Source organism: Burkholderia sp. Bp9142 (genome assembly GCF_003853415.1).
Lineage (GTDB): Bacteria > Pseudomonadota > Gammaproteobacteria > Burkholderiales > Burkholderiaceae > Burkholderia.
The window spans coordinates 1-55513 of sequence record NZ_QTPP01000045.1 but is presented as its reverse complement, the minus strand read 5'-3'; the positions used below and the strand labels follow the sequence as shown (position 1 = coordinate 55513).

Annotated in this window: 58 protein-coding genes; 33 read left to right on the top strand and 25 right to left on the bottom strand. The window is 68.9% G+C overall.

The genetic code is table 11. The annotated features are described in order from the left end of the window. Positions 1–348 precede the first annotated feature (348 nt). The 4 genes from DIE22_RS32755 (at position 349) to DIE22_RS32740 (ending at position 3746) form a co-directional block, all read left to right on the top strand. Positions 349–747, top strand: coding sequence for a winged helix-turn-helix domain-containing protein (locus DIE22_RS32755; protein ID WP_124607000.1), 399 nt, complete (start codon positions 349–351; stop codon positions 745–747). A gap of 366 nt (positions 748–1113) precedes the next feature. Then, a complete protein-coding gene (sctQ, locus tag DIE22_RS32750) occupies positions 1114–2268 on the top strand; it encodes a type III secretion system cytoplasmic ring protein SctQ (RefSeq protein ID WP_124606999.1) in 1155 nt (384 codons plus the stop codon). 3 nt (positions 2269–2271) lie between these two features. Beyond that, entirely contained in the window at positions 2272–2946 is a 675-nt protein-coding gene (gene sctR / locus DIE22_RS32745) for a type III secretion system export apparatus subunit SctR (protein WP_124499230.1), read from the top strand. After that, a complete protein-coding gene (locus DIE22_RS32740; protein ID WP_124606998.1) occupies positions 2943–3746 on the top strand; it encodes a lytic transglycosylase domain-containing protein in 804 nt (267 codons plus the stop codon). Before sctR ends, DIE22_RS32740 begins: the two co-directional genes overlap by 4 nt. A gap of 61 nt (positions 3747–3807) precedes the next feature. On the opposite strand, the gene asnB is transcribed toward DIE22_RS32740, so the two are convergent. From asnB to DIE22_RS32665, 15 genes are all read right to left on the bottom strand, one after another. Further along, positions 3808–5775: an asparagine synthase (glutamine-hydrolyzing) gene (asnB, locus tag DIE22_RS32735; protein WP_124606997.1), complete on the bottom strand. Its 1968-nt coding sequence runs from the start codon at positions 5773–5775 to the stop codon at positions 3808–3810. Between the two features lie 257 nt (positions 5776–6032). Further along, positions 6033–7073 (bottom strand): EscU/YscU/HrcU family type III secretion system export apparatus switch protein, encoded by a 1041-nt coding sequence (locus tag DIE22_RS32730; RefSeq protein WP_124606996.1) that lies wholly within the window; start codon positions 7071–7073, stop codon positions 6033–6035. A gap of 24 nt (positions 7074–7097) precedes the next feature. Beyond that, positions 7098–7907: a type III secretion system export apparatus subunit SctT gene (sctT, locus tag DIE22_RS32725; protein ID WP_124606995.1), complete on the bottom strand. Its 810-nt coding sequence runs from the start codon at positions 7905–7907 to the stop codon at positions 7098–7100. Further along, positions 7901–8590 (bottom strand): hypothetical protein, encoded by a 690-nt coding sequence (locus tag DIE22_RS32720; RefSeq protein WP_124499235.1) that lies wholly within the window; start codon positions 8588–8590, stop codon positions 7901–7903. The genes sctT and DIE22_RS32720 overlap by 7 nt, the downstream gene beginning before the upstream one ends. Continuing rightward, positions 8583–9968 (bottom strand): type III secretion system ATPase SctN, encoded by a 1386-nt coding sequence (sctN, locus tag DIE22_RS32715; RefSeq protein ID WP_124499236.1) that lies wholly within the window; start codon positions 9966–9968, stop codon positions 8583–8585. The genes DIE22_RS32720 and sctN overlap by 8 nt, the downstream gene beginning before the upstream one ends. Then, entirely contained in the window at positions 9965–10594 is a 630-nt protein-coding gene (gene sctL, locus DIE22_RS32710) for a type III secretion system stator protein SctL (RefSeq protein WP_124499237.1), read from the bottom strand. The genes sctN and sctL overlap by 4 nt, the downstream gene beginning before the upstream one ends. Continuing rightward, on the bottom strand, positions 10576–11316 hold the full coding sequence (locus tag DIE22_RS32705) for a SctK family type III secretion system sorting platform protein (protein ID WP_124499238.1): 741 nt from the start codon (positions 11314–11316) through the stop codon (positions 10576–10578). The genes sctL and DIE22_RS32705 overlap by 19 nt, the downstream gene beginning before the upstream one ends. Next, the gene (gene sctJ, locus DIE22_RS32700) at positions 11313–12200 is read right to left on the bottom strand and encodes a type III secretion system inner membrane ring lipoprotein SctJ (protein ID WP_124499239.1); all 888 of its coding nucleotides are present in this window, start codon (positions 12198–12200) and stop codon (positions 11313–11315) included. Before sctJ ends, DIE22_RS32705 begins: the two co-directional genes overlap by 4 nt. Positions 12201–12246: 46 nt before the next feature. Then, entirely contained in the window at positions 12247–12732 is a 486-nt protein-coding gene (locus tag DIE22_RS32695; RefSeq protein ID WP_124606994.1) for a hypothetical protein, read from the bottom strand. A 124-nt stretch (positions 12733–12856) separates the two neighbouring features. Next, on the bottom strand, positions 12857–13066 hold the full coding sequence (locus tag DIE22_RS32690) for a hypothetical protein (RefSeq protein WP_057928855.1): 210 nt from the start codon (positions 13064–13066) through the stop codon (positions 12857–12859). A gap of 141 nt (positions 13067–13207) precedes the next feature. Beyond that, the gene (gene sctD, locus DIE22_RS32685) at positions 13208–14557 is read right to left on the bottom strand and encodes a type III secretion system inner membrane ring subunit SctD (protein WP_124606993.1); all 1350 of its coding nucleotides are present in this window, start codon (positions 14555–14557) and stop codon (positions 13208–13210) included. Beyond that, entirely contained in the window at positions 14538–16580 is a 2043-nt protein-coding gene (sctC, locus tag DIE22_RS32680; RefSeq protein WP_124606992.1) for a type III secretion system outer membrane ring subunit SctC, read from the bottom strand. Before sctC ends, sctD begins: the two co-directional genes overlap by 20 nt. Continuing rightward, on the bottom strand, positions 16580–16858 hold the full coding sequence (gene sctS / locus DIE22_RS32675; RefSeq protein WP_121857077.1) for a type III secretion system export apparatus subunit SctS: 279 nt from the start codon (positions 16856–16858) through the stop codon (positions 16580–16582). The genes sctC and sctS overlap by 1 nt, the downstream gene beginning before the upstream one ends. After that, positions 16855–19059 carry a type III secretion system export apparatus subunit SctV gene (sctV, locus tag DIE22_RS32670; protein ID WP_124606991.1) on the bottom strand — a complete coding sequence of 735 codons (2205 nt, stop codon included), beginning with the start codon at positions 19057–19059 and terminating at the stop codon, positions 16855–16857. Before sctV ends, sctS begins: the two co-directional genes overlap by 4 nt. Positions 19060–19297: 238 nt before the next feature. Then, complete coding sequence (locus tag DIE22_RS32665; RefSeq protein ID WP_124606990.1) at positions 19298–20131, bottom strand: autoinducer binding domain-containing protein; 834 nt, start codon at positions 20129–20131, stop codon at positions 19298–19300. A gap of 280 nt (positions 20132–20411) precedes the next feature. On the opposite strand from DIE22_RS32665, the gene DIE22_RS32660 reads away from it, so the two are divergent. Next, positions 20412–21317, top strand: a complete 906-nt coding sequence (locus tag DIE22_RS32660) for a LuxR family transcriptional regulator (RefSeq protein ID WP_124499245.1) — start codon at positions 20412–20414, stop codon at positions 21315–21317. Between the two features lie 97 nt (positions 21318–21414). Here DIE22_RS32660 and DIE22_RS32655 read toward each other — a convergent pair whose 3' ends face one another. Together DIE22_RS32655 and DIE22_RS38395 are read right to left on the bottom strand one after the other, a co-directional pair. Continuing rightward, positions 21415–23061: an Nramp family divalent metal transporter gene (locus tag DIE22_RS32655; protein ID WP_124499246.1), complete on the bottom strand. Its 1647-nt coding sequence runs from the start codon at positions 23059–23061 to the stop codon at positions 21415–21417. A 107-nt stretch (positions 23062–23168) separates the two neighbouring features. After that, the gene (locus DIE22_RS38395; RefSeq protein ID WP_185640741.1) at positions 23169–23306 is read right to left on the bottom strand and encodes a hypothetical protein; all 138 of its coding nucleotides are present in this window, start codon (positions 23304–23306) and stop codon (positions 23169–23171) included. 1064 nt (positions 23307–24370) lie between these two features. Here DIE22_RS38395 and DIE22_RS32650 point away from each other — a divergent pair. Beyond that, positions 24371–24640 (top strand): hypothetical protein, encoded by a 270-nt coding sequence (locus tag DIE22_RS32650; RefSeq protein WP_124499247.1) that lies wholly within the window; start codon positions 24371–24373, stop codon positions 24638–24640. A gap of 105 nt (positions 24641–24745) precedes the next feature. Then, positions 24746–26233, top strand: coding sequence for a carbohydrate porin (locus DIE22_RS32645; RefSeq protein ID WP_124499248.1), 1488 nt, complete (start codon positions 24746–24748; stop codon positions 26231–26233). Positions 26234–26325: 92 nt separating this feature from the next. On the opposite strand, the gene treA is transcribed toward DIE22_RS32645, so the two are convergent. Beyond that, on the bottom strand, positions 26326–28056 hold the full coding sequence (gene treA / locus DIE22_RS32640; protein WP_124606989.1) for an alpha,alpha-trehalase TreA: 1731 nt from the start codon (positions 28054–28056) through the stop codon (positions 26326–26328). Between the two features lie 330 nt (positions 28057–28386). On the opposite strand from treA, the gene DIE22_RS32635 reads away from it, so the two are divergent. Both DIE22_RS32635 and DIE22_RS32630 read left to right on the top strand, forming a co-directional pair. Beyond that, on the top strand, positions 28387–29775 hold the full coding sequence (locus DIE22_RS32635; RefSeq protein ID WP_124499250.1) for an MFS transporter: 1389 nt from the start codon (positions 28387–28389) through the stop codon (positions 29773–29775). 350 nt (positions 29776–30125) lie between these two features. Continuing rightward, entirely contained in the window at positions 30126–31337 is a 1212-nt protein-coding gene (locus tag DIE22_RS32630; protein ID WP_124606988.1) for a winged helix-turn-helix domain-containing protein, read from the top strand. 105 nt (positions 31338–31442) lie between these two features. On the opposite strand, the gene DIE22_RS32625 is transcribed toward DIE22_RS32630, so the two are convergent. Beyond that, the gene (locus DIE22_RS32625; protein WP_260426818.1) at positions 31443–32501 is read right to left on the bottom strand and encodes an alpha/beta fold hydrolase; all 1059 of its coding nucleotides are present in this window, start codon (positions 32499–32501) and stop codon (positions 31443–31445) included. Between the two features lie 462 nt (positions 32502–32963). Between DIE22_RS32625 and atpG the strand changes: the two genes are divergently transcribed. Further along, entirely contained in the window at positions 32964–33833 is an 870-nt protein-coding gene (atpG, locus tag DIE22_RS32620) for an ATP synthase F1 subunit gamma (protein WP_124499253.1), read from the top strand. An 11-nt stretch (positions 33834–33844) separates the two neighbouring features. Further along, positions 33845–34306, top strand: a complete 462-nt coding sequence (gene atpC / locus DIE22_RS32615; RefSeq protein ID WP_124606987.1) for an ATP synthase F1 subunit epsilon — start codon at positions 33845–33847, stop codon at positions 34304–34306. Between the two features lie 41 nt (positions 34307–34347). Here the strand turns inward: atpC and DIE22_RS32610 are convergent, their stop codons facing one another. Further along, positions 34348–34566 (bottom strand): DUF1653 domain-containing protein, encoded by a 219-nt coding sequence (locus tag DIE22_RS32610; protein ID WP_006751720.1) that lies wholly within the window; start codon positions 34564–34566, stop codon positions 34348–34350. 65 nt (positions 34567–34631) lie between these two features. After that, positions 34632–35075 carry a GNAT family N-acetyltransferase gene (locus DIE22_RS32605; RefSeq protein ID WP_124606986.1) on the bottom strand — a complete coding sequence of 148 codons (444 nt, stop codon included), beginning with the start codon at positions 35073–35075 and terminating at the stop codon, positions 34632–34634. Between the two features lie 153 nt (positions 35076–35228). On the opposite strand from DIE22_RS32605, the gene DIE22_RS32600 reads away from it, so the two are divergent. The 4 genes from DIE22_RS32600 (at position 35229) to DIE22_RS32585 (ending at position 37373) form a co-directional block, all read left to right on the top strand. Further along, positions 35229–35489, top strand: coding sequence for a type II toxin-antitoxin system Phd/YefM family antitoxin (locus DIE22_RS32600; RefSeq protein ID WP_059526792.1), 261 nt, complete (start codon positions 35229–35231; stop codon positions 35487–35489). Beyond that, a complete protein-coding gene (locus tag DIE22_RS32595; RefSeq protein WP_124499256.1) occupies positions 35486–35752 on the top strand; it encodes a Txe/YoeB family addiction module toxin in 267 nt (88 codons plus the stop codon). The genes DIE22_RS32600 and DIE22_RS32595 overlap by 4 nt, the downstream gene beginning before the upstream one ends. Positions 35753–35780: 28 nt before the next feature. Next, on the top strand, positions 35781–36404 hold the full coding sequence (locus DIE22_RS32590; RefSeq protein WP_124606985.1) for an HAD hydrolase-like protein: 624 nt from the start codon (positions 35781–35783) through the stop codon (positions 36402–36404). 396 nt (positions 36405–36800) lie between these two features. Beyond that, the gene (locus DIE22_RS32585; RefSeq protein WP_124499258.1) at positions 36801–37373 is read left to right on the top strand and encodes a DUF4142 domain-containing protein; all 573 of its coding nucleotides are present in this window, start codon (positions 36801–36803) and stop codon (positions 37371–37373) included. Positions 37374–37482: 109 nt separating this feature from the next. On the opposite strand, the gene DIE22_RS32580 is transcribed toward DIE22_RS32585, so the two are convergent. Both DIE22_RS32580 and DIE22_RS32575 read right to left on the bottom strand, forming a co-directional pair. Next, entirely contained in the window at positions 37483–38082 is a 600-nt protein-coding gene (locus DIE22_RS32580) for a GNAT family N-acetyltransferase (protein ID WP_124499259.1), read from the bottom strand. Positions 38083–38157: 75 nt separating this feature from the next. After that, entirely contained in the window at positions 38158–39072 is a 915-nt protein-coding gene (locus DIE22_RS32575) for a LysR family transcriptional regulator (RefSeq protein WP_124499260.1), read from the bottom strand. Positions 39073–39181: 109 nt separating this feature from the next. Between DIE22_RS32575 and lysA the strand changes: the two genes are divergently transcribed. From lysA to DIE22_RS32530, 9 genes are all read left to right on the top strand, one after another. Further along, positions 39182–40420 (top strand): diaminopimelate decarboxylase, encoded by a 1239-nt coding sequence (gene lysA / locus DIE22_RS32570; RefSeq protein ID WP_124606984.1) that lies wholly within the window; start codon positions 39182–39184, stop codon positions 40418–40420. A 62-nt stretch (positions 40421–40482) separates the two neighbouring features. Beyond that, positions 40483–40830 carry a hypothetical protein gene (locus DIE22_RS32565; RefSeq protein ID WP_124499262.1) on the top strand — a complete coding sequence of 116 codons (348 nt, stop codon included), beginning with the start codon at positions 40483–40485 and terminating at the stop codon, positions 40828–40830. 160 nt (positions 40831–40990) lie between these two features. Next, positions 40991–41791 carry a transporter substrate-binding domain-containing protein gene (locus tag DIE22_RS32560; protein WP_124499263.1) on the top strand — a complete coding sequence of 267 codons (801 nt, stop codon included), beginning with the start codon at positions 40991–40993 and terminating at the stop codon, positions 41789–41791. Positions 41792–41875: 84 nt separating this feature from the next. Next, a complete protein-coding gene (locus tag DIE22_RS32555; protein ID WP_124499264.1) occupies positions 41876–42535 on the top strand; it encodes an amino acid ABC transporter permease in 660 nt (219 codons plus the stop codon). 44 nt (positions 42536–42579) lie between these two features. Continuing rightward, positions 42580–43305: an amino acid ABC transporter ATP-binding protein gene (locus DIE22_RS32550; protein ID WP_124499265.1), complete on the top strand. Its 726-nt coding sequence runs from the start codon at positions 42580–42582 to the stop codon at positions 43303–43305. 49 nt (positions 43306–43354) lie between these two features. Beyond that, entirely contained in the window at positions 43355–44542 is a 1188-nt protein-coding gene (gene metC / locus DIE22_RS32545; RefSeq protein WP_124499266.1) for a cystathionine beta-lyase, read from the top strand. Between the two features lie 79 nt (positions 44543–44621). Then, entirely contained in the window at positions 44622–44966 is a 345-nt protein-coding gene (locus DIE22_RS32540) for a DUF3088 domain-containing protein (RefSeq protein WP_124606983.1), read from the top strand. 468 nt (positions 44967–45434) lie between these two features. After that, positions 45435–45809 carry a hypothetical protein gene (locus DIE22_RS32535; RefSeq protein WP_185640742.1) on the top strand — a complete coding sequence of 125 codons (375 nt, stop codon included), beginning with the start codon at positions 45435–45437 and terminating at the stop codon, positions 45807–45809. A 1-nt stretch (position 45810) separates the two neighbouring features. Next, positions 45811–46875: a hypothetical protein gene (locus DIE22_RS32530; RefSeq protein WP_124499268.1), complete on the top strand. Its 1065-nt coding sequence runs from the start codon at positions 45811–45813 to the stop codon at positions 46873–46875. 50 nt (positions 46876–46925) lie between these two features. On the opposite strand, the gene DIE22_RS32525 is transcribed toward DIE22_RS32530, so the two are convergent. Continuing rightward, positions 46926–47609, bottom strand: a complete 684-nt coding sequence (locus DIE22_RS32525; RefSeq protein ID WP_124499269.1) for a helix-turn-helix transcriptional regulator — start codon at positions 47607–47609, stop codon at positions 46926–46928. Between the two features lie 281 nt (positions 47610–47890). Here DIE22_RS32525 and DIE22_RS32520 point away from each other — a divergent pair, with 281 nt between their 5' ends. The 8 genes from DIE22_RS32520 (at position 47891) to DIE22_RS32485 (ending at position 53823) form a co-directional block, all read left to right on the top strand. Continuing rightward, positions 47891–48583, top strand: coding sequence for a DUF2589 domain-containing protein (locus tag DIE22_RS32520; protein ID WP_124499270.1), 693 nt, complete (start codon positions 47891–47893; stop codon positions 48581–48583). Between the two features lie 15 nt (positions 48584–48598). Further along, on the top strand, positions 48599–49465 hold the full coding sequence (locus tag DIE22_RS39040; protein WP_260426816.1) for a DUF2589 domain-containing protein: 867 nt from the start codon (positions 48599–48601) through the stop codon (positions 49463–49465). Then, positions 49449–49895: a lysozyme gene (locus DIE22_RS32510; protein WP_124499271.1), complete on the top strand. Its 447-nt coding sequence runs from the start codon at positions 49449–49451 to the stop codon at positions 49893–49895. Before DIE22_RS39040 ends, DIE22_RS32510 begins: the two co-directional genes overlap by 17 nt. Before the next feature lie 167 nt (positions 49896–50062). Then, positions 50063–51190, top strand: coding sequence for a poly(3-hydroxybutyrate) depolymerase (locus tag DIE22_RS32505; protein ID WP_124499272.1), 1128 nt, complete (start codon positions 50063–50065; stop codon positions 51188–51190). A gap of 55 nt (positions 51191–51245) precedes the next feature. Next, a complete protein-coding gene (locus DIE22_RS32500) occupies positions 51246–51788 on the top strand; it encodes a hypothetical protein (RefSeq protein WP_124499273.1) in 543 nt (180 codons plus the stop codon). Continuing rightward, positions 51785–52405: a hypothetical protein gene (locus DIE22_RS32495; RefSeq protein WP_124499274.1), complete on the top strand. Its 621-nt coding sequence runs from the start codon at positions 51785–51787 to the stop codon at positions 52403–52405. The genes DIE22_RS32500 and DIE22_RS32495 overlap by 4 nt, the downstream gene beginning before the upstream one ends. 112 nt (positions 52406–52517) lie before the next feature. Continuing rightward, on the top strand, positions 52518–53135 hold the full coding sequence (locus DIE22_RS32490; RefSeq protein ID WP_124499275.1) for a hypothetical protein: 618 nt from the start codon (positions 52518–52520) through the stop codon (positions 53133–53135). 70 nt (positions 53136–53205) lie between these two features. Then, complete coding sequence (locus DIE22_RS32485; RefSeq protein WP_124499276.1) at positions 53206–53823, top strand: hypothetical protein; 618 nt, start codon at positions 53206–53208, stop codon at positions 53821–53823. Positions 53824–53888: 65 nt separating this feature from the next. Here the strand turns inward: DIE22_RS32485 and DIE22_RS32480 are convergent, their stop codons facing one another. After that, on the bottom strand, positions 53889–54776 hold the full coding sequence (locus tag DIE22_RS32480; RefSeq protein ID WP_124499277.1) for a DMT family transporter: 888 nt from the start codon (positions 54774–54776) through the stop codon (positions 53889–53891). A 126-nt stretch (positions 54777–54902) separates the two neighbouring features. Between DIE22_RS32480 and DIE22_RS32475 the strand changes: the two genes are divergently transcribed. After that, on the top strand, positions 54903–55513 hold a 611-nt coding region (locus DIE22_RS32475; RefSeq protein ID WP_124606982.1), incomplete at its 3' end, for a GntR family transcriptional regulator.

The following is a 55513-nucleotide window of genomic DNA, read 5'->3' as shown; positions in this document are numbered from 1 at the left end:
GAGGATGGTTTGATGTAGGGTTCCATGTAGGGTTTATTTGACACGTCCCCGCACTACCACACGACGACATCACGCTGCGGTATCGCTGCTCGTCAACCAGCCGCCCCACGTTACGCCGCCCGTAACGCCCGTAACGTTCCCGCCTGATGCTACGTAACAATCCTTCAATATTGCTCCGACCCTTCTAAAACCCGCCGCGCGTGCCGCGTTAAAAATTCTTTTAGATTCAAGGCTGGCGCGCCGCCCGCCTCGCTACCACCGTCCGTCGTTTCCTGGCGGCCCATCCCTGGCCTGGAAGTTGCGGTACATGACCCGCAAACACTCCTTTACGGACATGCGAGGGCCACCATGGATTGCAAATACCTGTACATCGACAACATAAAAATCAACTTCGTGCGCCGCACGATCGAAATCGACCACAAAGTCGTCGACGTCACGCCGCGTGAATTCGATGTCGTCGAATTCCTGCTCGACAACATGAACAAGATCGTGCCGCGGCAAGCGATCCAGGAAGCGGTCTGGGGCCGCGAGCTCGGCGTGTCGTCGCGCACGCTCGACACCCATATCTCGCGCATCCGTTCGAAGCTGCGGCTCGATCACGACAAGAACCTGCGGATCATCCCGATCTATGCGGTCGGCTATCGGCTGGTGCTGTTCGGCGCGGCCATGACGCACGTCGAGCGCCACGACGTGGCGCCGATCCTGCGCGCCGCGCCGCAATCGGCGCTGGCCGTCGACTACGCGTAACGCGTAGCGGGGTTCACCCGCGCGCCCCCACCGCGCCCCGCCGCGCGCCGGCAAGCTTCCCCCGACCGCGCCGCGCGTCCGGCGTGCAGCGCCTCGCGGCCCGGCACGCCTGCCCCGCCGCGACATGACCGCCGCCTCCGGGCGGCGGCCGCATGTGTGCGGTCGACGCGGCACGCGGCCATGCCGCCGCGCAGCAGGCTTCGTAGCTCGCCGCCGCCCGCGCGGCCACCGGGCGCGCGCGACTACGGATTCCGGCGCGGCACGCGGCCGGCGCCGTCCCTACAATCGACGCAGCAGCCGCGCGCCCCCTGCGCCGCCGGCCACCACAACCCGTCGACCCAACGCCGAATCCGCCCTGATCCCGCCGTGCCAGCGCTGTCCCTGACGAATGCCGACGCGGGCGACGCCGCGAACCGGGCCCCGCCCGCCGCCGCGCCTGCCGGCCCGCCCCCGCCGGCCGCGGTCGCGCTCGACGCGTCGCCCTACCTGCCGCGCCTGTCCGCCGCCGCCGCGCGCGGGCTGTCGCATGCCTACGGCGCGACGGCCGCGGTCCCGGTCACGCTCGGCGAACACGCTTACGAGGTGCGCTGGCGCGTCGACGCCGAACCGGCTGCCGACGCGCATGCGTACCGCTTCGTCATCGGCCCGGCCGCCGGCACGCTGTGGATCGATCCGGTCGCCGAAAGCGCCTGGCTCGGCGACGCGGCCGACCCGGCCGTACCGGCCGTGATCCGCGCGGCGCTGCTCGCCGACCTGGCCGCGCCGCTGGCCGCCGTGCTGCAGGCCGCGACGCGGCAGCGCGTGGAATTGCTGCCGCCGCCGGCGAGCGTGCCCGCGTGGCGCACCGCGCCGGCCGCGCTGCGCTTCGAGCTGCGTCGCGCCGAGGATGCATGGCGCTGCCATGGCGCGCTGCTGTTCGATGCGCCGGACGCGCTCGCGGTGTTCTTCGCGGCGCCGGCAGCCGCACGGCCCGATACGCGCGCCGCGTATGCCAACCTGCCGGTGCCGCTGGTGTTCGAGATCGGCCGGACCGAGCTGACGATCGCCGAGCTGGCCGACGTCGTCGGCGGCGACATCATCGCGATCGAGCGCTGGCGCGCGCACGAGCAGAACCTGCTGTGCGTCGCGCGGGTGCCGGCCGCGCCGGCGTGGGAGATCACCGGACGGCCGTCGGGCAACCGGCTGACCGTCGAACGAATCAGGGAGATGCCTTTGGAACCGACCCGCACCGACACCCCGCACGCGAGCACGCACGACGCGTCGCCGGACGATGCGCCGCGCTCGCTCGACGGCCTCGCGGTCGACCTGCGCTTCGATCTGCCGCCCACGTCGATCCCGCTCGGCGAGCTCGGCGCGCTGCAGCCGGGCGCGGTGATCGAGCTGCAGCAGGGCATCAACCAGAGCGTGATCCATCTCGTCGCGAACGGGATGCTGATCGGCACCGGCCACCTGATCGCGGTCGGCCAGAAGCTCGGCGTGCGCGTCGTCACGCTGACGCAGCCCGCGCCGCGCGAGCGCTGAACGATGGGCAGCCTGCCGAATCCGGTCGCGCTGATCGCGGTGATCGCCGCGCTCGGCATCGCGCCATTCGCGGCGCTGATGGTGACGAGCTACACGAAGCTCGTGGTCGTGCTCGGCCTGCTGCGCTCCGCGCTCGGGATCCAGCAGGTGCCGCCGAACCTCGTGCTGAACGGCATCGCGCTGATCCTGTCGCTGTTCATCATGGCGCCGGTCGGGATGTCGATCCGCGACGCGCTGCAGTCTCGCCACTTCGACGCGTCGGGGCAACTGTCGACCGCCGATATCGGCGCGCTCGCCGATGCCGCGCTGCCGCCGATCAAGGATTTCCTGGTGTCGCATACGCGGCAGCGCGACCGCGAATTCTTCGTGCGCACCGCGACGTCGGTCTGGCCGAAGAATCGCGCGGACGGCATCAAGGACGACGACCTGCTCGTGCTGGTGCCGAGCTTCACGCTCGCCGAGCTGACCAAGGCATTCCAGATCGGCTTCGTGATCTATATCGTGTTCATCGTCGTCGACCTGCTGGTCGCGAACATCCTGCTCGCGCTCGGGATGCAGATGATCTCGCCGACGACGATCTCGGTGCCGTTCAAGCTGCTGCTGTTCGTCGCGCTCGACGGCTGGTCGCTGCTCGTGCACGGGCTCGTGCTGTCGTATCGCGTGGCGGGGGCGGGATGAACGCGCGCGGCGGGCGCTCCGCCGTTGCGCGCCTGTGCGCGCTGATCACGACGCTCGCACTGGCGCTCGCCGGTGCAGGCATGCAGCCGCGCAGCGCGCACGCGGCCGGCAGCGCCGCGGGCTTCGCGCAGCTCGCGCGCGCCTGCGCGCCGAACGTCGACCCCGACACGCTCGCCGCGCTGGTGCGCACCGAATCCGGTTTCAATCCGTATGCGATCGGCGTGGTCGGCGCTCACCTGGCCCGCCAGCCCGCGTCGCTCGACGAAGCGCACGCGACCGCGAGCGAGCTGGCCGCGCGCGGCTTCAGCTACAGCGTCGGCCTCGCGCAGGTGAACGAGCGCAATTTCGCCAAATACGGCCTCGACGACACGACGATGTTCGAACCGTGCCGCAACCTGCGGGCGGGCGGCGCGATCCTGACCGAATGCTTCGCGCGTTCGTCGAACACCGGCCGCCCCGCGCAGGCCGCGTTGCGCGCGGCGCTGTCGTGCTACTACAGCGGCAACTTCACGACCGGTTTCTCGAGCGGCTATGTGAGCCGGGTCGTCGCGAGCGCGCAGCGCAATGCGCGCGAAGGCGGCGTCGAGCCGATTCCGGTGGTGCGCGACCTGCCGCCGCCCGCGCGACAACGGCGCATGGACGCGGCCGCGACCACGCCGCCCGAACACGCGCGCCGGCTCGCGTCGCCCGCGGCATCGGCCGACGCGCCGTCGTGCCATGCGCGCCCGGTCGTGATGATGTGCCACGGGTTGTCGGCGAGCCAGGCGAAGCGGCTGTGCGTGCGGTGTCTCGATCAGTGAGCGGCGGCACGACACCGGCATGACGTGCGCGGGACGACGCGGCGCACCGCGTCATCCCGCATCATGCGGCGCGCTGCGCCTCCAGCCACGCCTGGAACATCAGCACCGTCCATAGCTGGTGCTGCCAGTTCATCCGGCCCGTCTGATGCTGGCGCCACAGGCGCTCGACCGCCTGCGCGTCGAAGAAGCCCTCGTCGCGCAGCCGCGACGGCTGCAGCAGCGCGTCGGCCCAGTCGCGCAACGCGCCGCGCAGCCAGTGATCGACGGGCGCGCAGAAGCCCTGCTTGGGGCGGTCGATCAGCGCCGACGGCACGTACTGGTCCAGCAGCCGGCGCAGCAGCGCCTTCGATTGCCCTTCCGGCAAACGCACCGCCGCAGGCACCCGCCACGCGAATTCGACGACGTGATGATCGAGGAACGGCATGCGCGTCTCGAGGCTCACCGCCATCGCCGCACGGTCGACCTTCGCGAGGATGTCGGTCGGCAGGTACGTGAGCGTGTCGATCGCCATCGCCTGCTCGGCGAAGCTCAGGTTCGCCGGCCATGCGGACACCGTGTCGAGCGGCGTCGGCGGCTCCTGTCCGGCGAGCGCGATGCGCTCCGGATGATGCACCGACGACATCAGCAGCCGGTACAGCCCGATGCGGCTCTCGGCCGTCATCACGTGGCCGAGCTTGTGCAGCCGGTCGCCGATGCGGGCCGCCGAATCGCGCGCTTCCACGCCGCCCCATGCGCCCTGCGCGACCGCCGCGAGCTGGTCCGCATGATCGGGGCGCAGCGCATGCAGCGCGGCGGCGATCCGCGCGCGCACCGCCGCCGGCACGCGATGCAGCTTGCGCCACAGGCGCGGCGTCAGGAAGTAGCGCGTATAGCCGCCGAACAGTTCGTCGCCGCCATCGCCGGACAGGCTCACCTTCACGTGCCGGCGCGTCATCTCCGATACGAGAAAGGTCGGAATCTGCGATGCGTCGGCGAACGGTTCGTCATAGATCGTCGGCAGTTTCGGCACGACGCCGAGCGCATGGTCGGCGGTCACGTAGAGCTCGGTATGCCGCGTGCCGAGATGGCGCGCGACCGCCTTCGCATAGCCGGCTTCATCGTAGCCGGCCTCATGAAAGCCGATCGTGAACGTGTCGACCGGGTTCGCCGACTGCGCCTGCATCAGCGCGACGATCGCCGACGAATCGATGCCGCCCGACAGGAACGCGCCGAGCGGCACGTCGGCTTCCATCTGCCGCGCGACGGCCCGGCGCAGGATCGCGTCGAGCTGCCCGACGGCCTCGTCGGCGCCGCCCTCGAACGGCTGCTCGCGGCCGGCTTCGATCGCCTGCTCGAGCGTCCAGTACGCGCGCACGCGCGGCGTGTCGCGCGCATGCTCGAACTGGATGAAGGTGCCCGGCGGCAGCTTGCTGATGCCGCGATAGATCGTATGCGGTGCCGGCACGCTCGACTGGCGCAGGTACAGGCACAGCGCGTCGCGATCGATCGTGCCGTCGAAGCCCGGATAGCCGCGCAGCGCCTTCAGCTCCGACGCGAACACCAGTGCGTCGCCGATCCGGCCGTAGTAGAGCGGCTTCTCGCCGATCCGGTCGCGTGCGAGCGTCAGCACCCGCGACGCGCGATTCCACAGCGCGAACGCGAACATGCCGGTCGCGCGCCGCAGCGTCGCCTCGACGCCCCACGCGACGATCGCCGCGATCAGCACCTCGCTGTCGGAGTGGCCGCGCCACGCCGGTGCGCGACCCGCGCGCTCGAGCTCCGCGCGCAACTCGCGATGGTTGTAGATTTCGCCGTTGAAGACCATGACGTAGCGGCCGCACGCGGATGCCATCGGTTGCCGGCCGTGGACCGACAGATCGACGATCGCAAGCCGCCGGTGGCCGAGCGCGATACCGGCTTCCGGGTCGACCCAGAGGCCCTGCCCGTCGGGCCCGCGATGCGCGAGGCTCGCCGTCATTCGCGCGAGCGTGCCGCGCGCTGTCTCCTCATCGAAGGCGACGCTATTCAGAAAGCCGTCGATTCCGCACATTTGATTTGTCTGCCCCTGTTGACCTGTTCCGTCAGCGGCGGCGCAACCTCGCGGCCCGCCGTCCGGCTGACGGTCGAGCCATATTACGAAGAAATAAATCAGCAATAATTCATGGGTGAATGTCGGATGAATCCGGAAAAAAACCGGCGTCAAGCGCCGCGTGCGATCAGCCCGGCGAGCCGGAAAACAGGTCCGCATCACGGGGTAGCGCTGGATCGCGCGCATGCTGGTGTTCCGGCCCCGACAGGCCGTGCGCGTCAGGCCGCGCCGGTCGCCCACTTCAGCAACTGCGCGACCTCGCGGAAATGCTGTTGCTGGATCGTGCCCTTTTCAGGCGTGCTCTCGTACAGCGCCTGCGCGAGGCCGGCGTTCGCGAGTGTCGGGCGCAGCGCGTCGCGCGCGAGCCGCACGATCCGTTCGGCCGCCTCGCCCTCGCCGCGCGCGAGCACCCACGGCAGCGTGCCGACGCCGCCGTAATAGAGCGCGACCGCGACGCTCGACGAATAGACGACCACCGACGCGAAGCCGATCCGGTCGGGCAGCGACGAGAACTGCGCTTCGCGCGCGAGCTGCCGGCGCTTCGCCTCGATGTGCGGATCGCCTTCGTCTTCCTTGTGCTCGCGCCGCACTTCCTCGATCGACATCTTCATCTTCTGATTGAACTCGCGCCGCTGGTGCACGATGTCGATCAGCGCCATCACGATGTAGATCAGTGCGGCCCAGCCGAACAGCAGCATCAGCAGCTTCACGATCAGCGCGAGGATCGACATCGGCCGCGTGAAGCCGGACTGCACCGCCGGGTCGAGCGACTCGACGATCAGCCAGCCGAGCGTCGCGGCCAGCAGCACGGTCTTCAGCAGCATCTTCGCGAGGTTCACGAGGTTGCGCATCGACCACATGTTCTTCAGCCCCTCGGCCGGATTGAGCCGCGACAGCTGCGGCACGAGCCGGCTCCACGCCATCACGCCGCCCACCTGCACGAAGCCCGCGAGCAGGCCGGCCAGCAGCCCGGCCGCGACGATCTGCGCGGACAGCATGGCCCAGTCGCGCGCGGCGCCGTCGATCAGCACCGCGAGCCGCGCGGACGGATCGGCCGCGCCGGCCGCGCCGGCCGCGGCGAACACGAGCCGGAACAGCGCTTGCAGCCGCGCGAACAGCGTGCCGAGCCCCACCGCGAGCGCGACGCACACGCCGACGAAGAACGCCGACGAGATCGTCTCCGCGCTCTTCGGCACGTCGCCTTTCCGGCGCGCCTCGCGCAGGCGCTTCGCGGTCGGCTGCTGGTTCTTTTCGGCCATGGATGCTCCGGTTCCGGCGGGCCGTCACGCGCCGCCGTGCGCGGCGAACAGCGCGCGCAGCAGCGCCATCAGCCCGCTGTCGGGGCTCAGCAGCGCATGCAGCGACGCATACACCACCGGCAGGAACAGCACCATCATCAGCAGCGCGAGCGCGCTCTTCAGCGGCTGCGCGAACACGAAGATGTTCAGTTGCGGCACCGCGCGCCCGACGAGGCCGATGCCGAGCTCGACCAGCACCAGCACGATGATCACCGGCGCGGCGAGCTTCACCATCCATTCGAAGATCGTGTCGGTCTGCCGCACGACGAAGGTCTGCAGCATCGACGAGAAGTCGGGGCCGAGCGAGCCGATCGGCCACCACGCGTACGACTGCGCGAACAGCTGCACGAGCACCTGCAGGCCGCCCGCGGTGACGAACAGCGCGATCGCGACGAAGTTGAGGAAGCCCGACGTCGGGCCGCCCTCGTGTCCGCCCATCGGATCGAAGAACGCGGCGCTGCCGCTGCCGGTCTGGAAATCGATCAGGTAGCCGACGCCCTGGATCGCGAACAGCACCGCGCTGAACGCGCCCGCGAGCAGCATGCCGATCACCGCCTCCTTCGCGACGAGCAGGCACCACATCAGGAACGGCAGCGCGGCGACCTGGGCCGGATCGATCACCGGCGCGACGAACGCGGCGATCACGACCGCGATCCCGTTGCGCACGAGGCCCGTGATGATCTGCTCGTTGAACACCGGTACGACGAACATGATCGGCAGCAGGCGCGGCATCACGTAGAGCAGCGGGCGCAGCGTGCCGGCGATGTCGTTGAAGTTCGCCGCGTGGTCTAGCATCGGCGCTCCGCGGCGCCGGGAGCCATGTCGTCGGTGGAGGCGGTTGCGATGGCGGCGGCCGGGTCGTTCGTACCGGCGGCGTCGGTCGTGCCTGTCGCGTCCGCATCGGCCGGTGGCGACATCATCGCCGCATCGAACGCCGCGGCCCTGTCCGGCTGCCCCGATGCGTGACCCTGCGCATCGCCTGCCCACACGCCGGCCGTCGCGAAGCGCCGCACCGCGTGCGCATCCGCGACCTCGTCGGCGTCGCGTTCGACCCGCGCGGCGCGCGCCTGCAGCGCCTTCTCGCCGGCCTTGTCGAGCTTGTCCTCGGCGGCCTTCGCCTTGCGCGCGGCGCGCTGCAGGTCGGCAAGCGTCGCCTCGTGATCGCGATGCACGTGCGTGGCCTCGCCGACCGACGCGTTCGCGACGCCGATATGACGGTCGAACGTGCGCGTGTCGGCCGCCGCGTTCTGCAGTGCGCGCGCCTCGCGCACGTCGTCGGCGAGCCGCGCCTGGATCGCGGCCTTCGCGGCGACCTGCTGCGCAAGCCGCGCCTGCGCGGCGTCGAGCGCGCGACGGCTCTGCGCGGCGATGCCTTGCTGGCGCGCGGCCGCGACCCGCGCGATCTGGCTGCGCATCTCGCGCACGCGCTTCAGGCGTGCGAGCGTCGCGAGCACGAGGCGGTCGTCGGCTTCAGACATGGTCGTTCGCGAGTGTCGTCAGCTGCGCGAGCAGCGCGTCGAAGCGCACGTCCTCGTGCGATGCCTGCGCGCAGAATGCGCCGATCGCATCGCGCGCGCGCAGCGCGAGATCGCCGAGCCGGTCGCTGCCTTCGCGATACTCGCCGATCTGCACGAGCAGCTCGATTTCCTGGTACTTCGCGATCAGCTCGCGCACGCGCGCGGCCGCTTGCTGATGCGCGCGGCTCGCGACGAGCGGCATCACGCGCGACAGGCTCGCGAGCACGTCGATCGCCGGATAGCGGTTGGCGAGCGCGATCTTGCGCGACAGCACGATGTGGCCGTCGAGGATCGAACGCACTTCCTCGGCGATCGGATCGGATTCCTCATCGCCTTCGACGAGCACCGTGTACAGCGCGGTGATCGAGCCCGTCGCGCCCTGCCCCGCGCGTTCGAGCAGGCGCGGCAGCACGGCGAACGTCGACGGCGGGAAGCTGCGCCGCGTCGGCGGCTCGCCGCTCGCGAGGCCGACCTCGCGCTGCGCGCGCGCGAAGCGCGTCAGCGAGTCGACCAGGAGCAGCACGCGCTTGCCCGCATCGCGGAAGTGCTCGGCGATCGCGGTCGCGACCAGCGCGGATTTCACGCGCTCCATCGCCGGACGGTCGGACGTCGACACGACGACGATCGAGCGCGCGCGCACCTCGGGCGACAGGCTGTGCTCGATGAACTCGCGCACCTCGCGGCCGCGTTCGCCGACCAGCGCGATCACGTTCACGTCGGCCTGCGCGCCGCGCGCGATCATCCCGAGCAGCGTGCTCTTGCCGACGCCGGACGGCGCGAAGATGCCGACGCGCTGGCCGATGCCGAGCGTCATCAGGCCATCGATCACGCGCACGCCGGTCGGAAACGGCGTGTCGATCATCTTGCGCGCGAGCGGATTCGGCGGGTCCTGCTGCGTCGACACCCACGCGGCACCCGTCACCGGCCCGCGATCGTCGAGCGGCCGGCCGAGCCCGTCGAGCACGCGGCCGAACAGCGCTTCGCCAACCGGGAACACATGCTCGCGCCCGGACGGCACGACGGTCGTCTCCGGCGACAGGCCGGCCACGTCGCCGAGCGGCGTGAGCAACGTGGTCTGCCGCGAGAAGCCGACCACTTCGGCGAGCAGCGTCGGCTGGTTCGGCGTGCGCAGCTCGCAGATCTCGCCGAGCCGCGCGCGGATGCCCGTCGCGTTGAGGATCTGCCCGACCGCGTGATTGACGCGGCCCTGCACCGACACCGGCGAGAAGAACGCGAGCCCCGCATCGAGGTCGCCGACGAGGCGGCCACGATCGAACGGCGCGGCATCGTCGTCGCTGCCGTCGCCGAACGGCTGCGGATCGTCGAGCGGCGCGTTCATCGCGGCGTGCCCTTCAGCGCGTCGCGGCGGATCGCCTGGCGCAGCGCGTCGATCTGCAGGTCGAGGCTCGCGTCGATGCGCCCGGACGGCGTCTCGACCGTGCACGCGTGACGCTCGAGCTGCGCATCCTCGACGATGCGGATCCTTTGCCGGTTCGACTGGCCGGCGAACGCGCGGTCGAGCGCGTCGCGCATCTCGTCCTCGCGGCCGGGCGCGACCCGCACGATCAGGAACGCCTCGTCGCGCACGAGCGGCGCGATCCGCGCGAGCGCGGCCTCGTACAGCTTCTGCGTGCCCATCTCGCCGACGATCGCGCGCACGGCCTTCACGACGATGTCGGCCATCGAATCCTTCATCGACTCCATCGTGCGCGCGGCGGCCAGCGCCTGCGTATAGGCCTGCGCCGCATGCTCGCGCTGTGCGCGGCGCATCCCCTCGTCGTAGCCGGCCGCCTGGCGCTTGTCGAATTCGCGCTGCGCGTCGGCGACGATGCGCGTGGCCTCGTCGCGCGCGGTCGCGATCACCGCGGAGGCATCGAGCAGCGCCGCGTATTCGCGCTCCTTGAGCACCTTGCGCTCCGACAGCAGCTGCAGGTTGTCGCTCGTGATCAGAAAAGCCAGTCCCATGACGCAAGCCTCTCGGGAATCAGAAACAGGAACAACAGTTCGCCGAACTGGTCGCGCTGCGCGCGGTTCAGCCAGTACGGCGCTTCGTCGTCGATCGCGCGGTTGAATTTCAGGCGCGCGCGCCGCGCGACCGCGTCGCCCGCCACGCCGATGAAATCCGCGAGCAGCCGGCCGCCGCGCGCACGGATCACCACCGGCAGCGCGGCCGGATCGGCGCGCCACGGTTCGAGCGTTTCCGCGAGCGCGCCGAATTCCGGCGCGCGCTCGAGCGCGAGCTCCAGCGCATCGCCGCCGAGCTTCGCCGCGACTTCCGCGCGAACGCGCCGCACGGTCAGCGCGTCGCGCAGCCAGCCGCGATGCAGCAGCAGGCCCGCATACGACGCGAGCTGCTCGAGCGCCGCACCGGGCAGCAGCGCGAGCCGCGCGCACGGATTGGCGACGTCGAAGTCGTGGTGCCCGGCCACGCCGTTCGCGTCGAGCAGGTGGCGCGCGAGCAGCTGGCGGCCCGCCGGGCCGAACGCGTCGGGCGAGCGATAGCGCACGGGCCACTCGGCCGGCACGCGCGTCACGTGCAGATAGCGGTCGGGCCGCAGGTTGAATTCGCAGACGAGCGCGTGAAACGCCGCGCGCCGCCCGGCGGGCGGCAGCGCGACCGGTTGCAGCCACGGCAGCACAACGGCGTCGGACGTGGCGCCCGGCTGAAGCGCATGGAACTCGCTCATGCGCCGTCGCGCGCGCCGTCCGGCGTGCGCAGGCTGCCGCCACCCGGCTGCGCGGATGCACCGCCGGCGCCGTTCGCACCGCGCGGCGTGCCGACCAGCCCGGCCAGCCGGGCGCCGAACATCCCGCGCCGCGCGGCCGACAGCGCGATCACCGCGCAGGTCAGCAGGATCAGCGCGAACACCAGCCAGCCGAGCGGCGAGCGCAGCCGCAGGATGTCCGACACCGCGCTGCCGATGCCGTCGACGCGCGTCGTGCGCGCGGCGGCCGGCTGCAGGAACAGCGACACGTTGTCGTACTGCAGCCCCTCGATGCTGTGCGCGACGAGATCCTTGACCATCGGCGCCATCGCGCGCAGGTCCACGCCGGGCCGGTAGCGGATGTACACGGCCGCCGACGACGGCTTGATCTTGTCCGCGAGCGGATCGTTCTCCGGAATCACCACCTGCACGCGCGCGACCACCACGCCCTCGATGTCCTGCAGCGTGCGCGACAGGTCCTGCGACACGCCGTACAGGTAGCGCACGCGCTCCTCGGCCGGCGTCGACACGAGCCCCTGCTTCTGGAACAGCTCGCCGAGGCTCGCATAGCTCGGCTTCGGCAGCCCGTTCGCCTGCAGCACGGTCAGCGCCGACTGCATGTCGCCGTCCGCGACACTCACCTGCCACGCGTTGCGATCCGACGTGTCGCGCGCGTCGTTGTCCTTCGACGCGCTGATGCCCGCGTCACCGAGCACGGCGACCATCTGGTTCGCGTCGCGCTCCGACAGGCCGGAGTAGAGCTCCTTCTGGCAGCCGGCCAGCAGCGCGAGCAGTCCCGCGAGCAGCACACGCGCCGCCCGGCTGCGCCACGCATGCATGCGCGGCGTCGAATCGATCGTCGTCATCGTTTGTCCGCTTCAGGGCGCGCGGCCTTGGCGGCCCGCGCGCTCGTCACTCCTGCGTCTTCAGCACCGTGTGCGTGAAGCCGTTCGCCGCCTGCGCGACCGACAGGCTCAACTGGTATTCGGAAATCGTGGTGGTCGCCGTCCACTGGAAATCCATCGCCTGCACCATCGTCATCAGCGGATCGCGGCGGTTGTCCGCCATCGACGTCAGCATCTCGGTGCGATGCTTGTCGATGTTCGCGTACCGCGTGTCGAGATCGTTGCCGTACGTGCGCAAGCGCTCGACCAGCGACGCATGGTTCGCCTGCGCGGGTGTCGCGGGCGTCATCTGCACCGCCGGCGCCGCCGGCGCCGCATCGGCTGGCGCGCGCGACATCGCGACACCCGACGCCGACGGCGACGCCGCGCCCGGCTGCATCAGCGCATCGAACTGGCGCACCTGCGCCGGATCGGACGCCGAGCCCGCCTGCTGCACGGCACCCGCGAGCGCGGCCGCGCCCGGCGGTGCCGCACCTACGCCTGTTACCGACATGATCATGTCCTCCTTGACCGGCAGGGCCGGGAACGAGCCGGCCGGCACGCACACACGCCCCGCCGGGCGCCCGCCACGGGCGGCCCCGGCATGTGGCGTCGCGCGGCACGGCCGGCGACCGGCGTCATGCGCGGCCGGCGGAACTCAGGTGTTGCGCGACCTGGGCGTTCGCCGTCCCTTCCTGCGCGGTCACTGCGTTGCTGGTTTCGAACGTCGCGGTCGACTGCTGGACCTGGAAGTTGATCTTCGTCAGCTCGAGCTGCGTCTTGGTCAGGTCGTCCGCCTGTTGCTGGACCTGGTTCGTGTTGGTGGCACCGGTCGGGGGGGTACTCATGATTCGCTCCTTTACGTGAACTGCGTCCTGCTTCCGGCGGCGGCCCCATGCCCCGCCGGCGACGTGACGCGCCGCATGCTCGCGGCGTGTCGCGTAATGCGCGCACCGCGCGACACGCGGTGCGCAGGTCCTGTCGCGGCGCTAGTGCGCCGCTTGCCTCGATGCGCCCGCCGCCGCGACGGCCGGCGTCGCCGGCGCATCCGGCACCAGCGTCGGCCCCGGCACCGGCTGCGCGACGCCGGCCGCCGCGCCGCTCGCGAGCGGCGGCACGGGCGCCGCCGGCGCCTGCCCGGGCGCGTTCGCGGACGGGCCGCCAAGCGGCATCGTGATGCGCTGGCTGTTGCGCTCGAACACGACTTCGTCCGGGCCGATCGACACGACCGTCGGCCCTTCCTTCAGCCGCGCGCCTTCGAAATAGCGGCTGCCGTCGGCCGTCTCGATGTAGCGCTGGTCGCCGTCGCCCGCGAACACGGTCGTGATCTCCGGAATCCCCGCCACGCCGCCGAGCGTCGTCGCCGTGCGCGGCGCGGCCGCATCGGCGTCGCGCACGTGATCGACCACCTCGAGCGCCGGACGCGCGTCCTTCATGTAGTTGCGGATACGCGGCTCGATCTGCGTGCGCCCGGCCGCGCCCGTCAATTCGATCCGGCCGCGGCCGAGATAGGTGACCGTCAGCGCCGTGTCGCTGAAATACGTCTGCGCGGTCGCGACGAGGTCGCTGACCACGTAGATATTGCCGAGCGCCGCGTTGTCGACGCCCGCGACGATCTGCGCGACGCGCTCCCGCGCGGCCGGGTCGCTCACGTAGCCCGACACGATCACGCCGTCGTCGCGCGGCGCGACGGCGAGCTCCGGATACGCATGCAGCAGTTGCTGCAGCCGGTGCGTGCGCGCGAGCACCGACTCGTGCTGCCACGGCAGCCGCCCCGACCATGCGACGAAGCCGTAGCCGAGCGCGCCGAGCAGCACGCCGATCCACAGCGCGACGACCGCGATCACGAGCCGCCGGCTGCCGAGACGGCGCAGCCCGCCCGTGAGCCAGCCGAGCCACGCGGCCTCGCGCGCGGCGTCCGGCGCGTCGGTCTCGTCGGGCACCGCGACGCTGGCCTGCGCGTGACGCGCGATGCCGAGCTTGATCGAGCCGACCGTCACGACGTCCTGCGGCGTCATCGAGCGGCGGCCCGCGCCGAGCGGCTCGTCGTTGAACAGCACCGGCGCGCCGCCGTCGCCGCCGTGGTTCTGCACCGTCACGGCGAGCGCGCCGACCTGCAGGCACATCTGTTTCGCGCCGATCTCGCGATCGGGCAGGATCACTTCGCAATCGGCGGCCGTGCCGACCCAGTTCGCGCCGCGGGCGAGCGACATCGTGCGGCCGTACATCGGCCCGCTGAGGAAGCAGAGGTTCCACGGCGACGCGAGTGCGGCCGGCCCGGCCGCCGCGCCGCCGGGCAGTGCGCCGTCGCCGTGCGGGTCAATGATGGTCGTCGACATGGGTGGACGCTCCTGCGGTCGTCGCCACGGGCTGCGACGCCGAATCCTTCGGCGGCGGCGGCAGCGCGGGCGGGCCGAACTTCGTGCCGGGCAGCGGCACGGGCGTCAGCGGCACCGCGATGTCGTTGTCCGGCGGGCGATACATCGACCTGCCGTTCGGATCGGCCGGCCCGTCCGTGCCCGGGTTCACGGGCGAGCCGTCCGGCGCGTACATCGACGCGGTCGTCACCACGCGCGGCGTCAGCAGGTAGAACCGCTCCATGTGGTTGCCCGACTTGTCGGTGTACTTGAACAGGTTGCCGATCAGCGGGATGTCCGACAGCCACGGCACGCCGCTCTTGTTCAGCCGCACCTCGTCGTCGTTGAAGCCCGCGATCAGCAGGCTCTTGCCTTCGTCGATCATCGTCTTGGTGACGATGTTGCGCTGCTGGATCACCGGCACGTTCGACACCGCCTGCCCCGGCACGATGTTGCCGTCCTGGATGTCGATCGACATCATCACGCTCTGCGGATTTCCGGAGACGGCGGCCGCGTTGCGGATCGCCTCGTCGACGATCATCGGCGTCACCTTGATGCTGGTGCCGGTCGTCACGCTGTACAGCGACGAATCCTGGTAGCCCTGCACCTGCACGTAGAACTGCGTGAGGTTCTCGAGAATGGCCTCGGTGTTGTCGAGCGCGAGCACCTTCGGCTTCGAGCGCAGCTGCGCCTGCCCCTTCTGCGCGAGCGCGTTCACGCGCGTGAGCAGGTAGTTGCGCAGCGAGCCGCCGATCGACGCGGTCAGCGCGATGCCGGTCGGCAGGAAGGTGCCGGTCTGCCCGGTCTCCGACGTGCCGATGCCGAACGTGAGCGGCGGATTGCCGGCGCCGTTGTACTGCGTGTTGCCGTTCAGCGGATTCTGGCCGTTGCCGATCTGCACGTCGCCGTGCGTCGTGTGCAGGCGCCAGTCGATCCCGAGGCTGTCGAGCGAATCCTCGTTGATGTCGATGATCGTCACGTTGATCTCGACGATGCGCGGCCGCTCGTCGAGCTGGTTGATCAGCGACTGGTAGCGGTACATGTTCTCCGGCAGGTCGCGCACGATCACCGCGTTGATCGCCGGATCGGCGACGATCTGCGGCAGCGTGTCTGCGCCGCCGCCATTCGAGAACGGCGAGAAGCCGCCGGCGGCGCCGTCGGCGCCGCCGTAGCCACCCTGACGCGGGCCGCCGGCAATGTCCGGGAAGTCGAGCCGCGGCACCGCGATCGTCAGCCCCGAGCCGAGCTTCACCTGGCGCGCGGCCTGCCCGAGCGGCGTGCTCGACGGCAGCTCGTTCGTGCCGCCGCCCTTGCCGAACAGCCGGCGCAGGATCGTCGCGACGCCCGGCACCGTCACTTCCTTGCCCGAGCGGTTGATCGTGAAGTCCGACGCCCAGCCGTACCTGAGGCGGAACGCGCGGATGTCCGCATGCGCGCCGTTCGCCGACGGGTCGCCGACCGAGCCCACCGCCTGCCGCACGAGCTCCACATAGCGGCGCGGGCCGGCCACGTACACGCTGTTCGCACGGTCGTTGATCACGAGCGTATAGCGCTTGTCCGGAATCTGCATCGCCTGCAGCGCGCGGCCGATCTCGCCGGCCGCGTTCGGCGGGATCGGGATCATCTGCGTCTGCGACTGGTCGGCCGGATCGACGTACAGGAACGAGCCGTCGTAGTACCACGTGAGCCCGTAGGTCGAGCAGATCGTATCGAGCGTCTGCTGCGGCGTGCCCGAGAAGCGGCCGCTGATCACGCCGTCGACCTTCGGGTCGACCACCGCCGTCACGCCCTGCGACGACGCGAGCTCGCGGATGAAGTCGCCGATCTTCTTGCCGTTCGCGACGATCGTGAACGGCTTGTTGCGCCAGCGCAGGTCCGCCGCGCGCGCCGGCTGCGCGACCGTCATGCACAGCGATGCCGTGAGCAGCGCGGTCGCGCACATGGCGAGCGCGGCCCGTTGCAGGCGGCGCGATTGAAACCGGATCGGGGCGACGCGTCGACGCATCAAAGCACTCCTGGGGAAGAAACGAACATGCGTTCCAGCGCCTGCTGCGCGAAGCGCAGCACCTCGCTGCCGAGCCAGCCGGACAGCAGCACGAGCGCGACCATCACGGCGATCAGCCGCACCGCGATGCCGATGTTGGCGTCCTGCACCTGTGTGACGGCCTGCAGGATCGCGACGACGAGGCCGGTGACGGTGGCGATCAGCACGATCGGCAGCGACAGCAGCAGCACCAGCATCAGCGCCTGCCGGGTCAGGTCGAGGATCGTCGAGCTCGTCATTGCGCGACTCCCGGCGTGCGCACGCCGGCGCCCGCGCCGAGCGTGCCGTCGTCGGGCGGGTTCTTCACCCAGCCGACCGTATGAAGCTGCACGTCCTCCTCGACCTCCTGGTACGACAGCACCGCGAGTTCGGGCAGCACCGGCTGCAGGATCGTCTTCACGTAGCGGCGCGCGCCAAGCGCGACCATCACCGCGAGGCGCGCGCCGCCTTGCGGATTGCCGTGGCCGCCGGGGCCGGCCGCCTGCGCGGCCTGCACGATCGCGCGCACCTGCTCGCCGATGTCCTGCTTGATCGCGCTCGACAGCGCGAGGAAGTTGCCCTGCTTGGTGCGCATCACCGCGCTCTCGATCCGCTCCTGCAGGTTCTGTTCGAACAGCACGACGCGCAGCTGGCGCACCGCGCCCGCATGACGATCGGTGATCATCCGGCGCAGGTCGACACGCACCAGCTCGACCAGCGCGATCACGTCGTCCGGCTCGTTCGGCGCCCACGTGATCAGGCTCTCGAAGATCACGCGCAGGTTGCGGATCGGCACCTGTTCGGCGAGCAACCGGCGCAGCACCTCGGTCACGCGCTGCAGCGGCACGAGCCGCGTCAGTTCGCCGACGAGTTCGGGGTGCTCGCGGCGCACCAGGTGCACGAGCGCCTGCGTTTCCTGGATGCCGAGCAGTTCGTCCGCGTGCTGGCGCACGACCTGCTCGACGTGCGCGGCGAGCGCGCTTTCGCTCGACAGCCACTTGCCGTCCGGGGCCGCGCCGTCGGGCTTGATCCACAGCGCGGTCGCGAACGGGCCGAACGCCTCGGCCGGCTGGCGCTCCGCGCGCTCCGGCAGCGGCGCGACGCCGTCCCACAGCAGCCAGCCCGGCTTCAGCGCGCCATGCGCGGCGAGCACGTCCTGCAGGTAGATGCGGTACGTGCCGGCCGGCGCGCCCTCGTCGTCGTTCAGCGTGATGCGCGGAAACACCGTGCCGATGTCCGCGTCGACGCGCGCCTTCGCGCTCGACAGCGCGGTCTGCAGCTGCGCGAGATTGAGCGTCGTGCGCAGGTCGTCCGACAGCGACACCGCGATCAGCGACGTGACGCCCGCCGCGTGCGACACCTTCGCGGGCTGGCCGTCGTCGGCCGCGCCGATGCGTCCGGCGATATGAATCAGGTTGAAGCTCGGCGCGGTCGTCTTGCGTTTCAGCTGCGTGAACGCGAACACGCCGAGGCCGATTGCGATCAGCGCGAACGACCACTTCGGGAAGCCCGGCACGACGAGGAAGCCGGCCAGCACCAGCGCCGCGATCAGCAGCGCGCGCGGATGCGCGCCGAGCTGCTCGCCCAGCTGTTCGCCGAGCTGGCGCTGCCGCGTGTCGCGCGTCGCGACGCGCGTCGTCACGATGCCGGCCGCGATCGACACCAGCAGCGACGGGATCTGCGACGCCATCCCGTCGCCGACCGTCAGGATCGCGTAGCGCTGCAGCGCCTCGCCGATATCCATGCCGTGCATCAGCGTACCGACCGCGATCCCCGCGACGATGTTGATGAACGCGATCACGAGGCCCGCGATCGCGTCGCCCTTCACGAACTTCATCGCGCCGTCCATCGCGCCGTGCATCTGCGATTCCTGCTCGAGCTTCTCGCGGCGCTCGCGCGCTTCGTCGGCGCTGATGATGCCCGCGCGCAGGTCCGCGTCGATGCTCATCTGCTTGCCCGGCATCGCGTCGAGCGAGAAGCGCGCGCCGACTTCGGCAACCCGTTCCGAGCCCTTTGCAATCACGATGAACTGCACGACGGCGATGACGAGGAACACCACGCCGCCCACCACGACGTTGTTGCCGACCACGAGCCGCCCGAACGCGTCGATCACGTGGCCCGCGTTCGCGTGCAGCAGGATCAGCTTGCACGACGCGATGTTCAGCGCGAGCCGGAACAGCGTGGTGAACAGCAGCAGCGCGGGAAACGACGAGAAGCTGACGGCCGACGGCACGTAGGTCGACACCGTCAGCAGCACGACGCTCGCCGCGAGGTTCAGCGAAATCATCCCGTCGAGTGCGGCCTGCGGCAGCGGCAGGATGAACAGCGCGACCACCGACACGATGAACGCGGCGAGAAACAGGTCGGCGCGCGGCGACGCCCCGAGACGACGTCCGGACACGCTGCGGCCGGCGGAAAAAATCCGCTGCCAGTCGCGAGGGAGCGCCTTCGGTTCTGCCATCGTGCCGTCGTCCTGTCGTTGTCGCCGGCGGGCGCGGGCCGTCATGCCCCGCGCCGCGCGGACCGTTGAATGGGACGAGTGTAGCGACGCGAAACCGCGTAAAAAGGGACGCGCCTCGTAGCGTCGCGGCAGTTTTCCGGCGGCGATCGGATCGGACTACGAAACCCGGCGGCGCCTGTGCGCGCGCGTCGCCGGAACCGCTTCCATCGCGCGGCGGGCGCCGCGCGGGCGGAACGGGTCAGTGCTCCAGGCGGCGTCCGGCGAGATACGCGAGCTGCGCGCGGTTCTGGACGTTGAAGAGTTTTTCGAGCGAACGGATATGGTGGCCGACCTTGTGCAGCGACGTGCGCAGCGCGCTCGCGATCTCCTGGTCGGACAGGCCGTGCACGAGGCGCTCGAGCACCTGCTGCTGTTCGTCGCCGAGCGCGAAGCCGCGCATGCGCGCGATGCGCGCCTCGAGAAACGGCAGCGCGACGCGATGCACGGCGAGACTCACCGACAGCGCGCCGCCGATCACGCGATCGTCGATCCACTCGGTGCCGTGGGCTTCCGACGTCACGTTCACCGCGACGCGCAGGTCGAGCCGCGGCGCCGACAGGCTGAAGATCACGCCGCTGTTCATTGCATGCGCACGCAAATGGCCGGCCAGCGCGAGTACCTTGCGATCGCCGCTACCCTGCGCGGCCGACTCGATCTCGTCGAGCCGCCACGCGACCGGAAAGCCGCTCTGCCGCACCTGCGCGAAACGCGGGTCGCTCTCGTAGAGCATGCCCTCGATATACGGCTGCATGAACGTCGCGGGCGCGAGGTCGCGCAGCAGATGCGCGCACAGGATGCGTCGCCCGATCATCTCGTACGCACCATAGCCGAGCGTGCTGAAACCGATTTGCCGCAATCGGGCATGGCATTGGGCGAAATCGACGGCAGCCAGGTCGGATTTACCGGGCGCGATTTGAATGCCGGTAAAAACGTCGCGCTCGATTGCATGAATTTCTTTCGAATAAGCGGCAGCGGCCGCGATATCCGCTTGCGAAAACCACTCGACGCGTGGCGCGTCGTCAGCATATTTCATGAGGAGCCCACCCTTTCCCAATATGTGAACTTGCCCCGTCACGCTCTGGTCTTTTCTTTATGATTTTCTGGTCGTCTCTATAGCAGTGCGAATATGAACCTTTCGCCCGCATTAGTATTACGGCATATTACGCGCACACTGGCATTTTTGTACAATGCCCCCGCGTTTCGTCTGGATGACGATCTGCGCATATCATAAAGATGCTCGATCGCACCGTCGCGAGCGCCGTGCACGACACGGCTGCCGCCACGCGATGCGCGTCGATTCCGAGGGATGGCTCATGTCCGATATTGCATTGCATGAAGAAGCGGTCGCCCCAACCTTGTCCCGTCCGCCCCGGCGGACGGTCGCCTGCGCCGACGCGTCGAGAGAGCGCCCGGTGCAGGTCGTCTGGTGCGATGACGTCAAGCGCGGCGACATCGCGCAACCGAATGCGCCGAAGCTCGGCGTCGCGGATACGCTCGCGCACGCGCAGAGCACCGCGGAACGCAACCGGATCGTCGCAAGCCTGCTGCACCTGACAGGCTTCTCGACGTTCGCGTATTTCGCGCTCGAATTCTCGCGAGAGCGCGTCGAAAGCCTCTACCTGCACGAAGCGTTCACGCCGACCACCTACCGCGGCGACTACGTGCGGCACAACCATCACGACATCGATCCGCGCACGCTCGACGCACGCGTGTGCAACATGCCGATCGTGTGGGACCTGCAGCAGCTGCGCCGCGAACACCGCGCGCGCGTCGACGGCCCGTGCGTGACGCCGGCCGCGCTCGACGGTTTCCTGCAGACCATGCAGGACGACGGCATGTGCAGCGGCATCATGTATTCGATGGCCGTGCCCGGCACGCGGCTGCACGCGTTCATGAGCTTCACCGCACCGCGCCGCACGCGCGAGTGGATCACGCCGGCGACGATCGAGCAGGCGCTGTCGATCGGGCTGTCGGTCCACAAGTTCGCGTCGCCGCAACTGATCGCGACGTCGCGCGAGCGCACGGTCAACGGGCTCACGCCGTTCGAGCAGGAACTGCTGCTCGGCATCGCGGAAGGCGCATCCGACAAGGAGATCGGCCGGCGCCTCGACACCAGCGCGCACAACGTCGACTATCACCTGCGCAAGCTGCGCAAGCGCTTCGGCGTCGCGAACCGGATCCAGCTCACGTACCTGACGTCCAAGCTCGAGCTGATCTGACGCCCGCACGACGCACCCGCGCAAACGAACATGCCGGCCTTGCGGGCCGGCATGTTCGGGTTGCGGCGCGGCGCCGCTTCGTGCCGGACGGGCGCCGTTACTTCAGCAGCGTCATCTGCACGACCTTGACGATCACGAGACCGACCGCGATCACCAGATAGCCGCGCAGCACGGCCATCCAGACGCGCGTCGCGACCGTCATGTTCTGCGGCTCGAGCGAATCGAGCGGCGGCATGCGCCACGTGTCGCGCAGCGCGCGATCGATGCCCGGCTCGACGACGCGCTTGTTGCGGCGGATCAGCACCGTCGCGAGATAACCCGCGATCGCGAGCACCGTACCGCCGACCAGCACGTCGACGATCGCTTCGCCGCTGATGTCCGGATACATCACCGACGCGGTCAGGATGATCGACAGCAGCACGAGCACCCAGATCACCGCGCCCGTGAACACGTTGAGCTTCGTCGAGTTGACCCACGGACCGAGCACCTGGCGGTCGTTGCAGAGCACGAGCAGGAACACCGTCGCGCTCGGCAGCAGCACGCCCGCGAGCGTCTGCACCGCTTCGGTCAGCAGGCCGAGCGGGCTGCCCGGGATCAGCACGAGCGCGGCAGCGGCCGCGACGATCCCGAAGTAGACGAGGTAGAAGCCCTTCGCATCCGACACGCCGCGATGCAGCGAATGACGGATCTTGAACACGTCGCCGATCGCGTACGCGGTCGACAGCGACACCGCCGCCGCGCCGATGATGCATGCGTCGAGCAGCGCGACCGCGAACAGCGTCGCGCTCGTGCGGCCCGCATACCGCTCGAGGCCCGCGATCACGCCGCCCGCATCGGTGAAGTTGCCCGCTTCCGGATGACCGCCGAACAGCGCGGCGCTGAAGCCGATCATCGCGACCGCGCCGATCAGCACGAACGCGATGCCGATCCACAGGTCGATCTTCTCGTACTTCATGAAGCGCGGCGTGATGCGCTTGTCGATCACGTAGCTCTGCTGGAAGAACAGCTGCCATGGCGCGACCGTCGTGCCGACGATGCCGATCACGAGCAGCATCACGTCGGACAACCTCGTGTGCGCGGGCCAGTTCGGCACGAAGAAGTCGCGCGACATCTGCGACACCGGCGGGTGGATCGACACGAGCACCGGCACGAGCAGCAGGCTCAGCACGCACAGCCCGATCGCGAACCGCTCGAAGCGCCGGAAGTCGCCGGTACTCACCGCCGCCATCGTCAGCGCGGCGGCCACGCACACGCCCGCGACCTTCGGGAGCCCGAAGAAAGCCAGCACGAACGTGATGCCGATGAACTCGGTGACGATCGTCAGCGCGTTGAGCAGGAACAGGTCGATCACGCTGAACGCGCCCCAGAACTTGCCGAAGCGCTCGAAGATCAGGCGCGCATGGCCGACGCCGGTGACCGCGCCGAGGCGCAGCACCATTTCCTGGTTCACGTACAGCACCGGCACGAGCAGCAACAGCGTCCACAGCAGCGTCGTGCCGTAGTTCTGGCCCGCCTGCGTATAGGTGCCGAATGCGCCGGCGTCGTTGTCGCCGACCATCACGATCAGGCCGGGGCCGATGATCGCGAGCAGCGTGCGCAAGCGCGCCCACCACGTGCCGCGCGCGGCGGTGTCGTGATGCGAGATCGTGCCGAGGGCACCGCGGATGTCGCCGAGGTGGGCTTCGTCGAGCACCGCGCTGCGCTCGACGGCGATCGGTGGAGAGACGTTGGATGGCGTGGACATGATGAATTCCGTACGGCTGGTTTTTTATCCGGCCAAGCGTGTGGCCTTGGCATACGCGCGCGGAACGGGCCCGCGTGCGCATGCCGAGACGCGCTCGGCGTGTCAGTTCAGCAGAGCAACGATTTCACCCGGGTGAACAAACGGGAGAACACGCGCGGACGAGCGTCGAGCATCGGCATCGCGTCGTCGTACAAACGCGGTTGCACGAGCTGCGGGAGATTCGACAACAGAAGGCCGAAGTTCATGGTCTGGCTCCTGGCGGCGACGGCATGCGTGCCGGCCGCGTGGTGGGCGCGGGGCCAGTCCGGGGCCTGAACGACGTGTCAGGCTAGTCGGCCGGAATGTCCCTGCGACCCGGGTTCGAAAGGGTCTGTCGATGCAACGGGCATAAGGGACAACTGTCACTGTCGTTCATGGCGGCTCCTGTGCGGTGTTCCGGAAAACACGATTGACCGCCGTCCGGCGCGCGGACCGCCATTCGGGTGCATGCGACACGCATGCGCGAACGCGGCCGCGCACCGGGCGGCGGCGAAACCGGATGACGCATGCGCAAACGCATCACGCTAACCGGAGCGAATCAGGGTGCACGTAGGGAGTTGCTGCGGAATACTGCTGCGCGCACCGTTTGCCTGGGGGACAAACGGCGGCTTCGATGAGGCGCGGACGTCGGTCGCTCAGGCGGAAACTTGGTTCGAAGATCGACTACTGCAGGCGTCCAAGGCGGCGGCCCCAAGAGTGAAGATGGCGGATTCTATGGACCGGCCGAAACGGAAGTCAACCCTTTGGCACGCCCTCCGGGGAATATTTTTTCCGGCACTCGCACGCTGAAAGATTTGCGCCCGGAATGACGCGCCGCAACCTTTCAGCGCACGGGCGGGCGCGTGCCGCCGATGCGTGCGAGCAACAGTCGCCGCGAGCCGCCGGCGGGACACTGTGCCGGACATCGACCAGCCCGGCTGCGGCGGCACTGCCGGTCAGAAATGCGCAACATCGCTGCCTTTTTTGCTTGCTCCGCAGCAAAACTCGCGACTACAATCCGCCCCAATTCATCAAGGGAGTCCCTCCGTGGACACATGCTCCAGTTGCAGTTCGACGCCGGTCCAGGCCGGCCAAGCCATCGCGAGATAGCAGCCAGCATGTCGGTGCCGCTAGCTCGCATTCGTCGGGTTAGCGCGCGTCCTCCCGGGTCGGCATCGCCGGTTCGTCCGTCGCACGCTCCGTTACGTTCCAACCGCCGATCGCAGGTCGCTTCATGCGCCCGCGCTCGATCACGTCGTCCAGCATTCGCCGGACCGGACGGAGGTACGTCATGTTCTTTCAATCGTTCGCAGCCAGACTCAAGCGACGCGTACACGTCGTGTGCGGCCGCTCGGGCGTTTCGACCCTGTCGCCGCTCGCCCGAACATTCAGCAACTGGCGCGGCAGCGCGCTCGCGCACATGCCGGCGGCACCCCGCCCGCTCGACTGCGTGCTGGCCGGCGCGGTGGCGGCCGCCATCGCGCTCGTCGCGCTGCTCTGCACGGCGGCGTCGCGCCTCGGCTTCACGCAGGTGTGGCGTATCGGCGGCTGGCTGCCGTAAGCGTCGGCGCCGAGCGGCCGTGCGCCCACGCGCCGCCCGCGCCCATGCCACCGCCTCACGCCTCCACTTCCTCAGCCAACCAGACAATCAAACAACGGAGCCCGCATGAAGAATCGCTTCGAACCCGCGCCGCGCAAACCACGTCTCGATGCGCTCGCAACGCTGTTGCTGTCGCTCGCCGCCGCTGCACCCGCAATCGCACAATCGTCGTTGCCAGCCACTGCTGCCGAACCGGCGGCCGGTGCCAGCGACACCGCCCCCACGCAGGCCGCCGATGCTGCCGCGCCCGCCCCAACCGGTTTCCTGGAGCGCTCGAACCTGCTCGGCAACATGGGCGGCCTGCGCGACGTCCTCGGCGACCACGGCGTCACGCTGAGCCTGCAGGAAACCAGCGAATACCTGTACAACGCCGCGGGCGGCACGAATCGCGGCGGCGCGTACCAGGGCCTCACGCAATTCGGCTTCAACGTCGATACGGAAAAGGCGGTCGGGCTGCCGGGCGGCACGTTCAACGTGTCGGGGCTGCAGATCCACGGCACCAACCTCACGCAGCGCTATCTGCAGACGCTGCAGACCGCGACCGGCATCGAGGCGAATTCGACCACGCGACTGTGGGAGCTCTGGTACCAGCAGGCGTTTCTCGACGGCAAGGCCGACGTGAAGGTCGGCCAGCAGAGCGTCGACCAGGAATTCATGGTGAGCCAGTACGCGGCGACGTTCATGAACGCGACGTTCGGCTGGCCCGTTCTGCCGGCGACCGACCTGCCGGCCGGCGGCCCCGCGTATCCGCTGTCGTCGCTCGGCGTGCGGCTGCGCGTGAAGCCGGCCGACGCGTGGACCGCGCTGGTCGGCGTGTTCGACGGCAACCCGGCCGGCCGCAGCGACGGCGACGCGCAGGCGCTGAACGCGCACGGCACCAACTTCAACCTGCGCAGCGGCGCGTTCGTGATCGGCGAACTCCAGTACGCGCTGAACGCGGCGCCCGCCGATCCGAAGGCGCCGCAACCGGCCGGCCTGCCGGGCACGTACAAGCTCGGCTTCTGGTATCAGTCGCAGCACGCGAACGACCCGCGCGTCGGCACGGACGGGCTGTCGCTCGCGAATCCGGCCAGCAACGGGATTCCCGCCACGCATCGCGGCAACTACGGTTTCTATGCGGTCGCGGACCAGATGGTGTGGCGGCCGTCGGCCGACAGCCCGCGCTCGGTCGGCGTGTTCGCGCGCGTGATGGGCGCGCCGGGCGATCGCAACGTCGTCGATTTCGCGGCGAATGCGGGCGTGACGCTCAAGGCGCCGTTCAAGGGCCGCGACAACGATACGGCCGGCATCGCGGTCGGCTACGCGAAGATCGGCTCGCATGCGCGTGCGCTCGACGGCGACACCGGCGCCTACACGACACCCGGCTATCCGGTGCGCCGCGCGGAAACGGTGATCGAGGCGACCTACCAGTACCAGGTCACGCCGTGGTGGCAGTTGCAGGCCGACCTGCAGCATTTCTTCCGGCCGGGCGGCGGGATCCCGAACCCGAACGCGGCCGGCGCGCGCATCGGCGACGAAACGGTGCTCGGCGTGCGCACGACGATCACGTTCTGACGCACAGCGCATGCGACACGGGCCGGACTACCGCGTGCGCGGCGGTCCGGCCCGTGTGCATTCAAGTGCCTGCGTGCGACGCACGCGGCCTCTCACTCGCCGTACAGCCCGAGCAGTTTCAGCGTGACGCCGTTGGTCCAGCCGAAGCCGTCCTGCAGCGGATATTCGCCGCCACCGCCGCCGCCCTCGCCGGCCCCCTCGACCACGTACTTCTCGACGAGCTTGCCTTCGGTCGCATACACATGCTTCACGTCGGCCAGGAAGCGCGTGCCGATGTCCTTCGCGAGCGCCGGTTCGCCGTAACGGCGCAGCCCTTCGATCGCGATCCACTGCAGCGGCGCCCAGCCGTTCGGCGCGTCCCATTGCTGGCCCGTGTTCTCGGTCGTCGTCGCGAGACCGCCCGGCTGCAGCAGTGTCTTGCGCACCTCGCGCGCGGTCGCCTTCGCGCGCTCGGGCCATGCGACGCCGGTAAACAGCGGATACAGCGTCGCGGCCGTCACGCCGTCGCGCGGCTTGCGCAACGGCCAGTCGTAGTCGCCGTAATAGCCGTGACGGTTCCACAGATAGTGGTTGATCGCGGCCGCGCGGCGCGCCGCCCGCCCGGAAAAGTCCGCGACGCATGCGACGTCGTGCGTGACCGTGCAGCCCTTCACGATCGTCCTCTCGAGATGGAACATCAGGCTGTTCAGGTCGACCGGCACGATCGACGTCGTGCGGATCGTCGCGAGCGTCTTGCCGTCGCCGAACCAGCGCGAGCTGTAGTCCCAGCCGCTTTCGGCGCCCGCGCGCAGGTCGCGGTACACCTCGTTCGCGGGGCGATCCGGCACGGCCTTCGCGGTCGTCACGTCCTCGCGATACGACTCGTCGCGCGGCGTGTCGCTCGCGTCCCAGTAGCGGTTCAGCACCGCGCCGTCCGGCATCGCGACCACGTGCCGCGCGGCCTGCCCGCGCGGCGTCGTGGTTTCGCCCTGCATCCAGTACGCATGCTCCTTGCGCAGCGCCGGCAGGTATTTCTGGTAGACCTTGTCGCCTTCGGCCTGCGCGGCGAGCGTGACCATGTACGCGAAGAACGGCGGCTGCGAGCGGCTCGCGTAGTACGTGCGGTTGCCGTTCGGGATGTGCCCGATCGTATCGATCAGATGTGCGAAGTTGTCGAGCATGTCGTCGACGAGATCCTCGCGCCCCGATACCTGCAGCCCGAGCATCGTGAAATAGGTATCCCAGTAGTAGCCTTCGCGGAAGCGCCCGCCCGGCACCACGTACGGCTTCGGCATCGGGATCAGCGAGCTGTACGGCGGCACGGTCGCACTGGTGCGCGTGAGCTGCGGCCACAGCCAGTCGATGTGCTGGCGCAGCGTCTGGTTCGGCGGCGGCGTGACCCCGCCTGCCGGCGGCGGCGTGAAGTGCTGGTCGACGAACGCCTTCAGCGAGAAGCCCGGCTGCGACTTCTGTTGCTGATACAACTGCATGATCGTCGCCGGATCGGTATCGGGCGTCGCGTCGACGAAGGTCTTCTGGTCGGGATAGCGCTGCGCGGTTTGCACCGCGACGAACAGGTCGCCGTAGAGCTGGCTCGGCGGCGGCAGCAGCGTGCTGCCGGAGGCCGGGCTCGCGAGCGCCGCCGAGGCCGGCGCGGCGGACTGGCCGGCCGCCTGCGCGGCCGCGTGATTCGCGCTGTCGGCTTGCGCCGCGCAGCCGGCGACGGCCAGGTACGCGATGGCCATGACGGCCGCCCAGCGCAGGCGCGGCGCGGGCATGGGCGAGTGCGAGTGCGAGTGCGAGGCAGGATGCGATGCGGTCGATGCGGCACGACGTGACGTCATGACGTGTCCCCTCCTTTCGATGGTGAGTGGATCGGCAGGGGTCTCGTTCGCGCGTGCGCTCGTCTCGATGGCCGTCGATCGATGCGCGTCGTTGTATTCCGCAGATGAGTTCCGACTGTCGCACGAAACGCGCATCGCACGCAAGTTTCGGTTCCGTGCCTGCTCGGCTGCGTCACAGGTCATGTCATGCATTGCGACGGCACGGCAGTCGTCTCTTTTTGCCGGCACGGCAACAGGAACGACCGTTGCAACATGCGGAACAAGCGTTGTCTCACGTGACGCAACGACCACATTGTGGGCATAATGGCGACTTTACCGCGCGCCCTGCCCATGTCGCCCGTCTTTCTAGCACCGCTCATCGTTGCCTGTGCGTTGTTCATGGAAAGCGTCGACGCAAACATCATCGTCACCGCACTGCCCGCGATGGCGAGGGACTTCGGGCACAATCCCGTCACACTGAACATTGCGATCACGGCCTACGTGGTCGGCCTCGGCGTCTTCATCCCGATCTGCGGATGGCTCGCCGACCGCTTCAGCGCGCGCTCCGTATTCCGCACCGCGATCGGCATCTTCGTCGCCGGCTCGCTGATGTGCGCGGCCTCGAATTCCCTCGGCGTGCTCACGTTCGCGCGCTTCGTGCAAGGCGTCGGCGGCGCGATGATGGTGCCGGTCGGCCGGATCATCATCTTCCGCGCGGTGCCGCGCTCCGATCTCGTGCGCGCGATGAACTACCTCGCGATTCCCGCGCTGTTCGGGCCGACCGTCGGGCCGCTCGTCGGCGGCTTCATCACGACCTACCTGCACTGGCGGATGATCTTCTTCATCAACGTGCCGATCGGCATCTACGGGATCTACCTGGCGAGCAAGCACATCGCGAACACGCACGAGCCCGATCCCGGGCCGCTCGACTGGTTCGGCTTCCTGCTGTCGGCAAGCGGCGCCGCGCTGCTGCTGATGGGCCTCACGCTGATCGACGGCTCGCTCACGTCGCGCGCCAACGCGCTCATGATGTGCGCGGCCGGCGCGGTGATGCTCGCGCTCTACGTGCCGTACGCGCGCCGCAAGGCGCGTCCGGTGCTCGACCTCAGCTTCCTGAAGATCCCGACCTACCACGCGAGCGTGGTCGGCGGATCGCTGTTCCGCATCGGCCTCGGCGCGGTGCCGTTCCTGTTGCCGCTGGCACTGCAGGAAGGCCTCGGGATGAGCGCGTTCCACTCCGGGCTGATCACCTGCGCGTCCGCGCTCGGCGGTGCGATGAGCCGCTCGACGGCCACCCATACGCTGCGCCGCTTCGGCTTTCGCACGGTGCTGATCTACAACGCCGCGTTCGCGGGGCTGGCGATCGCCGCGTACGGCCTGTTCCATCCGGGCATGGCGACCTGGGCGATCTGGACCATCGTGCTGGTCGGCGGCATCTTCCCCGCGCTGCAGTTCACGAGCCTGAATTCGATGATCTACGCGGATATCTCGCAAGCCGACGCGGGCCGCGCGACGAGCCTCGGCAGCGTCGTGCAGCAGATGTCGCTCGGGCTCGGCGTGACGGTCGCCGGTCTCGTGCTGCACGTGTCGCACTGGCTGCAGGGCCATCAGACGATGGTGTGGTCGGATTTCTGGCCCGCGTTCGTCGTGGTCGGGCTGTGTTCGTTCGCGTCGATTCCGATCACGCGGCGGCTGCCGCCCGGCGCCGGCGACGAAGTCGCGCGCGGCAAGCGGCAATGAACGGGCTGGCTGGCGGGAACAGGCGGTCGACCGAAAAAACCGGAAAACAAAAAAAATCAGCGGACATCCACACGGGGCCGGTGCACAGCCGCATGGATGTCCGCTCAGGGCTCCGGGTCTCTCGTTGGGGGTTGAGAATCCCGGATCTGCTTCCTGCGTGCCATTGACATATGTGCGTCGGAAGCGGAATCGGTGCGCGCACATTGCGTCGCGCCATGTCCGCACTATAGGGAAAGTCGCGCCGCGCATCTGTCAAGCATTGTCAGACGCGGCGCGCGCGTGCGCATCGCACACGTGCGCCGCTTTCGCGCTAAAGTGGTGCCCGACCGCCACCCTCAGCCGCCGCTCCGATGCTTATGCTCTCGCCCGCCGCCGCCCGCGCGCTGCATCTCGCCGCGCAGGGCCTGCTGACCCCGCCCCGCCGCAAGGCCACCAAGGCCGACGTGCTCGACACGATCCGCCGAATGGCGCAGTTGCAGATCGATACCATTCACGTCGTCGCGCGCAGCCCGTATCTCGTGCTGTTCAGCCGTCTCGGCGACTTTGCCCCGCGGTGGCTCGACGAACATCTCGCCGAGGCCCGCCTGTTCGAATACTGGTCGCACGAAGCGTGCTTCCTGCCGGTCGAGCAATTCGGGCTGATGCGCTACAAGATGCTCGATCCATCCGGGATGGGCTGGAAATACGCGGCCGAATGGCACGAGCGGAACCGCGCGGACATCGAGCGGCTGCTCGCGCGGATTCGCGACGAAGGCCCCGTGCGGTCGGCGGATTTCGTCCGCGAGGACGGCGTGAAGGGCAACGGATGGTGGGACCGCAAGCCCGAGAAAAAGCACCTCGAAGTGCTGTTCACGACCGGCGAGCTGATGGTGTCCGAGCGCCGCAATTTCCAGCGCATCTACGACGTGCGCGAACGCGTGCTGCCCGGCTGGGACGACGCGCGCGACCTGCCGCCGCGCGACGCGGTGCTGCCCGCGCTGCTCGACCATACGTGCCGCGCGCTCGGCGTCGTGCGCGCGGACTGGGTGGCCGATTACTACCGGCTGCCGCGCCGTCCGTACCGCGCGGAGCTCGACCAGCTCGCGGTCGCGGGCGAGCTGATTCCGGTGGAGATCGCCGGCTGGAAGGAGCCGGCCTACGTGCATCGCTCGCTCGAAGCGCTGCTGCCGGCCGCCGCGGCCGACACGCTGCGCTCGACGGTCACGACGCTGCTGTCGCCGTTCGATCCGGTGGTGTGGGACCGGCGGCGCGCATCGACACTGTTCGGGTTCGACTACACGATCGAGTGCTATACGCCCGCGCACAAGCGGCGCTACGGCTATTTCTGCCTGCCGGTGCTGCATCGCGGCCGGCTGATCGGGCGCGTCGACGCGAAAGCACATCGCGCGCTCGGCACGTTCGAATTGAAGGCGGTGCATGTCGAGCCGGGCGTGCGGTTCGGCAGCGGGCTCGCGGCCGACGTCGCGAAGGCCGTGAAGAAGCTCGCGGCGTGGCATGGCACGCCTGAGGTGACGGTCGCGGATGCGCCGCCGGCGCTCGCGAGCGCGCTGGCCGGCGGTTGATCTGCCGGCGCGGCGCGACCGCTCGCCCGTCGCCAGCGTTCGTGCCGGCACCGTTGTCGCCGCGCCGACGCGCAGGCGCACCGCGCGTCAGCCCCCGTGCAGCCGCTACCGCTTCGCGGCAATCCAGCGGGCAATGCCCGGCCACACGTCCTTCAGCGTGCGCGATCCCATGAATAGCCCGATATGCCCGCCCGGCACGAGCTGGCGCGTCACCTGCGAGGCGGGCGTCCCCACCAGGTCCTGCGCGGCAAACACCTGCTCCTGCGTCGTGATGTCGTCGGCAGCGCCGGCAAGCAGATAAACGGGGCACGTGATCGCCTTCAGGTCGAGCGTACGCCCGAGCGCGACGAACGTGCCCTTCGCGAGCCGGTTCTCCTTGAAGATCTGCACGATTGCCTGCAGATACCAGCGGCCCGGCAGATCGATCGGACTTTCGTACCAGTTCGCGAATGCTTCGCGCTTGCGCAGGTAGTCTGCGTCGTCGAGGTGTTCGTACAGGTCGACGTGCTCGGCGAGATAGTGCTGGTCGGGATGCATGTTCTTCCAGCCGCGCAGCATGAAACGCCCGCGCATCAGGCCGCCGCCCATCGTCACCAGTTCCTCGTAGAACGACGTCGGACAGGCGTGCGCCATCCGCTTGATCGGGCCGTCGCCCGCATCCGTGTCGATCGGCGCGCCCGCGAGCACGAGGCTCGCGACCTTGTGCGGAAAACGCGCCGCATACATCGCGGACATCCACCCGCCCTGGCACAGACCGACGAGATTCACGCGCCCGCCGAGCTCGTCGACGCATACGTTCAGCTCGGCCAGGTACTGGTCGATCTCGAGATCCCGCATGTCCTCGGTCGCCGAGCGCCAGTCGGTCAGGTACACGTTCGTCACGCCGTGCTCGCGCAGCGTCTGCATCAGGCTCTGCCCCGGCTGATAGTCGGCGATCATCGCCCGATGCCCCGCATACGGCGCTTCGACGATCGTCGGCAGCCCGTGCGCCGGCGCGACCGAATAATCGCGGAACGTCATCGTGCGCAGTTCCAGCAGCGCGCGGTTCGGCGACGCCAGCGCCGGATGCGGTTCGCAATGCAGCTTCTCCTCCTCCGCGGCGAAGCGCAGGTTGCGCGCGGTGAATTCCGAGCCCAGCCGGAACATCGCGGCGGCGGCGGCCATCGGCCAGAAGATCGGCAACGCCGGAGCGTTGGCAGACGGCGTGGCGGGCGCGGCAGGCGTGGTGGTATCGGTATCGCTCGAATTCATCGAATGCCTTGCTCCGTAGAACATGAAGGGGAAAATCCGGGTGCCGGGATGTACGGCGATCGTCCGCGCTGCACCCGCGACGAATCGCACGTCTCAAGCGCCGTCTTGACGTATGCGTACTTCGATGCGTGTGCATCGATCTTCCGATGCTGACGGCAAGCGGCCATCGAACGCCCGGTGCGGCGACCGGTGAACCCATTCTGGTCCGTAACCGGACGCGATCGCTTGATCGCCGTCAATCGTTTCAGGTGAAATCCCGATAGCATGAAATCGCGCGATGACAGTTCGATGGCCGCGGCGCGATACCGACCTCACGACCGACATCGCGTCGCCACAGCGCACCGGCGATACCGGGCGACCTGCCTCCCGCCTCCCATGCACATCCGCGAAATCCGCTCGAAGATCACCAGTACCTCGTCCACGCGCAAGATCACGAAGGCGATGGAAATGATGGCCCGCACCAAGATGGCGGGCGCGCAGCGGCGGGCGCGCGATTTCCGGCCCTACGCGGCGCGCATCCGGGAGATGGCCGAGCGCGTGCTGCGCGACCGGTCCGGCCACGTCTCCGCGCTGATGGCACGACGCATGCCCGTGCGCCGCGTCGGCCTGATCGTCGTCAGCACCGATCGCGGGCTGTGCGGCCCGCTCAACACGCGGCTGCTGGTCGAATGCGTGGATGCGCTCGAACGCTGGGACCGGGCCGGCGTCGCGTGCGAACTCAGCGTGATCGGCGCGCGCGGTATCGCGCCGCTGATGCGCCACGGCGCGACCATCACCGCCCGCGCAAGCGGCCTCGCCGCCGAGCCGCACTTCGAGCAGCTGCTCGGCGCATTGCTCGTGCCGCTCACTGCGTTCGTCAACGGCGAACTGGACGAGCTGCACATCGCGTACAACCAATTGACGAGCCCGCTCGCGTACTCGCCGCGCATCGACGCGGTGCTGCCGATCACCGGCCTCGCCACCGGCGCGCCGTCCGGTGACGCCGCGACGTCCGACTATCTGTATGAGCCTGCGCCGAAGCCGGCCGTGGACACCTTGCTGCTGCGCTACGTCGAGGCGACGCTCTACCAGGCCGTCGTCGAGAATTACGCGTGCGAGCAGTGCGCGCGGATGTTCAGCATGCAGACCGCGACGGAGAATGCCGATCGCGTGCTGCGCGAGTTGCGGCACCTGTATCAGAAGACGCGCCAGGCGCAGATCACCACCGAGCTGTGCGAGATCGTCGCCGGCGCGGCGGCGGTTTGAAGGAGACATACATGCCGACGTCGATGAAGCTCGACATCCTCAGCGTGGAGGACGTGCTGTATTCGGGCGACGCACATTTCGTCGTCGTGCCGGGGGAAAGCGGGGAGCTCGGCATCTACCCGCATCATGCGCAGCTGCTCACGCGGCTGCGGCCCGGCGTCGTGACGCTCGTTGCCGCGCCGGGCGGCGAGCACCGCCGCCTGCTCGTCGCGGGCGGCCTGCTGGAAGTCAGCCGCGACGGCGTGACGCTGATCGCCGATCACGCGCTGCGCACACCCGAACTCGACGACCTGCGTGCACGCGAAGCACGGCATGCGGCGGACGTGTGGCGCCGGCGCTTCGCGCACGAAAACCAACGCGCATTCGATTTCGCATCGGCGCGTGCGGAGTTGATGGACGAAATCCGGCGCTTCTTCGCGCTGGCGATGCACCAGCAGTCCGCGCCGCACGACACGCCGGGCGCCGCCGGCTAGGGCGAGCCGGCAGCGCACGCCGTGTCGTACGGCGGGCGCGCTCAGTCGCGCAGCTTGCGAAACCGCGGGGTGCCGTCCGGCAGGTTCTCGTTGAACATCGCTTCCGGCCGCACCCACAGGCCGCGCGCATGCGGCCACAGATGCTCGTATACGACCACCGATTCCTCGGTCTCGGAATGACGGGCGACGCCGATGTAGCGATACAGCCCGCCCTTGTAATGACGATGCGTGGCGAGCTGTTCGGCTTCCTGTTCGGTCATGATCTGCTTCCCTTCGGCAAAAACGAAAGCGCGTATTGTATGCGCTCGCCTGGGTTCGCCCCGCGTCAGCGTTTCGCGTAGATATCGGGGCGGCGGATCTCCATCAGCCGCTCGGGATGCGCGGACGGCCCGAAGCCGACCGGCCGGTACAGTTCGTGCGCGTCGGTCGTCACGAGCATGATGCGGCGCAGGCCTTGCACCATCGGCTGCGCGAACACGTGGTCGATCAGCGCGCGGCCATGGCCCTTGCCGCGTTCGGCCGGCAATATGAACACGTCGCACAGGTACGCGAACGTCGCATGGTCGGTCACGAGCCGCGCAAACCCGACGAGCCGGTCGCCGACATACGCGCCGAAGCACAGCGAGCCTTCGATCGCGCGCTCGACGACGTCGCGCGGGATACCCTGCGACCAGTACGCTTCGCGATGCAGGAAATCGAAGATCACGTCGATGTCGAGTTCGCGCTTGTCGGTGGAAAATCTCAGCGTGGCGGGGGTGGCTGCGGGCACGTCGGCTCTCCGGTCGGATCGGGGGCGGAGCAGCAACGATAGCGCGGCGCGGAGTGGGCGACAAGCGAGGTTCGACTCGACATGTACAGCAAACCGTACAAGATATCCGCTCGTGCCATACTTGTACAGTTTCAAGTACAAGTGAGGCCAATCATGCGCACGATTCACTTTTCGGATGCCCGCGGCAATCTGAAGACCGTCATCGACCAGGTCGTCGACGACGCGGACGTGACGCTCATCACGCGTCGCGACGCGCCGAATGCAGTCATCATGTCGCAGGAATACTATGACAGCCTGATGGAGACAGTTCACCTGCTCCGCTCGCCGGCCAACGTCGCTCACCTCGAGCGCTCGATCGCGCAGTTGCGCAAGGGCAAGACGAAAGAGCACAAGCTCGCGGGGGACGATGAATGAGCGTCCGCCGCGTGCTCTCTACTTCCGACGCGTGGGACGACTACGTTTATTGGCAAGGGCAAGACCGCAAGACGCTCAAGCGCATCAACCAGCTCATTCGTGAAGCCCAACGGACCCCGTTCGAAGGCATCGGCAAACCCGAACCGCTGAAGGCCAATCTGTCCGGATTCTGGTCGCGCCGCATCGACGATACGAATCGTCTGGTCTACGAAGCGGACGATCTTCAGATCAGCATCGTGTCCTGCCGCTACCACTACGAGTAGCAACAACCCGATCCTCCCGCATCGCCTCATGCCCTATCGACTCATCGCATTCGACTTCGACGGCACCCTCGCCGATTCGCTCGACTGCTTTCTCGCGGCGCTGACGGAGGCATCGCGCCTGCACGGCTTTCGCGACGCGACGCCCGAGCTGCGCCCCGCGCTGCGCGGCATGTCGGCGCGCGAGATCATCCGCGCGCTCGAGGTGCCGATGTGGAAGGTGCCGCGCGTGACGATCGACATGCGGCGGCTGATGCGGCCGCGCATCGCGCACGTGAAGCTGTTCCCCGGCGTCGACGCGACCTTCGACGCGCTCGCCACGCGCGGCATCCGCATCGCGATCGCAACGTCGAACACCGAGGACATCGTGCGCGACCGGCTCGGCCCGCACGCGAGCCGCCACGTCGATACATTCGCGTGCGGCATTCCACTGTTCGGCAAGGCGCGCCGGCTGCGCGCGCTCGTGCGCGAAGCCGGCATGCAGCCCGCCGACGTGCTGTACGTCGGCGATGAAATCCGCGATGCCGAAGCGGCACGCCGCGCGCGCGTCGCGTTCCAGGGCGTCGCATGGGGTTACACGGCCCCCGGCGCGTTGCAGGCACATTGCTCGACGCCGTTGCTGCCGCGCCTCGACGCACTGCTCGATCGCGTGTGACGGTGCCGTGCGCATCGCGCGTTCGATTCGACGCGTCGTGACCTGACCCGACGCCGTGCACGCACGACGATGAAACGCCGATGACACGCGAGCACATCGCATCGATTGCATGCACGTCGCGCACGCAAAAATTGCCGCCACGATGCGCGGACAGGTACGCACTACCTGTCCGCGCGCACACACATCGATTCGTCTTACCAACCGTTACACAAACCACAGCGCGGTTGCACCTGCTACCGGAGCGCTCTCCTAGAATCAGTCGGGCCGGGAAACACTTCGAACGCCGCCGCGGCAGAGCGGCGATCGAGCCCGGCCCGGGCGCGCCCGGTCTCTCTCGCACAGCTACGGATCACGCGATCCGTCCGTTAATCAGAGCCCCGATCGAAAGGAGGTCCCATGAACCGCTTTCCCCAAATCTCGCGCCTTGCACTGTCTGCCGCTGGCCTGCTTCTCGTCGCCGTGACGGCGACCGCGCAAACCGCGCAACCGGCGCCGTCCGCACCGGCCGCCGCCACGCAGACGCGCCTCCACGAAGCCGACCAGACCTTCATCACGGACGGCACGAAAACCGTATCGACGCAGCACGACGCCGCACGCATCGCCGATGCGCGCACGTCGGACAGCCAGGTCAAGGCGTTTGCGCAACGCGTGTCGACCGACGATGAGAAGATCATCCAGGCGATGCGCGCGGCCAGCCCGCGCGGCGTCGACGTGCCGGCCAACGATCCCGACAAGGCCGTGCTGGACAGCATCAAGACCCTGCGCGGTGCGGAATTCGACAAGGCGTACATCGAGCAGGTCGCGCTCGCCGGCCAGCAGAAGACGATCTCGGCATTCCAGGCCGAAATCGCGTCGGGCCGCGACACGAAGCTGAAGGAAGTCGCACGCCAGGCGCTGCCGATCCTGCAGGCGCACTACGCGGACGCGCAGAAGCTCGCGCAGCGTCATCACCTCGCATCGGCGCAGTAACGCGATGCACCGCCGCGCATCGTGCGCGGCACCCCGCTTCCCCCCGTCGCGTCGCCGTCCCCCTCTCCGGCGGCGCGACGCACGTCCCGCACGCGATACGCGACCGACGTTACGTCGCGAGCTTCGCTTTCAATCGTTCGCTGACTTCCGGCCATTCGTCGTCGATGATGCTGAAGCGCACCGAATTGCGCTTGCGGCCGTCGGGCATGATCCGTTCGTGGCGCACGATCCCTTCCTGCTTCGCGCCGAGCCGCAGAATCGCCGCGCGTGACTTCTCGTTCAGCTCGTCGGTCGTGAACTGCACGCGCACGCAGTGCAGCGTGTCGAACGCGTACGCGAGCAGCAGCCATTTCGCTTCGGTATTCGCGCGCGTGCGCTGCGCCGATTTGCTCAGCCACGTATGGCCGATTTCGAGCTTGCGATTCCTGCGGTCGATCTTCCAGAAACGCGTGCTGCCGATCGCGCGGTCCGACGCACGATCGACGATCACGAACGGCATCACGGTGCCGGCCGCGCGGCCTTGCAGCGCGGTGTCGATATAGGCGTCGATCGTGTCTTCGCCCGGCACGACCGTGACCTTCAGGTTCCACAATCGACCGTCCGCCGCGGCGTCCAGCAGCACCTGCCGGTCCGATGCCTCGAGCGGCCGCAGGGCGATGCGCTCGCCGGTGAGGGTCGGTGGTTCGACAGAAGATGAAGCGTCGGTCATGGCCGGTTCCGTTTCCGTGAAGGTGACAAGGAGGATGACACTGCGCGCGGCGAAACGCCCATCATACGGCCTGCATCAGCCGGGTAGCGCAGCGAGCCGCTGGCGAATCGCCTTCGCTTCGCCGCGCAGCGCATCGGCGAATGCGTCGACGAGCAGGCTCTTCGGCCGGTGCTCGGGCACGATCACGCTGACGCGGTACGGAAACGAGCGCGTGAGCGGCCGCACGTGCAGGTCGCGCCCGACGAAATCGAGCGCGGTCAGCGGATTGACGATCGCGGCGCCGAGCCCCTGCCGCACGAACGCGCACACCGATACGGCCGACGGCGTCTCGACCACCGAACGCGGCGCGACGCCGAGCTGCGCGAACGCCTCGTCGATCAGGATCCGGTACGGGTCGTTCAGCGACAGGCTCACGAACGGACGATCGGCGAGATCCGCGAGATCGATCGCGCGCTGCGCGAGCAGCGGATGGCCGTCGGGCAGCACGCACACCTCGTCGACTTCGAGCAGCGGCGCGAGCACGGTGCCGGCCGGCGCGACGTCGTGCTCGGTCAGCCCGAGATCGTAGCGCTGCGCGGTCAGCCACTCTTCGAGCACCGGCGACTCCTGCGTCGCGACCGACACGCTGACGCCCGCATGCGCGTCATGAAAGCGCCGGCAGGCGCCGGGCAGGATCGCGTGCGAAAACGCCGGCAGCGCGATCACCGACAACTGCCCGTCGCGAAACTCGCGCAGCCGCGCGGCCGTCGCCGCGATGCGCTCGAGCCCCACATACGCGAGCCGCACGTCGTCGAACAGCGTGAGCGCGGCCATCGTCGGCCGCAGCCGGCCATGCGAGCGCTCGAACAGCGCGAAGCCGACCACCTGCTCCATCCGCGCGAGCTCGCGGCTGATCGTGGGCTGCGACGTATAGAGCATTTCGGCCGCACGCGTCGTGCTGCCGGTGACCATCAGCGCGCGGAAGACCTCGATGTGCCGGTGTGTGAGCATGGCAATCCATATCAGAAATGAATCGAATCTCGATAAACAGGCATTTTACTGTATAGACGTTCGGGTGCATCATTCACGCTATCCGTTCATTCGATCCGACTCATCCGCCATGTCCCTCGATTCCCGCCAGCTCGCGGCGCTCGCGCAGCAATACGGCACCCCGCTGTGGGTGTACGACGCCGACGTCATCCGCGACCGCATCGCCCAACTGCGCCAGTTCGACGTGATCCGCTACGCGCAGAAGGCGAACTCCAACCTGCATATCCTGAAGCTGATGCGCGACGAAGGCGCGTGCGTCGACGCCGTGTCGCTCGGCGAGATCGAGCGCAGCCTCGCGGCCGGGTTCAGTCCGGCAGGCGAGCCGGAAGGCGTCGTGTTCACCGCCGACCTGATCGACCGCCCGACGCTCGCGGCCGTGCTGAAGCACGGCGTGACCGTGAACGCCGGCTCGCTCGACATGCTGGCGCGCGTCGGCGAGCATGCGCCCGGCCATCGCGTGTGGCTGCGCGTGAATCCCGGTTTCGGCCATGGCCACAGCAACAAGACCAACACCGGCGGCCCGCAGAGCAAGCACGGGATCTGGATCGACGACGTGCCGCGCGCGATCGAGATCGTGCGCCAGCATGGTCTGAAGCTGGTCGGCATCCACATGCATATCGGCTCGGGCGTCGACTACGGCCACCTGTCGCAGGTGTGCGACGCGATGGTCGACCTCGTCACGTCGCTCGGCCACGACATCGAAGCCATCTCCGCCGGCGGCGGGCTGTCGATCCCGTATCGCGACGGCGAACCGCGCGTCGACGTCGGTCACTACTTCAGCCAGTGGGATGCCGCGCGCAAGCGGATCGAACGGCATCTCGGCCACGCGGTGCGCATCGAGATCGAGCCGGGCCGCTTCCTCGTCGCCGAGGCCGGTACGCTCGTCACCGAAGTGCAGGCCGTGAACCGCCGGCCGAAGCACGACTTCGTGCTGATCGACGCAGGCTTCAACGACCTGATGCGCCCGTCGATGTACGGCAGCTACCACGCGGTGTCCGTGCACACGCACGACGGCGCGCTGCCCGCGGGCCGCCCGCTCGTCGACATCGCGATCGCGGGGCCGCTGTGCGAGTCCGGCGACGTGTTCACGCAGGACGCAGGCGGCGTGGTCACGCACCGCAAGCTCGCGCAACCGCAGATCGGCGACCTGCTGTTCCTGCACGATGCAGGCGCGTACGGCGCCTCGATGTCCTCGAACTACAACAGCCGGCCGCTCGCGCCGGAAGTGCTCGTCGATCGCGGCACGCCGCGGCTGATCCGCCGCCGGCAGACGATCGACGAACTGCTCGCGCTCGAAACGTTCGAGTAACACGCGCCTTCGCGCCGCGTCCGGCGAACCGGACGCCAACGGCCAGGCTTGCCGCTACCGGCATGCCTGGCCGTTTTGCTTTTCGGCGGTCGACCTCGGAGCAACCGCTCGACCACGCCGTAGCACCTGATGCTGCGCATCCCGTGCAACCGCAGCAGATCGCTTGCACCGCGTTCGATGCCCGGAGAAAAACATTCCACGCCGCGTGGAAAGTCCGTGCATTTTTGGAAGCACTTTCCTTTTTGACAAAACTAAGATTGCCCTCAGTCGTTCAGCATTTGCGTCACCGGAACCGCATCGACGATGCAGCCGGCCTCCCCCACTCGCAAGCCGCACGGGCACCCATGAACACGATGCTTGAACTCTTCGCCGCGCACCGTTACGCCACCGTGCGCGAACGCATGCCGTAACGCATCGCGGCAAACGGCTCGCGCCGTCTCTCGCCGCACCCTGTCCCGCGCCGCATTCCACTGCGGTCCGCTTTCCGCCCACGGCGACGCCGCCCGTCGCCGCGGATTCGTACACCTAAAAATTTCGACAACACCGTTTCGACAACATCCGGAGACAACCATGAAGCCCTTCACCCCGACGCTCAAGCAAACCCTCGCCGCCGTCCTCGTCTGCGTGGCGGCCACGGCATCGCACGCGGCGGACCTGCTCGACACCGTCAAGCAGGCCGGCGTGCTGAAGATCGCGCTCGAAGGCACCTATCCGCCGTTCGACTACCGCAATGCCGACGGTCAGCTCGAAGGGTTCGACGTCGACGTTGCGAAGGCGGTCGCCGCGCGGCTCGGCGTGAAGCCGCAGTTCGTCACGACCGAATGGAGCGGGATTCTCGCCGGGCTGCAGGCCGGCAAGTTCGACGTGATCGTCAACCAGGTGGCGATCACGTCATCGCGCCAGCAGGCGCTCGACTTCAGCACGCCGTATGTGTATTCATCCGCGCAACTGCTGCAACGCCAGAACGACACGCGTGCGTTCAAGTCGCTCGACGAACTGAAGGGCAAGAAGGTCGGCGTGACGATGGGCAGCAACTATGTCGATCTCGTGAAGACGGTGCCCGCGATCGATCTGCAGGTCTATCCGGGCACGCCGGAGAACCTGCGCGACCTCGCGGCGGGCCGTATCGACGCGGCGGTGAACGACCGCCTGATGCTGAGCTACCTGATCAGGAACTCGCACCTGCCGCTACGCGCCGGCGGCGTGCTCGCCGGCGGCGAGGACCGGATGGGCATCCCGTTCCGCAAGGGCAATCCGAAGTTCGCGAAGGCGATCGACGACGCGGTCGCGTCGCTGCAGCAGGACGGCACGTTGAAGAAGATCTCGATGCAGTGGTTCGGTGCGGACACGACGAAGCCGGTCGCGCAATAACACAGCCGTCACGCGCCCGCGCGCATCGACGCGCGGGCCGGCCGCCCCCTCGGCGGCACACGACACACAATCAGGAGACACGCGATGGAAGCATTCGATCTGGTCATTCACACCCTGCCCGTGATGGTGAAGGGCGCGCTGCTCACGCTGAAGTTCGCGGTGGCGTCGATGGCGCTCGGCCTCGTCGTCGGGCTCGTGGTCGCGATCATGCGGATCGGCAGCAACCGGCTCGCGTCCGGTCTCGCGCAGGGCTACGTCAGCCTGATGCGCGGCACGCCGCTGCTCGTGCAGATGTTCGTCGTCTACTACGGGCTGCCCGATCTCGGCATCACGCTCGATCCGACGACCGCCGGCATCTTCACGCTGACGCTCAACGCCGGCGCGTACCTGTCGGAAAGCATGCGCGGCGCGATCCTCGGCATCGGCCGCGGACAATGGGCGGCCGCGCACAGCCTGGGCCTCACGCACGTGCAGACGCTGCGCCACATCGTCTGCCCGCAGGCGCTGCGCCTCGCGGTGCCGAGCCTCGGCAACACGCTGATCAGCCTGATCAAGGACACGTCGCTCGTGTCCGTGATCACCGTCACCGAGCTGCTGCGCTCGACGCAGGAAGTGATCGCCGCGACGTTCCAGCCGCTGCCGCTCTACCTCGCGGCCGCCGCGATCTACTGGGTGCTGAGCACGCTGCTCACGCGCCTGCAGGGCCGCGTCGAGACGCGCCTGTCGCTGCCGTCCACGCATTGAACATGCGCACGTCATTCAACCCGAACCTCACCCGCGGACAACCCATGATTACGCTCGACAACGTCTCGAAGTGGTATGGCAAGCATCAGGTCCTTTCGGCATGCAGCGCGGCGGTATCGAAAGGCGAAGTGGTCGTCGTCTGCGGGCCGTCCGGCTCCGGCAAGTCGACGCTGATCAAGACGATCAACGGTCTCGAGCCGTTCCAGAAAGGCAGCATCGTCGTCGACGGGATGCGGCTCGGCGATCCCGCCGCGAAACTCGCGCAACTGCGCGCGCGGGTCGGCATGGTGTTCCAGCATTTCGAGCTGTTCCCGCATCTGTCGATCACCGACAACCTGACGCTCGCGCAGGTCAAGGTGCTCGGCCGCCGCAAGGACGAAGCGATCGAGAGCGCGATGAAGCTGCTCGATCGCGTCGGCCTGAAGGCGCACGCGCATAAGTATCCGGGGCAGTTGTCCGGCGGGCAGCAGCAACGCGTCGCGATCGCGCGCGCGCTTTCGATGAACCCGGTCGCGATGCTGTTCGACGAACCGACTTCCGCGCTCGACCCCGAGATGATCAACGAAGTGCTCGACGTGATGGTCGAGCTCGCGCGCGACGGCATGACGATGGTGTGCGTCACGCACGAGATGGGCTTCGCGAGGAAGGTCGCGCATCGGGTGATCTTCATGGACCAGGGCGCGGTGGTCGAGGATGCGGCGAGCGATGCGTTCTTCGCCGCGCCGCGCTCCGAACGCGCGCGCGACTTCCTCGACAAGATCCTGCATTGACCGCGCGACGGCCTCGCTCCCATTTCACCGACTTTCAAAGGACGACATCTTGAACCACCTGCATTCGACCGACACCCTGCTCGCTCACGAAGGCCGCTCGCACGGCCAGCCCGGCTCGCCGGTGAACCCGCCCGTGTATCGCCAGTCGACGCTGCTCTTTCACGGCACCGACGCGCTCGACGCGGTGCGCGGCACGCCGCTCGCGTACGGGCGCCACGGCAGCCCGACCACGCGGGCGCTCGAGAAGGCGCTCGCGCGCCTCGAAGGTGCGCACGCCGCGCTGCTCACGCCGAGCGGGCTCAGCGCGATCACGACCGCGCTGCTCGCGGTGCTGAATCCCGGCGATCATCTGCTGATGGCCGACTCGGTGTACGACCCGACCCGCTCGTTCTGCGACGAGACGCTCGCGCGGCTCGGCATCGAGACGACGTACTACGATCCGTCGATCGGCGCCGGCATCGCGTCGCTGATGCGGCCGAACACGCGCGTGGTCTTTACCGAATCGCCGGGCTCGCTGACCTTCGAGGTGCAGGACATCCCCGCGATCTGCCGCGTCGCGCACCAGCACGGCGCGCTCGTGCTGCTCGACAACACGTGGGGCACGCCGCTGAATTTCCGCTCGTTCTCGCACGGCGTCGACGTGTCGATTCACGCTGCGACCAAATACATCGCCGGACACTCCGACGTGCTGATGGGCGTGATCCTGACGACCGAAGCGCTCGCGCAGAAGGTCACGCGCTGCTACCGGCAACTCGGGATGACTGTCAGCGGCGACGATGCGTACCTCGCGCTGCGCGGCCTGCGCACGTTGTCGGTGCGCCTCGAGCGCCACCAGCGCAACGCGCACGTGCTGACCGAATGGCTCGCGCGGCAGCCGGAAGTCGCGCAGATCCTGTATCCGGCGCGGCCGGGCGATGCCGGCCATGCGCTGTGGCAGCGCGATTTCACCGGCGCGTGCGGATTGTTCGGCCTGGTGCTGCATCCGCAGCCCGACGATGCGGTGCGCGCGCTGCTCGACGGCATGACGTGCTTCGGCATGGGCTACAGCTGGGGCGGCTTCGAAAGCCTGATCATCCCGTCGAATCCGTCGCGCCACCGGACCGCGACGCAATGGCAGGCGGCCGGCCCGCTGCTGCGCATTCACGCGGGGCTCGAGCATCCGGACGACATGATCGCCGACCTCGACGCCGGGTTCGCGAGAATGCGCGCCGCCGCGGCCGCGCTCGCGGAAGCCTGAGATAGGGCAGCCTCACCCCGCACCACCCTTTTTCTTCAACGTTCGACCACCCAGACCACCCACTGATAGCGAGGCCATCATGAAAGACACGCTGTTCATTCTCCGCCCGGGGTTTTTCAAGGACTCCGAAGGTCCATTCTACTGCGGCGACTCGGTTGCCGTCGAAGGGCTGCTGAGCTTCTATCCGCAGCTGCGCGACGCCGTCGCGGTCGAGTACATCGACGCACCGCGGCCGCGCCAGCCGATCGTCGCGCTGATCGGCGAGGGCAACCAGTCGGCGCCGGTGCTCGTGCTCGGCGACGGGCCGGCGCCGAAGGATGACGCGGTCAGGATCCGCGAACACGACGGCCGGCGCTTCATCGATTCGCCGGCCGACATCCAGCGCTATCTGTCCTCGCAATACGGCGTCGCGCACGCCGCGTAAGCACGCCGCGTAAGCACGCCGCATAAGCACACCGCGGCTGATTCGCCGCCGGCAGGCAATCGGCGCATTGCTCGCGCTCGACACATTCGCGCAACACGCGTTCGGCGCCAGCAACGCCAACGGCCAGGCTTGCCGCTGCCGGCAAGCCTGGCCGTTGTGCCTTTCGGCGCGGCGCAGGCGCGCTGTTCGATGGACACATGAAGCGCGCCGTCGAAGTTGCCGAGCGTTCATGCGCAGTCGCATGACGCATGCGCGTCGCGTGACGCCGCCGCACACCCTGCGCCGCCTGCGTCGACCGGATCCGGCGCCTGCTTCCCGGGTGTTCGGTCACGCCCCCGGCCATGACTTCCGCCGCATTGTTCACCCGCCGCGCGCCGCGCACAGTGGCCACACGGCTGCGCGTCCGCTTCGACCCGCGCGCCGTCTCGACGGCCGAGCGACGCCGGGTTATCGACACGAGGGGACATCGTGCAACTTCGACTCACCACCGGCAGTGACGACCAGGACGATCTCGCGGCGCTCCGCGACGCGACCCGCCGCAACGGCACGCGCGCGACGCGGCAAGCCGTCGACGCGTCGCCGGACACGCTCGACTTCGTACTGTCGTACGGCGTGAATCCGACCGATCGCGCATTCGACGTGCCCGACTCGCTGCAATACATCGCGCACAACGACGGCCGCAGCCGGAGGGAAGTCGTCGTGTTCGCGGTCGACCGCACGCGAACGCGCTGGCAGCGCGTCGCCGAAGCGCCGTGCGAGCGCCACCTGTCGAGCGCGGATCGCGAACGCGTCGCGATCCACGCATTGGACGTGGACGTGCCGGGCGCGGACGGTGCACCGTGACATGGGCGCCCCGCGCTTCGGACGCTGGCGCGCGCGGCAGGCGATGCCGGCGCCGCCACGCGCGCCGGACGATCTCGCCGCGCAGCTGTGCGACGAATGCGAGGCGATGGCGCGCTATGCGCTCCATCACGGGCTGCCGATCGAGCCCGAACTCGTCGCGCGGCTCGCGGCGTTGATCGCGGCTGCAGGTTCGGCCAGCCCCACGGCCAGCCCGACGGCCGGCGCATCGACCGCCACGCCGCTGACGCCCGCGCAGCAGCACGCGCTCGCGGCGATCCACCGCAAGCTCGCGACGCTCGTCGCGCCCGCGACGCCGCAAGCGGTGGCCCTGCTCGACATGCACCGGCGCCAGGCGCACCCGTTCGCGTGGCTCGGCCCGGTGCCGCTGATCCGGCTGCTGACCGGCTCGGCGCTCGGCTTCCTGCTCGCGGTCGTGCTGACGAGCCTGTCGCCGCAAGTGTCGGGCGAGAACATCGAGCGCGGCTTCCTGCAATCCAACGGCATGCAGCTGCTGTGGAACACGACGTTCCTGCTGTGCTGCGCGGGCCTCGGCGCCTCGTTCGCGACGCTGTTCCAGGCGCACCACTACGTCGCCGCGTCGACCTACGATCCGAAGTACGACGCATCGTACGGCGCGCGGCTGATCCTCGGCGTGATCGCCGGCCTGATCCTCGTCGAGATGCTGCCGGCGCAGCTGTTCGCGCAGGGCAGCATGCACAGCTTCGGGCGGCCGGCGCTCGCGATGCTCGGCGGCTTCTCGGCGACGGCCGTGCACCGCGTGCTGCAGCGGCTCGTCGAAACGCTCGAGACGCTCGTGCAGGGCGATCGCTCGGCCGACGTCGGCGCGGCGCTTGCCGCGAATCGCGCCCGCGCTGCCGGCGAACGCGCGCAATGGCAGGGCGAACTGGCGGCGAGCCTGCTCGACCTGCAGCAATCGCTCGACGGCGCGGCGTCCGCCGACGTCGTCCGTGCGCGCCTTGCCGAGTTCACGCGCGCGATGCTCGCGGCCCATCCCGTCCCCTCGGGCGCGGACGATCCGTTCCCGCCCGACGCGCCCCGGCAGTAGCGCGCCGCCGCGCTGGCGGGCCGGCCCGGCCGGCACGCCCGTCACACGCATCAGCCCGGTGCATGGCAGGCCGGCGCAAACGGGAAGCCGGCTGAATCGGACGGCACGTGGCGTGCGAGCCACAGCGCCGCCTCCGTCCGGTTGCTCACGCCGATCTGGCGGAACAGCGCGTACAGATGGTTCTTGATCGTGCCTTCCGCGACGTTCAGCACGCGGCAGATCTGCTTGTTCGACTTGCCTTCGGCCAGCAGCCTCAGCACCTCGCGCTGGCGCGGCGTGAGGCGCTCGAACGCGCGCTCGTCGCCGGGCGGCACGCCGCCCGGGCGGCCCTGCGTCGCGCCGCCGTCGTTGGGCGGCACGTAGATCGCGCCGGCCGCGACCCGGCCGAGCGCATCCGCGAATTCGTCGGCGCTCGCGTGCCGGTCGATGATGCCGGCCGCCCCCGCCAGCAGCGCATCGGCAATCGTACGGCGGCACACGGCGGCCACCACGCACAGCCACGGTGCGCCGGCGAACGTCTCGTGCAGCACGCTCGGCCAGCTCGGCCGTGCGGCGTGCTCGTCGCATTCGATCGTGATTGCCTCGACCGTCTCGGGCAACAACGCGTCGCGCAAGCGCAATACGTCCTCGGGACAGCGGGCCGACCATACGTGCCAGTTGACATCGCGTTTACACAGTACGTCCGCCACGCCCGCGACGAATAACGGCGGGCTATCGATCATCATAACGTTCATTGCGCGGTTTCCTCGAAATCGGGATGCTCGGTTTAGGTCTTTTTGCTTCCCTACCCGGCGTTTTTTTTACCGCTCTTTTCCTTGCCGCGCACTAGGCCCGTTGCTCCGTGACGAATGGCCTAATCGGTCCATCCCGGGCTGCGCGCATGCCGCCGGCCTGCTCGCGGCGGCCCAGGCCGCCGGTCATGACGGACGTCATATTTTGTAAACGCCGTCAATTTCCTAACTTGAATAAAGACAGCGAATTTCCGCTGTCTCCCACACGCAGAAGGAGTTTATTCATGGACGCGAATTTCATCGGCTCAGTGATTAACGCTTTACCCATGGACCAAATGATCGCCGGCCCGTTAAAAGCGATGATCAGCGCGCAGACGCAGGCCGCGAAGAGCTATGCGGATTTCCTGATGCAGGTCTGCATCCAGGGCGGCAAGGCCGTGGCCGTCCAGTTCGACTACGACGAGACGCTGGTGGACGAAAGCGGCGTGTCGAAAGGCGTCGTGCAGAAGACGATGCGCATCCCGCTGCTCGCGGCGATCGTCCACCCGATCATCGCGATCGAGGAAGGCACGATCGACTTCGAGATGGAGATCACGCAATCGGAGAAGTCGTCGTCGTCGACGGAAGCCGGCGGCGAATTCCAGGCGAAGCTCGGCTGGGGCCCTATCAGCGTCAGCCTGTCGGGGCGCGTGTCGCACAAGTCGGAGCAGACGCGCAGCACCGACACCCGTGCGAAATACTCGATCCACACGCAGGTGAAGCGCCAGGCACCGCCCGAGGCGCTGATGCGCGTGATCGACTTCCTGACCGAAGCAGCGACCAAGCCGGTCGTCACCGAAGGCCGCGCGAAGGACGTGAAGCCGCTGCCGGCGACGCCGACCGACGGCAAGCTGGTCGGCGACGCGTCGGGCGGCAATGCCAGCGCGCCCGCCGGGGCGGGGTCGGGCGCGGGCGCGCAGCAGGCCGAGCACGCATAAGCGCGCGGGCCGGCCATGTTCAGGCTCTTCAGACGATCGCGCCGGGCGAGCGGACGCGACGACGCGATAACGCGCACGGGCGGCGGCACCCTGCCGGAACCGGACGGGCCGGTCGCGCCGGCGGCAGGCGCCGCGCCGGGTGGCGCGGGCAGTGCTGGCGATGCGGCCGGCCCGGGCGCCGCCGCGCCGGCGTCGGCAGCCACCGCCGATCCGGCGTGCGGCGCACCGGCCGATGCTGCCGGCGCCCCTGCCACGCCCGTTCCCGGCACGAACGGTGCGCCGGCCGACGGTGCTTCACCGCCCCCGCCGCCGCCCCCGCCCGCGCCGCCCGGCGCGCCGGCCGACGACGGGCGCCCGCCGCCGCGCGGCATCGCGCTCGACGAAATCGCACGCGGGATGCAGCACGCGGCCGCGGCAGCGAACCAGCTACTCGCGCATCAGTACACGGCCGTGCTCGACCAGTTCTTCGACCGGCGCGACGACGGCCTCCTCGCGCCGCGCGAGGTCACGGTCGCGCTCGACGCCGAGCACGCGATGCCGGTGCCGCTCGTCGCGCTGGCCACCCCGCGCGGGCTCGCGCTCGACCGGATGATCGTGCACCTGACGGTGCGCGGCGACTTCACCGAGGCGCTGCCGGCCGGCGGCATCGCGGGCGACGACCAGCGCGGCCGCTTCTACGTGACGTTCGCGCCGCGCTCCAGGAACAGCGGCACGCAGGACGGCGCGCAACGGCGCGACACCGAGCACATCGACATCGAGATGCAGTTCGCGGCGCTCGCGCCGCCCGAAGCGATCATGCGCGTGATCGACGAATACACGCATCGCCTGGTGCCGCGCGCACGGCCGGGCAGCAAGGAGAACGACGATGGCGAACCAGCCTGAACGCACCGGTGCGCAGGGCATCGCGCTGATCAAGCAGTTCGAGGGGCTGCGGCTCGCGCGCTATCTCGACGCGGTCGGCAAGCCGACGATCGGCTACGGGCACCTGATCCTGCCGAACGAGCGCTTCACGCGAGCGCTCACGCCGGCCGAAGCGGAGGCGCTGCTGCGGCGCGACCTGCGCGGTGCCGAGCTGAACCTGCGCAAGCTGCTGCGCGTGCCGGTCACGCAGCAGCAGTTCGATGCGCTGATGTCGTTCGTCTTCAATCTCGGCGCGGGACGGCTGCGCTCGTCCACGCTGCTGCGCTACCTGAACGCCGGCGCGAGCACGCACGCGGCCGACCAGTTCCTCGTGTGGAACAAGGCCGGCGGCAAGCCCCTCGCGGGGCTCACGAAGCGCCGCCGGGCCGAGCGCGCGCTGTTTCTGTCGTGAGCGCCGTGACGCCGCACCGGCCGAACGTCACGGGTCGCCGCGCATGCCGTTCGCGCCATTTCGTGTGTCGTCGGCTGCCAGTAAGCTGAAACCGTCGCTGAAGTCTTGCCGCACCTGATCCGTTCCAACCATTCGTCACTCGTCACTCGTCACGATAGGAGTCCAGCATGAACGTCACTCGCTCGCCCGGCCGCTCGAAGCCGCCCCGCTCCGCCGTCTCGCACACGCTGCGCCGCGCGCTGGGCGCGGCCTGCGTCGCCGTTGCCGCGGTTGCCGCCGCGGCGACGATCGCGCCGCACGCCGCCATCGCCGCCACCGCCGATCCGTTGCCCGCCTATGCGGCCGACCTGCAGCGCACGTCGGTGTCGGGGCTATCGTCCGGCGGCTTCATGGCCGCGCAGTTCGACGTCGCGTTCTCGAGCCGGCTGATCGGCGCGGGCATCGTCGCGGGCGGCCCGTTCTATTGCGCGGGCGTGAACGAGTTGATTCCACCGGCGGTGGCCGCGACCACGCTGTGCATGCAGCCGATCGGCCCCGCGCCATCCGCGGCCGATGCGTGGCGCGCCGCGCGCACGTTCGCGCAGCGCGGCGAGATCGACGATCCGGCCGGCCTGCGCGGACAGCGCATCTACGTGTTCAGCGGCGCGAAGGACACGGTGGTGTCGACGCGCGTCGTCGACCAGACCGCACGCTTCTACACGCTCGCGCAGGTCCCGGCCGCGAACCTCCAGTACCGCGAATCGCCGGACGCCGGACATGCGTTCATCACGAACCGCCCCGAGGACAACGCGTGCAGTGCGAACACGAGCCCGTATATCGACAACTGCGGCTTCGAGCAGGCGCACGACATCGTGCGCTGGATCTACGGCACACCCGACAAGCCGCTCAATCCGCCGGCCGCGCAGGCACGCGGCAAGCTGCTCGCGTTCGACCAGCGCGCGTTCGATCCGCGGCGCAGCGCGTCGCTCGGCGATACCGGCTACGCATACGTGCCGGCCGATTGCGAGCGCGCGACCTGCGCGGTGCACGTGGTATTCCACGGCTGCGTGCAGAACGTCGCGGCGGTCGGCGAGAAGATGATTCGCGGCGTCGGCTACAACGAGATCGCCGATACGAACCGGTTGATCGTGCTTTATCCGCAGGTCGAGAAATCGGCCGTCAATCCGCTCGGCTGCTGGGATTTCTGGGGCTACACGAGCACCGATCCGCTCCACCCCGGCTTCTACCGCCGCGACGCGCCGCAGATGGCTGCCGTGATGCGGATGGTGCAGCGCCTCGGCGCCGCGCGCCAGTAATCCGCGTATCAACCGCCGTCACACAGTCATCGCGCCTTCATCACGAGGAATCGCCATGTTTTCCACGTTCATCGCCCAATGGGAACGCGCGCACGCCGACGCGCTCCAGCTGTTCGGCAACGCCGCCGCGCAGACGACCGGTACCGGCAGCACACCCGGCGGCCCCGCGTGGCGCGCGTTCGCGCACGCCGCGCTGCTCGCCGGCCACCGCTACACGGATGCATGCCAAGCCGCGACCGACGCGTTGTGGCGCGGTCAGCTCGAACGGTTCGCGCTCGGCAGTTCGGCCGCCGCGGTCAAGGAGCTGGCGGCGCTGAACGCGGATCTCGCGACGCGCTTCACACAAAGCCACCTGCAGCATGCGGGCGCGATGGCCGATGCGGCCGCCCAATATCTCGACGATCTCGGCCGCACGCGCGGTCCGGCCGATGCCGCGATGGCGCTCGGCCGCTTCGCCGGCGACCTGCAGGCACAGGCCCGCGCGCATGCCCTGCACGTCGCGTCGCTCGCGAACGGCGTCGCGCCCGCGCTTGCGCAGTGGGCAGACCGCACGCTGCGCGATGAACGCAGCACGCCCGATCAGGAGCAAATGTCATGAACATCAAGCTCCGCTTCATCAATCGCTCGAACGACTGCGGCAACAGCGAGGTCGTGCTGTTCCAGCGCGACGTGATCCCCGATCTCGACGCATTCGCGATCGCGTGGAAGGTGATTCGCTATTGCGGACGCGACTGCTTTCATCCGTTCGACTACTCGACCGACATTGACGTCGCGCTCGGCGACGAGCACGGCAACTTCTCGCCGCGCATCACGGCACCCGTAGGCGTGCGCTTCGTGGTCGACGCTCAGCCGACCGGACGCGGCCGGCTCGTGCCCGATCCGGCCGACGCGCCGGGCGGCGACATCGAGGTCGTCAACCGGATGCGGCGCGGCGCGGTGAACGTCAACGCGTTCAGCGCGGGCCGGCTGATCGCGGCGAAGGAAGCGGTCGCGCCCGGGCAGAAGGCCGTGTTCCGCTTCACGCCGACGCTGTGGATCGGCGTGGCGTCGCAAGTGCAGGAAAGCCGTGCGCTGCACGCGGCGGTGATGTCGAGCGCGAACACGCTGCTGCCGCTGGCGGGCATCGCCGCGGCCGACATCGTGATGACGGGCGGCGGCACCGGCGCCGACGCGCAGCCGTTCGCGTTCGCGCTCGAGCAGATCGTGCGCGCGTAGCGCCGCCCGACACCGTTTGGACCGGCTTGACGGCACGGCTTCACGGCCGGGCCGGCGGGAAAGGTGTGCGGCAGACCGACTGCCGTTTTTTTCAAACTCAAGGAGCAACGACGTGGATATCCAACTGAACCTGATCAACCGCTCGAACGACGCGAACAACTCGAGCGTCGTGATTTTTCAGAAGAACGTGGCGACCGACTTCGACGAACTCGCGATCGCGTGGAAGGTGATCCGCAACTGCGGCCAGGGCGACAACCATCCGTTCAAGTTCCCGATGACGATGAGCGTGAGCGCGAGCGACAGCTGGGGCAACTACATGCCGCAGCAGACCGCGGCGAACGGCCAGGTGTTCCAGGTCGTGCGCTCCAGCTCGGGCGACGTGCTGCAGCTCGGCGGCGACCCGGGCGCGAGCGCCGAGGTGCAGGTGCGCAACGACCTGCCGGCCGGCGCGATCAACGCGACGATCTACAAGGACGGCAGCGCGCTCGCGCGCAAGACGTCCGTGGCGCCCGGCCAGAAGGCCGTGTTCCAGTTCAAGCCGACGATCTGGATCGGCGTCGCGTCGCAGATCGAACAGGGCGCGCTGATGAATTCCGCGGTGATCTCCGACATCAATACGGAACTGTCGCTGCTCGGCATCGCGAGCGCCGACATCGTGATGACCGGCGGCGGCCCGGGCCCGCGCTCGCTGCCGTTCACGTTCCGGCTGGAAAACGTGGTGATGGCGTAACGGTCCGCGCGCCGGCGACGCATCGCCGGCGCTCTTTCAATCAGTTATCCGAATCGAATCAAGGTGACTCATGGACATCAATCTCAACTTCGTCAACCTGTCGAACGACGTCAACAACAGCCAGGTCGTAATCTTCCAGAAGAACGTGTCGACGGACTTCGACGAGCTCGCGATCGCGTGGAAGGTCATCACCAACTGCGGACGCGGCGACAACCATCCGTTCGTGTTCCCGTTGCTGACGACCGTCTCCGCGAGCGATGCCGACGGCAACTACATGCCGCAAAAGCGCGCGGACAACGGCCAGGTCTTCAACGTGTCGCGCGCGACGTCGGGCAACGTGCTCGCGCTGGCCGGCCCGGCGCCGACGTCGCGCGAGATCCAGCTGCGCAACGACCTGAGCCAGGGGGCGATCACCGCGTCGGTCTTCAAGGACAACCGGCTGCTCGCGCACAAGACCGGCATCGTGCCGGGCCAGAAGGCCGTGTTCGAGTTCAAGCCGACGCTGTGGATCGGCACCGCGTCGCAGATCGAACAGGGCGCGGTGATGAATTCGGCCGTGCTGTCCGACATCAACACCGAACTGTCGCTGCTCGGGATCAAGAGCGCCGACATCGTGATGACCGGCGGCGGCGGCGGCACCACCGCGACCGCGTACCAGTTCCGGCTCGCGAACGTGGTGATGGGGTAAACGGCGCACGCGCGACGGCGAACGGGTTGCGCCCGTCGCGTCGTCGCGCGGCCGCGGTGCGTGAATCAGCCCGCCCGCTGCACGGGCGCCATCTTCGAGAAATATTTCGCACCTCCAACGCATCCGACGACCACGACCGTCACCACGAGCATCGACGGCGGCACCGTCTCGTGCAGCAGTCCGGCCGCGAGCAGGAAGCCGAAGAACGGCTGCAGCAGCTGCAGCTGGCCGACGCCCGCGATCCCGCCGAGCGCGAGGCCGCGATACCAGAACACGAAGCCGATCAGCATGCTGAACAGCGACACGTACGCGAGCCCCCACAGCGCGGCGGCGTCGACGCCGTCGAACGTCGCGGGCCACGTGAACCCCGTGAGCGGCAGCATCACCGGCAGCGACAGCACGAGCGCCCACGAGATCACTTGCCAGCCGCCGAGCTGGCGCGACAGGCGTGCGCCTTCCGCATAGCCGAGCCCGCACGCGACGATCGCGGCCAGCATCAGCGCATCGCCCACCACCGACGCGCTGCCGCCGTTGCGCAGCGCGAACGCGGCCACCGCACCGCTGCCGACCAGCGAGAAAATCCAGAACGGCAGCCGCGGCCGTTCGCCGCCGCGCCACACGCCGAACAGCGCGGTCGCGAGCGGCAGCAGCCCGACGAACACGATCGCATGCGCGGACGTCACGTGCTTGAGGGCGAGCGCGGTCAGCAACGGAAAACCGACCACGACCCCGAGCGCGACGACGACAAGCGATGCGGTCTCGGCACGCGTCGGCCGTTTCTGCTTCAGCGCGACGAGCAGGATCAGGCCGAGCACGCCGGCGATCGTCGCGCGCGCGAACGTGAGGAACAGCGGGTCGAGCCCCTGCACCGCGACGCGTGTCGCCGGCAGCGAGCCGCTGAAGATGATCACGCCCAGCAGGCCGCTGAGCCATCCGTCGGTCGTCTTTTGCACGGTAGTTCCTGTTCGGAAAAAGGTGGATGACCGATGATCCGCCGCCCGCGAAAAGCGCGTAAGCTACAGCCCAATACAATTCCGACAAACTGTACTGGACAACTGACCGTACAGTTCCTTCTCGTCATGAACCGCTCCGTGCCGAACCCTGCTCCGCCCGCGCCCTCGCGCACGCGCGTGGAAACCGTGATGGACACGCTGCACGCGCGGATCGCGAGCCGCGCGCTGATGCCCGGCGCACGCGTGCCGTCGATCCGGATGATGGCCGACGCGCTGCACGTATCGAAATCGACCGTCGTCGACGCCTACGAGCGGCTCGCGAGCGAAGGCGTGCTCGTCGCGCGGCGCGGCTCGGGCTTCTACGTGTCCGGCCACGCACCGCCGCTTGCACTCGCCGAGCTCGGCCCGCGCCTCGATCGCGAACTCGATCCGCTGTGGCTGTCGCGCCAGTCGCTCGAAGCCGCGCCGAGCTCCGTGAAGCCCGGCTGCGGCTGGCTGCCGTCGTCATGGCTGCCGGACGAGAGCCTGCGCCGCGCGCTGCGCGCGGTGTCGCGCGACGAACCCGACGCGCTGACCGACTACGCGACGCCGCTCGGGCTGCCCGCGTTGCGCCAGCAGCTCGCGTGGCGGCTCGCGCAGCACGGCGTCCATGCGGAGCCCACGCAGATCATGCTGACCGACGGCGGTACGCATGCGCTCGATCTCGTGTGCCGGCTGCTGCTGGAGCCGGGCGACAC

Excerpts from the sequence above, each read along its gene's own strand:
- DIE22_RS32755 (WP_124607000.1), top strand. The coding sequence starts at position 349 with ATGGATTGCAAATACCTGTACATCGACAACATAAAAATCAACTTCGTG.
- sctR (WP_124499230.1), top strand. The coding sequence starts at position 2,272 with ATGGGCAGCCTGCCGAATCCGGTCGCGCTGATCGCGGTGATCGCCGCG.
- DIE22_RS32740 (WP_124606998.1), top strand. The coding sequence starts at position 2,943 with ATGAACGCGCGCGGCGGGCGCTCCGCCGTTGCGCGCCTGTGCGCGCTG.
- asnB (WP_124606997.1), bottom strand. The coding sequence starts at position 5,775 with ATGTGCGGAATCGACGGCTTTCTGAATAGCGTCGCCTTCGATGAGGAG.
- DIE22_RS32730 (WP_124606996.1), bottom strand. The coding sequence starts at position 7,073 with ATGGCCGAAAAGAACCAGCAGCCGACCGCGAAGCGCCTGCGCGAGGCG.
- sctT (WP_124606995.1), bottom strand. The coding sequence starts at position 7,907 with ATGCTAGACCACGCGGCGAACTTCAACGACATCGCCGGCACGCTGCGC.
- DIE22_RS32720 (WP_124499235.1), bottom strand. The coding sequence starts at position 8,590 with ATGTCTGAAGCCGACGACCGCCTCGTGCTCGCGACGCTCGCACGCCTG.
- sctN (WP_124499236.1), bottom strand. The coding sequence starts at position 9,968 with ATGAACGCGCCGCTCGACGATCCGCAGCCGTTCGGCGACGGCAGCGAC.
- sctL (WP_124499237.1), bottom strand. The coding sequence starts at position 10,594 with ATGGGACTGGCTTTTCTGATCACGAGCGACAACCTGCAGCTGCTGTCG.
- DIE22_RS32705 (WP_124499238.1), bottom strand. The coding sequence starts at position 11,316 with ATGAGCGAGTTCCATGCGCTTCAGCCGGGCGCCACGTCCGACGCCGTT.
- sctJ (WP_124499239.1), bottom strand. The coding sequence starts at position 12,200 with ATGACGACGATCGATTCGACGCCGCGCATGCATGCGTGGCGCAGCCGG.
- DIE22_RS32695 (WP_124606994.1), bottom strand. The coding sequence starts at position 12,732 with ATGTCGGTAACAGGCGTAGGTGCGGCACCGCCGGGCGCGGCCGCGCTC.
- DIE22_RS32690 (WP_057928855.1), bottom strand. The coding sequence starts at position 13,066 with ATGAGTACCCCCCCGACCGGTGCCACCAACACGAACCAGGTCCAGCAA.
- sctD (WP_124606993.1), bottom strand. The coding sequence starts at position 14,557 with ATGTCGACGACCATCATTGACCCGCACGGCGACGGCGCACTGCCCGGC.
- sctC (WP_124606992.1), bottom strand. The coding sequence starts at position 16,580 with ATGCGTCGACGCGTCGCCCCGATCCGGTTTCAATCGCGCCGCCTGCAA.
- sctS (WP_121857077.1), bottom strand. The coding sequence starts at position 16,858 with ATGACGAGCTCGACGATCCTCGACCTGACCCGGCAGGCGCTGATGCTG.
- sctV (WP_124606991.1), bottom strand. The coding sequence starts at position 19,059 with ATGGCAGAACCGAAGGCGCTCCCTCGCGACTGGCAGCGGATTTTTTCC.
- DIE22_RS32665 (WP_124606990.1), bottom strand. The coding sequence starts at position 20,131 with ATGAAATATGCTGACGACGCGCCACGCGTCGAGTGGTTTTCGCAAGCG.
- DIE22_RS32660 (WP_124499245.1), top strand. The coding sequence starts at position 20,412 with ATGTCCGATATTGCATTGCATGAAGAAGCGGTCGCCCCAACCTTGTCC.
- DIE22_RS32655 (WP_124499246.1), bottom strand. The coding sequence starts at position 23,061 with ATGTCCACGCCATCCAACGTCTCTCCACCGATCGCCGTCGAGCGCAGC.
- DIE22_RS38395 (WP_185640741.1), bottom strand. The coding sequence starts at position 23,306 with ATGAACTTCGGCCTTCTGTTGTCGAATCTCCCGCAGCTCGTGCAACCG.
- DIE22_RS32650 (WP_124499247.1), top strand. The coding sequence starts at position 24,371 with ATGTTCTTTCAATCGTTCGCAGCCAGACTCAAGCGACGCGTACACGTC.
- DIE22_RS32645 (WP_124499248.1), top strand. The coding sequence starts at position 24,746 with ATGAAGAATCGCTTCGAACCCGCGCCGCGCAAACCACGTCTCGATGCG.
- treA (WP_124606989.1), bottom strand. The coding sequence starts at position 28,056 with ATGACGTCACGTCGTGCCGCATCGACCGCATCGCATCCTGCCTCGCAC.
- DIE22_RS32635 (WP_124499250.1), top strand. The coding sequence starts at position 28,387 with ATGTCGCCCGTCTTTCTAGCACCGCTCATCGTTGCCTGTGCGTTGTTC.
- DIE22_RS32630 (WP_124606988.1), top strand. The coding sequence starts at position 30,126 with ATGCTTATGCTCTCGCCCGCCGCCGCCCGCGCGCTGCATCTCGCCGCG.
- DIE22_RS32625 (WP_260426818.1), bottom strand. The coding sequence starts at position 32,501 with ATGGCCGCCGCCGCCGCGATGTTCCGGCTGGGCTCGGAATTCACCGCG.
- atpG (WP_124499253.1), top strand. The coding sequence starts at position 32,964 with ATGCACATCCGCGAAATCCGCTCGAAGATCACCAGTACCTCGTCCACG.
- atpC (WP_124606987.1), top strand. The coding sequence starts at position 33,845 with ATGCCGACGTCGATGAAGCTCGACATCCTCAGCGTGGAGGACGTGCTG.
- DIE22_RS32610 (WP_006751720.1), bottom strand. The coding sequence starts at position 34,566 with ATGACCGAACAGGAAGCCGAACAGCTCGCCACGCATCGTCATTACAAG.
- DIE22_RS32600 (WP_059526792.1), top strand. The coding sequence starts at position 35,229 with ATGCGCACGATTCACTTTTCGGATGCCCGCGGCAATCTGAAGACCGTC.
- DIE22_RS32595 (WP_124499256.1), top strand. The coding sequence starts at position 35,486 with ATGAGCGTCCGCCGCGTGCTCTCTACTTCCGACGCGTGGGACGACTAC.
- DIE22_RS32590 (WP_124606985.1), top strand. The coding sequence starts at position 35,781 with ATGCCCTATCGACTCATCGCATTCGACTTCGACGGCACCCTCGCCGAT.
- DIE22_RS32585 (WP_124499258.1), top strand. The coding sequence starts at position 36,801 with ATGAACCGCTTTCCCCAAATCTCGCGCCTTGCACTGTCTGCCGCTGGC.
- DIE22_RS32580 (WP_124499259.1), bottom strand. The coding sequence starts at position 38,082 with ATGACCGACGCTTCATCTTCTGTCGAACCACCGACCCTCACCGGCGAG.
- DIE22_RS32575 (WP_124499260.1), bottom strand. The coding sequence starts at position 39,072 with ATGCTCACACACCGGCACATCGAGGTCTTCCGCGCGCTGATGGTCACC.
- lysA (WP_124606984.1), top strand. The coding sequence starts at position 39,182 with ATGTCCCTCGATTCCCGCCAGCTCGCGGCGCTCGCGCAGCAATACGGC.
- DIE22_RS32565 (WP_124499262.1), top strand. The coding sequence starts at position 40,483 with ATGCCTGGCCGTTTTGCTTTTCGGCGGTCGACCTCGGAGCAACCGCTC.
- DIE22_RS32560 (WP_124499263.1), top strand. The coding sequence starts at position 40,991 with ATGAAGCCCTTCACCCCGACGCTCAAGCAAACCCTCGCCGCCGTCCTC.
- DIE22_RS32555 (WP_124499264.1), top strand. The coding sequence starts at position 41,876 with ATGGAAGCATTCGATCTGGTCATTCACACCCTGCCCGTGATGGTGAAG.
- DIE22_RS32550 (WP_124499265.1), top strand. The coding sequence starts at position 42,580 with ATGATTACGCTCGACAACGTCTCGAAGTGGTATGGCAAGCATCAGGTC.
- DIE22_RS32540 (WP_124606983.1), top strand. The coding sequence starts at position 44,622 with ATGAAAGACACGCTGTTCATTCTCCGCCCGGGGTTTTTCAAGGACTCC.
- DIE22_RS32530 (WP_124499268.1), top strand. The coding sequence starts at position 45,811 with ATGGGCGCCCCGCGCTTCGGACGCTGGCGCGCGCGGCAGGCGATGCCG.
- DIE22_RS32525 (WP_124499269.1), bottom strand. The coding sequence starts at position 47,609 with ATGAACGTTATGATGATCGATAGCCCGCCGTTATTCGTCGCGGGCGTG.
- DIE22_RS32520 (WP_124499270.1), top strand. The coding sequence starts at position 47,891 with ATGGACGCGAATTTCATCGGCTCAGTGATTAACGCTTTACCCATGGAC.
- DIE22_RS39040 (WP_260426816.1), top strand. The coding sequence starts at position 48,599 with ATGTTCAGGCTCTTCAGACGATCGCGCCGGGCGAGCGGACGCGACGAC.
- DIE22_RS32510 (WP_124499271.1), top strand. The coding sequence starts at position 49,449 with ATGGCGAACCAGCCTGAACGCACCGGTGCGCAGGGCATCGCGCTGATC.
- DIE22_RS32505 (WP_124499272.1), top strand. The coding sequence starts at position 50,063 with ATGAACGTCACTCGCTCGCCCGGCCGCTCGAAGCCGCCCCGCTCCGCC.
- DIE22_RS32500 (WP_124499273.1), top strand. The coding sequence starts at position 51,246 with ATGTTTTCCACGTTCATCGCCCAATGGGAACGCGCGCACGCCGACGCG.
- DIE22_RS32495 (WP_124499274.1), top strand. The coding sequence starts at position 51,785 with ATGAACATCAAGCTCCGCTTCATCAATCGCTCGAACGACTGCGGCAAC.
- DIE22_RS32485 (WP_124499276.1), top strand. The coding sequence starts at position 53,206 with ATGGACATCAATCTCAACTTCGTCAACCTGTCGAACGACGTCAACAAC.